The organism is Xaviernesmea oryzae (assembly GCF_900109605.1).
GTDB classification, from domain to species: domain Bacteria; phylum Pseudomonadota; class Alphaproteobacteria; order Rhizobiales; family Rhizobiaceae; genus Xaviernesmea; species Xaviernesmea oryzae.
This window is the reverse complement of the sequence record NZ_FOAM01000012.1, coordinates 1-57,671: the sequence shown is the minus strand read 5'-3', so window position 1 is coordinate 57,671 and position 57,671 is coordinate 1. Positions and strand designations below refer to the sequence as shown.

The window sequence follows — 57,671 nt, the reverse complement described above, 5'->3', positions numbered from 1 at the left end:
CGAACCCCTTTCTCCGGCTCGATCCAGCGCCGGGCGAAGGGCGCGATCTGAACCCTGTGCTGCAGGATGTCGGCCTCGCCATCCACCCGCCGCTGCTCTACCTCGGCTATGTCGGCTTCTCCGTCTGCTTTTCCTTCGCCGTGGCGGCCTTGATCGATGGACGGATCGACGCGGCCTGGGCGCGCTGGGTGCGTCCCTGGGCCCTGATGGCCTGGAGTTTCCTGACGGTCGGCATCGCCATGGGCTCCTACTGGGCTTATTACGAACTCGGCTGGGGCGGCTGGTGGTTCTGGGATCCGGTGGAAAATGCCTCCTTCATGCCCTGGCTCGCGGGCACGGCCCTCCTGCATTCCGCGCTGGTCATGGAAAAGCGCGAGGCCCTGAAGATCTGGACGGTGCTGCTCGCCATCCTGACCTTTTCCCTGTCCTTGCTTGGCACCTTTCTCGTGCGCTCTGGCGTGCTGACCTCCGTGCATGCTTTTGCCACCGACCCGCGCCGTGGCGTCTTCATCCTGGCAATCCTGGTCATCGTCATCGGCGGCGCGCTGTCGCTGTTCGCGCTGCGCGCAGGAACGCTCAAGGCCGGCGGTCTCTTCGCGCCGATCTCGCGGGAAGGGGCGCTGGTGCTCAACAATCTGATCCTCACCACTGCAACGGCGACTGTGCTGATCGGCACGCTCTATCCCCTGGTGCTGGAGACCCTGACCGGCGCCAAGATTTCCGTCGGCCCACCCTTCTTCAATCTGACCTTCGGCCTTCTGATGATGCCGCTGCTCTTTGTCGTTCCCTTCGGGCCGATGCTGGCCTGGAAGCGGGGCGATCTCGCGGGGGCGGCGGAGCGACTGCTGACATCGGCCCTTCTGGCGCTGCTCGTCGGCGCGGTCGTTCTTTACGGGGCCTGGGGTGGCCCGATCCTGGCGCCTTTCATCATCGCGCTCGGTGTTTTCCTCATGCTGGGCGCGCTTGCCGAGCCGGCTTTTCGCGCCGGCTTCGGAAAGCTCGGCTTCATGCTCGCGCTGCGCCGGCTGCGCGGCCTGCCGCGCTCGACCTTCGGCACGGCGTTCGCGCATTTCGGCCTGGGCGTCACGCTGATCGGCATCGTCTGCGCCACCGCCTATCAAACCGAGGCGATCGTCGAGATGCGGCCCGGACAGACGATCGAAGCCGGCGGCTATAGCCTGACCTTCGACGGCCTGCGCCCCGCGGCCGGGCCGAACTATTCCGAGGAACGCGGTCACTTCAGCCTGCGCAAAGGTGGCGTGGACGCTGGCGAGGTCTGGTCGTCCAAGCGCGTCTATACGGCACGGCGGATGCCCACCACCGAGGCCGGCATCCGCACCTTCGGCTTCAGCCAGCTCTATGTTTCGCTTGGCGATAGCAAAGAGGACGGCGCGGTGGTGGTGCGGATCTGGTGGAAGCCTTGGGTCTTGTGCATCTGGCTTGGCGCGCTCCTTATGTTTGCCGGCGGGGCCGTGTCCTTGAGTGATCGTCGTCTGCGCATTGGCGTTCCCGCACGCTCGCGGCAGAGGCCGATCCAGGCTGTCGAGGCGGGCGAATAGTGAGCCGGGCGCTGCGGTTTCTCCTCCTTCTTCTAGCTCTTCTCGGCGGCTTCTCTTTCGAGCCGGCGCTGGCCGTCAATCCCGAGGAGCGGCTGTCCGATCCTGCGTTGGAAGCGCGCGCAAGAGCCCTCTCCGCGCAACTGCGCTGCATGGTCTGCCAGAACCAGTCGATCGACGATTCCAATGCGGAGCTTGCCAAGGATCTGCGGCTAATCGTGCGGGAAAGGCTGGCGACAGGCGCAAGCGATGATGCGGTGCTGGACTATGTCGTCTCGCGCTATGGCGAATTCGTTCTGCTGAAGCCGAGGGTGGAGGCGAAGACGTTGTTGCTCTGGGGCGCGCCGCTCCTGCTGCTGGCCGGTGGAGCCCTAGGCCTGTTTATCGTTGCGCGCAGGCGACGGGTCATCGCGCCGGTCACCGCTCTGACGGACGCCGAACGCACCAGGCTCGACGATATCCTGCGCGTCGAGGACTGAAGGCGGGAGCGCTCTGGCACTCCTCTGGCAGGTTGTCCATCACGGCCGTCGCCAGCAAGATTACGAAAAATTCACCCACCGGAAATACCGGAGTAAGGTGCGCTCCCCTATCTCTTGATCAACGGCCGATGCGATGCGCTGCGGCCGAACCATGAAGAGAAAGGCATAGATGATGAACAAGACCTCCTTTTATCGTCCGTCACTGGCGACAGTGCTCAAGGCCTCGACGATGGCGGGCCTTGCGGCGGTCATGGTCACGACGGGCGTTCCCGCCAACATCGCGCGTTCCTTCGCTGCTCCGGTGGCTGTTCAGGCGCCGGCGGTTCCAAGCTTCGCCAATGTCGTCGATGCCGTCTCCCCGGCCGTTGTGTCTGTCCGCGTCCAGTCGCAGGTCTCGCCGGCCGCCGCCGATGGCAATGGCTTCAACTTCGATTTCGGCGGCCAGGGCTTCGACGACCTGCCGGACGATCATCCGCTGAAGCGTTTCTTCCGTGAGTTTGGCGGCCCGAACGGCGAGCGCCCGAGCCCCCGCGGCGAGCAGCGTCACGGCGATCGCGGCTCCAAGCATCTGCGCCCGACCGCGCAGGGTTCCGGCTTCTTCATCAGCGAAGACGGCTATATCGTTACCAACAACCATGTCGTCAATGACGGCGCCGCCTTCACCGTCGTCATGACCGACGGCACGGAGCTGGACGCCAAGCTGGTGGGCAAGGACAGCCGCACCGATCTGGCGCTCTTGAAGGTGACCGATCCCAAGCGCAAGTTCACCTATGTCAGCTTCGCTGACGACAGCAAGGTGCGGGTGGGCGACTGGGTCGTGGCCGTCGGTAACCCCTTCGGTCTTGGCGGCACGGTGACGGCCGGTATTGTTTCGGCACGTGGCCGCGACATCGGCTCCGGTCCCTATGATGACTTCATTCAGGTGGATGCGGCCGTCAACCGCGGCAATTCTGGCGGCCCGACCTTCAACCTTCAGGGCGAAGTCGTCGGCATCAACACGGCGATCTTCTCCCCGTCTGGTGGCAGCGTCGGCATCGCCTTTGCCATTCCCGCGTCCACGGCCAAGAGCGTCATTGCCGATCTGATGAAGGACGGCAGCGTTCAGCGTGGCTGGCTCGGCGTACAGATCCAGCCGGTGACCAAGGATATTGCCGAGTCGCTCGGTCTGTCGGAAGCCAGCGGCGCGCTAGTGATCGAGCCGCAGGCAGGGTCGCCGGGCGAAAAGGCTGGCATCCGCAAGGGTGACGTGGTGACCGCCGTCAACGGTGAGCCGGTCAAGGGACCACGCGAATTGGCCCGCAAGATCGGTGGCATGCAGCCGGGCACCACGGCCGACGTCACGCTGTGGCGTGATGGAAAGAGCGTGGATGTGAAGCTCAATGTCGGCACGCTGCCGGCGGAGAACAAGGAAGCCTCGGCAACGCCGTCCGATCGCAACGAGGAGCGCAAGCCGACGAGTGAAAAGGCCCTTGCCGATCTCGGCATCACCGTCACGCCTTCCGACGATGGCGCTGGGGTCACCATCTCCTCGGTCGATCCCGACTCGGATGCCGGCGACAAGGGCCTGAAGGAAGGCGAGAAGATCGTCTCGGTCAACAACCGCGAGATCAAGTCCGCCGATGACGTGCTGAAGGCCCTTGAGGCCGCACGCAAGGACGGCCGCACCAAGGCTCTGTTCCAGATCCAGGCCGAAGGCGGCAGCCGCTTCATCGCGCTGCCGATCAATCAGGGCTGATCACGGCGTCTGCCTTCTATCGTCAACGCCGCGAAGCGCCTGCGCTTCGCGGCGCTGTCATGAAAGACCCGGCTACCGATTGTCAGGGCAGAGGAGAGAGGATTATGGTCGCGCACATGAAAATCCTGATCGTTGAAGACGACCTCGAAGCGGCCGCCTATCTGACCAAAGCCTTTCGTGAAGCCGGAATCGTCTGCGACCATGCGAGCGATGGCGAGAGCGGCCTCTTCATGGCGCGGGAAAACAGCTATGACGTGCTGGTGGTCGATCGCATGCTGCCGAGACGCGACGGGCTCTCGCTGATTTCAGAACTCAGGGCCGGCGGCATCCACACGCCGGTGCTGATCCTCTCCGCGCTGGGCCAGGTGGATGACCGGGTCACGGGCCTGCGGGCAGGCGGGGACGATTATCTTCCCAAGCCCTACGCCTTCAACGAGCTTCTCGCTCGCGTCGAAGTGCTCGGCCGCCGCAAGGGCAGGCCCGAACAGGACATGGTCTACCGGGTTGGCGATCTGGAGCTTGATCGCCTCTCCCACACCGTGCGGCGGCAGGGGCGGGAAATTCCGCTGCAGCCGCGCGAATTTCGGCTGCTCGAATATCTCATGAAGAATGCCGGACAGGTCGTCACCCGCACGATGCTGCTCGAAAATGTCTGGGACTATCATTTCGATCCGCAGACCAACGTGATCGACGTGCATGTCTCGCGCCTGCGCGGCAAGATCGAGAAGGATTTCGACACGCCGCTTCTGCGCACGGTGCGCGGCGCCGGCTACATGATCAAGGATGAGGGACGGGCGGAGGCATGAGCCGCCTGCGGGTTCTCTGGCGCACGACGGCGGTTCGCCTGTCGGCGCTTTATCTCCTGCTGTTCACGCTCTGCGCCCTGCTTCTGGTCATCTATGTCACGGCCATGTCGCAGCGGCTTCTCGCCAACCAGACCCGGGAGGCGGTGGCTGCCGAGGTCGATCAGATCGAAGCGATCTATGACCGGACCGGCGTGGCCGGCGTGCTGCGCACGCTGGAGCGGCGTGCGCGCCAGCCAGGCGCCAATCTCTATGTGATCGCCAGCCCGACCGGCGAAATCCTTGCCGGCAATGTCGCCTGGCTGGAGCCGGGCCTGCTCGATGCCGAGGGCTGGACCAGCCGGCCTTTTCTCTACCAGCGCTATTCGGAAGAAAGCGGCGATAAGCATCTGGCGCTGGCCGAGGTCGTCGAGCTGCCGAACGGGCTGCATGTCCTGGTCGGTCGCGATTTGCAAGAACCGCAGAAATTTGGCGGTCTTGTCCGCCATGCGTTGATGGTCGCGCTCGGCATCATGGGCGTCGGCGCTCTGGTCATCTGGTTCGTGATCGGCCGCAATGCGCTGAGCCGCATCGACCGCATGTCGCATGCGACGACGCGCATCATGGCGGGCGATCTCTCCCAGCGCCTGCCCGTCAATGGGTCCGGCGACGAATTCGACCGTCTGTCGGAATCGCTGAACGCCATGCTGGAGCGCATCGAAAAGCTGAATGAGGGCCTGCGCCAGGTGTCCGACAACATCGCTCATGATCTGAAGACCCCGCTGACACGCCTGCGCAACCGCGCCGAAGCCGCCTTGGCGCAAGGGGCGAGCGAGAGCGACTATCGCGCCTCGCTCGAAGATACGATCACCGAGTCCGACCAGCTCATCCGGACGTTCAACGCGCTGTTGATGATTTCGCGGGTGGAGGCCGGCTCGGCCGTGGCGGAGATGAGCCCCGTCGATCTTTCGCAAAGCGTGGAGGATTGCGTCGAGCTCTACGAGCCCTTGGCCGAGGAGCAATCCCTGACGCTGCGCGGCGAAGCCGCTCCTGCTGTCGTTATCCAGGGAAACCGCGAGCTGATCGGCCAGGCACTGGGCAATCTCATCGACAATGCCATCAAATATGCCGCCGGCGCCGCCGACCCCGAGATCAGAGTGACGATGGCCGCGCGGGCGGACGCCATCGTCATTTCAGTCTCGGATCATGGCCCCGGCATTCCTGCCGACAAGCGCGAGGCCGTGCTTCAGCGTTTCGTCAGGCTCGATGAAAGCCGCTCCAAGCCCGGCACCGGGCTTGGTCTCTCGCTGGTCGTGGCGGTGATGGAGCTTCATGGCGGAACGCTCGAGCTGAGCGAGACGACGCCGGATGGCGGATTGACGGTTTCAATGATCTTCCCGCAGAACAGCTAAGGCCCGCAGGCAAATCCAGATTGATTCCGCGCGCATTCAGACACAGCCGGGCAATTTGCAGCACCGATGACAAAGCCCTGACCGTTCCCACTTGTCGCTCTGCCTCTTGTCGCCGCGGCTGTCGGGCGGCGATTGCCGGCGCTGACAGTCCTGTTGGGTGCGGACACCACAACGTGCCAGCGCTTGCGATATTCCCGCCCGCCTCAGCCTTTTCGCCATCCCCGCTTTTGGAGTAGCCTGCTCTCCGTAAACGCGCCGGCTGCCGACGCCGCCATGAAAGGCGGCGGGCGTGCTGCGACAAGAGCGCGTCGCCATTGGGATGGCCAGGGAGGATGGGAGATGGAACGCCAGCAAGGCCTGTGGCTTGCGGATCTCAAGCGCGTGCCCGTTCAGCCGCCAAGTCGAAAGGCAGCGGCATCCGTTATTTCGGACATGAAGACGCTGGGCGCGGATCATCCCTCTGTTCCCGCGCTGACGGCGGGCGACAGCACCGTGCGGGAGGGGCTCGTTGCCGTCTTCTCGCTCTCGCCCTTTCTGCGCGAAACGGCGCTGGCCCATCCAAGCCTTGTTGCCGACCTTCTGGCGCGGCCGATCGATGGCATCATCGATGAGGCCTGCCTGGACGCGCGGGAAAGCTGGCGCCCGGACGAAGGCGGTGCGCCGCGTTCCGATGGCGAGGTCATGGCGGCGCTGCGTCGCGCCAAGCGCAAGGTCGCCTTTGCGCTTGCCATCGCGGATCTCCTGGGGCTTGTCACCGGCGCCGAGACCACGCGTTATCTTTCCGCCTTTGCCGATGCCGCAGTATCCGCGACGGTGGATCACCTGCTGCTATCGGCCGATGCTGCCGGCAAGATCCGCCTGGAGGATCGATCCGAACCCTCACGCCAATCCGGCCTCATCGTGCTCGGCATGGGCAAGCATGGCGCATGCGAGCTCAATTATTCCTCCGATATCGACCTCGTGATCTTCTACGATCCCGAGGTGGCGGCGCTTGCCGCCCGGCCGGATCTGGCGGAGGATATTGCCAGGCTCTTGCGCCGGCTGATCCGCATCCTGCAGGAGCGCACGGGCGACGGCTACGTCTTTCGAACCGATCTTCGGCTGAGGCCGGACCCTGGCGCCACGCCGCTGGCTGTCTCGGTCGATGCAGCGATGACCTATTATGAGGGCAGAGGGCAGAACTGGGAGCGCGCGGCCTTTATCAAGGCACGGCCTGTCGCCGGCGATCTGGCAGCGGGAGAGGCGTTTCTAAAGGCACTGACACCCTTCGTTTTTCGCAAATATCTCGATTTCGCCGCCATCGCGGATATCCATTCGATCAAGCGCCAGATCCACGACCACAAGGGCCATGGCGAGATCGCGGTCAAGGGCCACAATATCAAGCTTGGCCGGGGCGGCATTCGCGAGATCGAGTTCTTCGCCCAGACCCAGCAGCTGATTGCCGGCGGACGCATGCCGGAGCTGCGCGCACGCTCGACCGAGGGCGCGCTGGCGGCGCTGGCAGAAGCTCGCTGGATCGATGAGCAGACGGCGGCCGCACTGACGGAGGCCTATTGGTTTCTCCGCAATGTCGAGCACCGCATCCAGATGGTGCACGACGAGCAGGCCCATACCCTGCCCAAGGCGGAAGCCGAGCTGCGGCGGATCGCCCTGATGATGGGCTTTGCCGGCACGGATGCATTCTCCGATGCGCTTTCTGCGCGGCTCCGCACAGTCGAGCGTCATTACGGCGCCTTGTTCGAGCGCGAAAGGTCACTGTCCGACGGGGAGGGGAACCTCGTCTTCACCGGTCAGAACGACGATCCCGAAACGCTCGCAACCCTGTCGCGTCTCGGCTTTGCCCGCCCCTCCGATATCTGCCGGATGATCCGCACATGGCATGCCGGCCGCTACGCCGCCACGCAATCGGCCGAGGCGCGCGAGCGGCTGACCGAGCTGACGCCACGTCTGCTCCAGGCCTTCGGTGAGAGCCGGATGGCCGACGAGGCGATGATGCGTTTCGATGCTTTTCTCGGTCGCCTTCCTGCCGGGATTCAGCTCTTCTCGCTGATTGCCAGCAATCCGGCCCTGCTGGCGCTGATCGTCACGATCATGTCGGCGGCGCCAAGGCTGGCCGATATCGTTGCCGCACGGCCGCATGTCTTCGACGGTATGCTCGATCCCCGGCTTTTGACCGAATTGCCTGACCGCTCCGACCTGAAAGCGCGGCTTGCGCTTTTCCTTAGCGGCGCGCGCGATGTCGAGGACCGGCTGGATCGTCTGCGGATCTTCGCCGCAGAGCAGCGCTTCCTGATCGGCGTGCGCCTTCTGACCGGCGTGGCCGATGCCGAGACGGTCGGCTTTGCCTTCACAGACCTTGCCGATCTCTGTGTCGCCGCCGCGCTCGATGTGGCGCAGGACGCTATGGCCGCCGCACATGGACATATTGCCGGCGCGTCTGTTGCGGTTCTCGGCCTTGGCAAGCTCGGCAGCCGGGAGATGACGGCTGGCTCGGATATCGACCTCATCCTGCTCTACGATCATCCCGATGATCCGCCGGATTCGGACGGCGCGCGCCCGCTCGATGCGCCGCGTTATTTTGCGCGGCTGGCGCAGCGCCTGATTGCCTCGCTGTCTGCGCCAACGAGCGAGGGCGTGCTCTATCCCGTCGATATGCGGCTTCGCCCCTCGGGCAATAAGGGGCCCCTGGCGACTCGCCTGTCCGCCTTCGAGAAATATCAGCGCGAGGATGCCTGGACTTGGGAGCATATGGCGCTGACACGTGCACGAGGCGTGGCCGGCGATGGCGCATTGCTTGAAAAGGCGGCGAGCACTATCGCGAGGGTGCTGGATACGCCGCGCGAACCCGACCGGCTGACCCGTGATATCGCCGAGATGCGCGGGCTGATCGCGCAGGAAAAAAGACCTTACGGGCTCTGGGATGTCAAACTGATCGAGGGAGGCGTTGTCGATGTGGAGTTCATCGCCCAGGATCTGATGTTATCGGCCGCCGCCAATCCGGCCCTTCGCCCACCGGCGGGAACCCCGACCATCGCCGTGCTGCGTCAACTCGGGCCGGCCCTGCTCGGGCCGGAAGCCACGGGGCGGCTGGTGGAAGCCTCTACCCTTTATGCAACGATCGCCCAGGTGCTGCGGCTATGCCTGGAGGGGCCCTTCGACAGGAAGACCGCGCCTCTCGGCCTGATCGAACGCCTCTGCCGGGCATCCGGCGCGCCCGATCTTTCGGTGCTGGAGGCGGAGCTTCGCGAGCGTGCGCATGAGGTGCGGGCGATCTTCATCCGCCATATCGGCAGGCCGGTGGAGAGCAAGGCCACGACCGAGTTGGGCAAGCCGAAGCTCTGAGGCGACGTGCTCTGCTGGGCTGATGGGCTGATGGGCATCTCTATGCTGGGGTCGAGGGTTGATGCAAGAGGATCCTCAGCGGTTTGGCTCAACGCCCAGTCGCCTGCACCGGCTTGCTTGCCTCGGCCAACGTGACGATCATTTAAGGACGCGCGGCTCCGGTGACCCGCTGCGACGATTCGTGTAGGCGCGTCGGCCATGCTGCGAAGTTTGCCGGCTCACATGAGGGAAGAGAACGAAATGGCAGCGATCGACCTCAATAGCGACCTCGGAGAAAGCTACGGTGCCTGGACCATGGGCGACGATGCCGCAATGCTCGCCATCGTCTCCAGCGCCAACATCGCCTGCGGCTTCCACGCCGGCGATCCCCAAGGCATCCACCGGACGGTCAAGGCGGCGGCCAGCGATGGCTGCGCGATCGGCGCCCATGTCTCCTATCCTAATCGCGTCGGCTTCGGCCGGCGCGATCTGGATGCCACCTATGACGAGCGTCTGCCGTGGACTTATTCAGGAAGAACAAACAGCTAAAGTCTGCTGTCGGCCCTTTGCGGACGTACGCAGTCGCAAAAAACGGCCGCGAAACTCTGAGTTTTGCGACCGAGTTCTGCGACAGAAATTAAGTTTTGATTTCAGCGGCGGCGAATCTGTCGTGAAAGTTAGGATTTTCGCGATCCAGCTGCGCGAGGTTGAGTGGGCTGTGATAAGGGGCTTCGAGATATCCGTGATTCAAAGCAGTTGCTCATGGCAGGCCGAGCGAGCCCGCTTGTTCGTGGTTCTGATCAGTTAGGTAGCAGGAGCGCCTGTCGCCGCTCTTCTCGCGCCGCTACCAGTAAATCCCGAACTGCCGGGTCGTTCAGTTGATCCACTCGGGTTAGCGACATGTGCCGCATCGCCTTCCCATTGCCTCGAAGCTTTCCGGCTGGATCAGCTAGAGTAGCGCCCCGGTAAAAGGCGAGGTTCACGTGATCCTTGTAGGGAAGCGTGCAGGCATAGGCCTCGCTCATCTTCTTTGGTCCCCAGCCCCAACTCACGGCCCGATCACCTGGCCGCGAGACCTCTACGCGATCAGGGTGCAGTTCTGAGGCCAGCGCCCGCAAGGCACGAAGCAACGCTTCGTGGTGTGGTTCCAGAGCGATCACCTGTTCAAAGGTTCCGACCGGATCGGCCATTCGATCTCCTTTCAAGCGCAGGCTATACAAGCGGAGTACGAAAAGACTGGGCCGATCCGCTTCCGACAGCTTCACAAGCTCGGCCTCGACATTGACGCGAAACTCCCGATTGAAACGACACTTGTTTTCCTGACTTTTGCGACGTCGCAGAATAGTTGGTTTTGCGGCACTCGCAATGACCGCTTTTGACGCATTTTTGCCATCAAAGGCGTCGCGGCAATTTTTCGAGAGGCCAATTGAGCTTGGTCATTGTGCGGGTAAAACACCGCTTACATGTCATCGATCAGATCGGCGCCATCAGAGGGCTTGCCGAAGCGACGGGAACGCGGATGCGCTACGCCAAGCCGCATGGCGCGCTTCACAACCGCATCGCCACCGACGCACGTCAGGTTGCGCGATGATGACACTTTCGTTGTCACCCTCCGACCGCCGCGGCCGCGGTGGTCACGGCATCTCGGTGACGAAACGGTAGCCGATGCCGGGCTCGGTGCGGATGATGGCGGGCTTGGCCGGATCGCGCTCGATCTTCTGGCGCAACTGGCCGATGAAGACGCGCAGGTAATGCAGGTCGTCGCCATGGGCGCGGCCCCAGACGGCCGTCAGCAGCGTCTGGTGGGTCACCACCCTGTCAGCATGGCGCGCCAGCAGTGCCAGCAGGTCATATTCCTTCGGCGTCAGGCGCACGGCCGCGCCATCGCGGGTGACGAGCCGCTTCAGCGTGTCGATTTCCAGTCCGTCGATCGAGACATGATCCGTCTTCATCTCCGCGCGCATGCGGTGGCGCAGCGCCGTGCGGATGCGCGCGGTCAGCTCGCCGATGCTGAAGGGCTTTTCGATATAGTCGTCGGCGCCGAGATCGAGCGCGGCGATCTTTTCGCTCTCGCGGTCGCGCGCCGAGAGGATGATGATCGGCACCTGGCTCCAGCCCCGCAGCTCCGCCACCACATCCTTCCCGTCCATGTCGGGAAGGCCGAGGTCGAGAATGATGGCGTCGGGCGCGGCTGTGGCGGCGGCCTTCAGCGCCTCTGCCCCGTTGCGTGCCTCGATCACTTCATATCCGGCCGCCACCAGCGCCGGGCGCAGGAAGCGCTGGATCTGCGGTTCGTCGTCGACGACGAGGATGCGGTCGGCGCTCATGCTGGCAAGCCCGGCGGCTTGTCCTGTGCCGTCAGCGGGAAGCGCAGGGTCATGCGCGTGCCGCGCCGTTTGTGCGCCGGGCTCTCGGCCGTGATCCTGCCACCCATGGCTTCGACAAAGCCGCGCGCGATCGACAGGCCGAGGCCGGTGCCGGGCGCGCGCCCATCCGGCTTGCCACGGCGGAAGAACTTGTCGAAAATCGTCTCCAGATCCTTCTGCGGAATGCCGCGTCCGCCATCGGTCACCGAGATCATCAGGCTGTCTCCCTCCTTGCGCACGTAGATTTTCACCGGTTCGCCCGGCGCATATTTGCCGGCATTGTCGAGCAGATTGAAGAGGACCTGGCCGAGAAGCACGCTATCGGCCCGGATCAGCGGCAGATCCTGCGCGATCGAGGTTTCCACCGTCAGCTCCGGAAAATACCGGGCGCTGCGCTCCGCTGCCGCGCGCACCACATCGCCGATGTCGATCCAGTCATGCCGGGCTTCCAATGTGCCCGCCTCGATGCGCGTCATATCGAGGAGATTGGCGACGAAGCGGCTGAGACGTGCGCTCTCTTCCTCGATGGTCAGCAGAAGATCGTCGCGGCTTTCCGGCCGCATGCGCTCGCCCAATTGCCGCAGGCTGGTGACAGCGCCGGTGATGGTGGAAAGCGGCGTGCGCAGATCATGCGAAATCGACGAGAGCAGCGCGGCGCGCAGATTGTCGCCCTGAAGCTTGGCTGCCTGGGCGATGCTTTCATCCGCCAGCCGCGCCCGGTCGAGCGCGACCGCTGCCTGGTCGAGCACGGCGTCGAGCATCCGCTCAGACAGGCTGTCCGGCGCCAGGCCCTCCCAGCGCAGACCGCAAACGCCGACCACGCCATGCGGGCTTTCCATTGGCCGGAAGCGATAGGCGCTTGCGGGCAGCGTGCCCGTGCCATGGCCGCTGGCTTCGCGATGCTCGAAGGCCCAGCGCGCAGCCGCCCGGTCGGTCACGTCAGGCTCGGCATCCGGCGGCCAGGTCAGCGCCAAGGCCAGTTCGCCATCGCGCGGGACGAAGAGCGCGACCGGCCGACCGAGCGTTTCATGCAGCTGCGAGGCCGCTGCCCAGAGCACGTCGTCAGCCTTGACGGTTCCAGCCAGCTTGCCGGCAAAATCATAAAGGGACTGCACGGTGCGGGCGCGAAGCCGGGCCGCCTCCGCCTGCTCGCGCACCCGCGAGGCCAGGCCGCCGACCAGCAGTGCGGCGCCGAGAAAGATGCAGAAGGCGAAGACCTCGTGCGGCGAAGCGATCGTGAAAGTGTAAAGCGGCGGGATGAAGAAGAAATTATAGGCGAGGCCAGACAGCACAGCGGTGGCGAAGGCCGCGAGATAGCCGGCGCGGATGGCCGAGACGACCACGGCCATCAAAAACAGAAGCGACACATTCGGCAGCCTGATCATCTGCTCGATGCCGACCGCCAGCAAGGTGGCCGCGCCGGCGCTGACCACTGCCGTTAGCCCTGAGAGCAGCGCATCGCGCCGCCGGGGCTGCGCGCGTCGGCGCGATCGCGGCACTTGGTCCGTTTCGCTGCCCGTGACGAGATGCAGGCTCAAGCCCTCCGCCTGCGAGGCCAGCGCCTGCGCCAGCGAGGGGCGCCGAAACGGCCAGCGGCCGGGCGGCTGCGCCCCGAGAACGATCTGGGTCGCGTGTTCGCGCCGCGCGAGCCTCAGCAGTTCGGCGACGAAATCGGTCGCCACCAGCCGCCGCGTTTCCGCGCCCAGTCCCTCGGCCAGCTTGAACAGCGCATCCACGCGCGCGGGTGCGTCGGCATCGGCCGGCTCGCGGTCGGCGCGCTCCAGCGACACCACGATCCAGGGTGCGTTAAGCCCGGAGGCAAGCCGGCTGGCGGTGCGCACAACCTTGTCTGACAGCGCATCGTCGCCGACGCAGACGATCAGCCGCTCGGCCGATGCCCAGGCGCCTTCGATCGCATGGCGCTTGAGGTAATCGACCATGTCGTCATCGACATGATCGGCCGTTCGGCGCAGCGCCAGTTCGCGCAAGGCGGTGAGATTGCCCGCGCGAAAGAAGCGCTCGGCAGCGCGGTTGGCGCTATCGGGCAGATAGACCTTGCCGGCCTTCAGCCGTTCGATCAGCTCCACCGGCGGAATATCCACCAGCAGCACCTCGTCCGCCTCCTGCAGCACGATGTCGGGCACGCGTTCGCGCACACGCACGCCCGTGATGTCGGTCACCACATCCGAGAGGCTCTCCAGATGCTGGATGTTCATGGCCGTCCAGACCTCGATGCCGGCCTCGATCAGCTCCTCGATATCCTGAAAGCGTTTGGGATGGCGTGCGCCCTCGGGATTGCTGGAGGCCAGCTCGTCCACGACGATGACGCGGGGCTTGCGGGCCAGTGCGCCATCGAGATCGAATGCCGCGAGATCGTGCCCGCGATGGGCGAAGGTGGCACGCGGCAGCACCTCCAGCCCGTCGACGAGCGCCGCCGTCTCTTGGCGTCCATGGGTTTCGACGAGGCCGATGACGATATCGACGCCATCCTCCTTCAGCTTGCGGGCCCGCGAAAGCATGGCGTAGGTCTTGCCGACGCCGGGCGCGGCACCGAGGAAGATGGTCAGCCGTCCCCGCGCTTCGGCCCGTGTCTGGGCCAAGAGCCTGTCCGGGTCCGGCCGGCCTTCCCTGGTGTCGCGGCTTGCGGTCATCGATCAGGACTTCATGGCATCGAGGGCGAGATTGAGCCTTAGCACATTGACGCGCGGCTCACCGATAAATCCGAGCAATCGGCCCTCTTCCACGCGGCCGACGAGATCCGACAGTTGCGCCTCCGTCATCCCTCTCTCGCGCGCCACGCGGGCGATCTGGGCGCGGGCGAAAGCCGGCGAAATATGCGGATCCAGCCCGGAGCCGGAGGCGGTCGCCGCGTCCGCGGGAAGCGGCCCGGCAATGCCGGCCGTATGCAGACGTTCGATATCGCTTTTCACCCGTTCGGCAAGCTTGGCCGAGGTCGGCCCAAGATTGGCGCCGCTGGAGGCCGACGCATTGTAGGGGTCTGGCGCCGTGGCGGAGGGGCGCGGCCAGAAGTAGCGCGGCGAGGTCGTTGCCTGGCCGATCAACTGCGAGCCGACCACCGCGCCATCGCGCCGGATCAGGCTGCCCTGCGCCGCATTGGGCATGACGGCCTGGGCGAGGCTGGTGATGCCAAGAGGATAGGCAAGGCCGAGCAGGAGCGTGAAGAGCGCCGTCATGACGAAGGCGGGACGAAGATGCTGGATCATGATTACACCAGATGAAGAGCCGTGACCGCGAGGTCAACGAGCTTGATGCCGATGAAGGGCAGGAGAAGGCCGCCGAACCCGTAGAGGAACAGGTTTCGACGCAGGAGCGCGGCAGCCCCGACCGGGCGATAGGTCACGCCCTTCAGCGCCAGCGGAATGAGCGCGACGATGATCAGCGCATTGAAGATCACCGCCGAGAGGATCGCCGATTGCGGCGAGGCGAGGCCCATGATGTTCAGCGCGGCCAGGCTCGGATAGGTGGTGATGAACAGCGCCGGGATGATCGCGAAATATTTGGCGACGTCGTTGGCGATCGAGAAGGTGGTCAGCGCACCGCGCGTCATCAGGAGCTGCTTGCCGATCTCGACGATCTCGATCAGCTTGGTCGGGCTGGAGTCTAGGTCCACCATATTGGCGGCCTCCCGCGCGGCCTGGGTGCCGGTCTGCATGGCCACGCCGACATCGGCCTGGGCCAGCGCCGGGGCGTCATTGGTGCCGTCGCCGCACATGGCGATCAACCTGCCGCCTTCCTGCTCCTTGCGGATAAAGGCCAGCTTGTCTTCCGGCGTTGCCTGGGCGAGATAATCATCGACACCGGCTTCCGAGGCGATGGCCGCCGCCGTGACCGGATTGTCGCCTGTCACCATCACCGTGCGGATGCCCATGGCCCGCATCTGGGCGAAGCGCTCCTTGATGCCGGGCTTGACCACATCCTTGAGATGGATGACGCCGAGCAGGCGCTCGCCATCCGCCACGGCCAGCGGCGTGCCGCCGCTGCGGGCGATGCGGTCCACGGCTGCGGAAAATTCAGCCGGCGCCGCGATCGCCGTCACGCCGGCAAAGCGCAGGACCGCCTCAACCGCACCCTTGCGAATGCGCCGCTCGCCCATGTCGACGCCGGAGAGACGCGTTTCCGCCGTGAAGGCGATGACCGCATCCGGCTGCGCCGCCGGTGTAGGGACCCCATAATCGCCAGAGGCAAGCGCAACGATCGAGCGACCCTCGGGCGTCTGATCGGCCAGGCTCGAGAGGAGCGCCGCTTCGGCGAGCGAGGTGCCGCTCACGCCATTGACCGGCAGGAAATCGGTCGCCATGCGGTTGCCGAAGGTGATCGTTCCGGTCTTGTCGAGCAGCAGGGTATCGACGTCGCCGGCGGCTTCAACCGCGCGGCCCGAGGTTGCGATGACGTTGAAGCGCACCAGCCGGTCCATGCCGGCAATGCCGATGGCGGAGAGAAGGCCGCCGATGGTGGTGGGGATCAGCGTGACCAGGAGCGCGGCAAGAACGGTGACGCTCAGCAGCGTGCCGGAATAGCCGGCCAGGCCCCAGAGGGTGACGACCGCGATCAGGAAGATCAGGGTCAGGCCCGACAGCAGGATCGACAGGGCAATCTCGTTCGGCGTCTTCTGGCGCTTGGCGCCCTCGATCAGCGCGATCATCCGGTCGACGAAGCCGAGGCCGGGTGCTGCGGTGATGCGGATCACCAGCCGGTCGGAGAGCACCTGCGTGCCGCCGGTGACGGCCGAGCGGTCGCCGCCCGATTCCCGGATGACCGGCGCGGATTCGCCGGTCACGGCGCTTTCATTGACCGAGGCGATGCCTTCGATCACCTCGCCATCGCCGGGGATCAGCTCCCCGGCTTCGACGACGACCACATCGCCGAGCTTCAAGGCAGTGGCGGGCACGGTTTCGCTGCTGGCGCCATCGGTGGACAGCCGGCGGGCGGAGAGTTCCGAGCGGGTGCGGCGCAGGCTGTCGGCCTGGGCCTTGCCGCGCCCTTCCGCCACGGCTTCGGCAAAGGTGGCGAAGAGCACGGTGAACCAGAGCCACGCGGCGATCTGGCCGGAGAAGCCGGGCGCATTGCCGGCAAGAAGATCGCGCAGGAACAGGGCGGTGACCAGCGCGGCCACAACCTCGGTGACGAAGATCACGGGATTGCGCACCAGCTGGCGTGGATCGAGCTTGATGAAGGCCGACAAGGTTGCCGGCCCCAGAATGGCCGGATCCAGAAGGCCGGGCCGCCGCAGCGGCGCGGCCGGGGATTGCTCAATGGACATAAAGACTGTTCCTTAAAAGGTCTGCCCGGCAAGCATGGCGAAATGCTCGACGATGGGGCCGAGGGCGAGCGCGGGGAAGAATTGCAGGCCGCCGAGGATGAGGATGATGCCGACAAGCAGGCCGACGAAGAGCGGCGTATGGGTCGGGAAGGTGCCGCCGGAGGCGGGCGTCTTCGTCTTGGCGGCAAGCGAGCCGGCAATCGCCAGCACGGGCACCGCATAGGCGAACCGGCCGAGCAGCATGGTGATTGCGAGCGTCGAGTTGTACCAGAGCGTGTTGCCGGAGAGCCCGCCAAAGGCGGAGCCGTTATTACCGGCTGCCGAGGTGAAGGCGTAGAGAATCTCCGACAGGCCATGCGGCCCCGCCGTGCCGATGCTGGCGACTGCCACCGGCAGCATGGCGGATATCGCCGTGAAGCCAAGAATGACCGTCGGCAGGATCAGGACGGCGAGCATGGCATATTTCATCTCCCGCCCCTCGATCTTCTTGCCGAGAAATTCCGGCGTGCGGCCGACCATCAGGCCGGCAACGAAGACGGCCAGAAGCGCGAAGACGAGCAGGCCGTAGAGCCCCGAGCCCACGCCGCCGGGCAGCACTTCGCCGAGCTGGATCAGGAACATCGGCACGAGCCCGCCGAGCCCGGTGAACGAGCCATGCATGGCGTTGACGCCACCATCGGACAGCCCTGTCGTGACCGCGGCATAAAGCGCGCTGGCGGACTGGCCGAAACGAACCTCCTTGCCTTCCATATTGCCGCCGCCGGCATCGAGGCCGAGCGCCGTCAGGATCGGATTGCCCTGCGATTCCGCCCAATAGATGATGCCGACGCCGGCGATGAGCAGCACGGCAATGGCGGCTAGCAGAGCCCAGCCCTGGCGCCGGTCGCCGACCATCTGGCCGAAGCTGTAGACGAGGGCGGTGGAGATCCAGAGCATCGCGAAGATGTTGAGGAGGTTGGACAGTGCCGTGGGGTTTTCGAAGGGATGGGCGGCATTGGCGTTGAAGAAGCCGCCGCCATTGGTGCCGAGCTGCTTGATCGCCTCTTGGCTGGCGATAGGGCCGAGCGAGATCACCTGCTGACCGCCATCGAGCGTGGTGGCGGTCACGGAGGCGTCGAGTGTCTGCGGCAGGCCCATGGCCACGAAGACGAGCGCCGTGACGATGGCCAGCGGCAGAAGCACGTAGAGCGTGGCGCGCGTCAGATCGACCCAGAAATTGCCGAGTGTCGCAGCCTTGGAGCGGGCAAAGGCCCGCGTCAGCGCGACCGCGATGGCCATGCCGGTGGCGGCAGAAACGAAATTCTGCACGGTCAGCCCCGCCATCTGGCTGAAATGGCTCATCGTCGCTTCGCCGGCATAGTTCTGCCAGTTGGTGTTGGTGAGGAAGCTCACCGCCGTGTTGAAGGCGAGATCCGGCGGTACATTGGCGAAGCCCTGCGGATTATAGGGCAGAAACGCCTGCAGGCGCAGGATCGCATAAAGCGCCAGAAAGCCCGCCAGCGAGAAGGCGAGCATCGCCAGCGTGTAAGCAAGCCAGCCCTGTTCGCGTTTGGGGTCCACGCCGGACAGGCGGTAAAAGCCCGCTTCGACAGGCGCGAGAAGCGGTGAGATAAAGGTGGACTCGCCATTAAAGACACGCGCCATGTACAGCCCAAGGGGCTTGACGGTGACGAGAACGGCGAGAAACAGGGCCGCGATCTGCAGCCATCCGAGAAGGGTCATAAAGGAACGCTCCGATCAAAAGCGCTCTGGGCGCAGAAGCGTGACAAGAAGATAGGCGGCGAGAAGCACCGCCACGAGAAGGCCGGCAAGAGGCTCGATCATGTCGCGATCTACCTCATGCGCCCGAGCAGGCCGGCATAGGCGCCGAAGGCGACCAAGCTGCCAATGCCCACGGCCAGAAAGATGACATCTGCCATTGAAAACTCCTGAAGCTGATGGTTCGCGGGCGAGATTAGGGCGAAACCGCGTCAGCGATCGATTTCGGATCGGGCGCCTGGACATCAAGAAAACATAAGGATGGCGGCGCCGGTGCGAGCCGAGAGGCGGGACCGATCGGGCAAGTTCGGTCCTTGATGCGCGCGCGAAAACGCACCACATGTGCAGGATGCCGAGCGTTCGGACGGTTTTTCGGTAGGACGCTCAAACATCCCGGAAAGGCGCAGCGAGGCCCGTGGTGCAGCCTGGATCTGCGCGAAGCCGGCGGTCTGACCTCAGCTGGGGCGCAGCATCCCGACACAACACAGGAGATCGAACACGTGAGCGTCGCCTTCATGAAGGAAGAGAGCGCGGAAACCGCCGCCGAGACCCTTTTGCCCGATCGGCCGATTTCGACGCATCCGAACCTCGTGACGGAGGCCGGGCTGAAGGCGCTGGAGCAGCAGCTTGCCGAAGCGCGCGAGGCCTTCACCGCCGCCAATGTGCTTGAGGATGTCAATGAGCGCCGTCGCCAATCGGCCGGGCCGTTGCGCGATCTGCGCTATCTGACCGAGCGGCTGCGCACCGCCCAGCTGATGCCGACGCCGGAGGGAACGCAGGTCGTGGCCTTTGGCAGCTTGGTCACCTTCAGCCGTGAGGATGGCCGCAGGCAGAGCTATCGCATCGTTGGCGAGGATGAGGCCGATCCGAAAGCGGGTTCGATTTCCTATGTCTCGCCGGTTGCGCGTTTGCTGATGGGCAAAGGCGCGGGCGATCTCGTCAGCCTGAACGGCCAGGAGCTGGAGATTTTGACGATCGCCTAAAACATGTCGCGCGAACGTGCGTAACGGTTTGAGTGACATGCGTTAAAACAAGAACTTAAAGCGTGTTATCTGCATCCAGACACGGGGCACGACGCAATGGTTTGTGAACTTGGCTGCCCCGTCGTCTGACCCTTCGGGCCATCTTCTCCCCGCTGGGGAGAAGATACTGCGGCGCTGCTCAGCCCTTCCTACCTAACACGATAGCGCGTGATTTATGCCCTGATTGCTGTACCTTGGAGTGAGGCGCGGCGTTGTCGGCCCTGGTCTCTTCTCCCCATCGGGGAGAAGGTGCCGGCAGGCGGATGAGGGGGCTCAAGGCTAAGAAACCTTCGAGTCGTGTCCTGTGGAATCCAAAAGAATGCAACACGCTCAAAGGCCTGTAGCATCAGGCCGCGCGGTTCAACCCATATCGGGAATGCGCACGGAAATGATCGTGCCGACTTTTTCCACCGAATGAATTTTCATCCGCCCCTGATGCAGGGTGGTGAGCGAGCGTGAGATCGCAAGGCCGAGGCCAGAGCCGCCCTGGCTCTTGGCATATTGGCCCTGAACCTGTTCGAAGGGCTGGCCGATCTTCTGAAGCGCGGCGCGCGGAATGCCGATGCCGCTGTCGGCAATCGTCAGCGTCACCGCGCCGGCGACCTTGCGGGCGCGAAGCGCGATGCGCCCGCCGGTATTGGTGAATTTGGCGGCGTTGGACAGAAGATTGAGGAGGATCTGCTTCATCGCCCGGCGATCGGCGTGAAGCGTCAGCCCCGAGGCGATTTCCTGGTCGACAACGATGTTCTTCTGCATGGCCGGCCCCTTGATCAGTCGCAGTGCTTCTTCGACCAGCGGCGCGAGGTCGATCTGCTCGCGATTGATGGTCATCTGCCCGGCCTCGATCTTCGACATGTCGAGAATGTCGTTGATCAGGTTCAGGAGATGCTTGCCGCTGTCATGGATATCATGGGCGTATTCGTCATATTTCTCCGAGCCCAGCGCGCCGAACATCTTCTTCTGCAGGATTTCGGAGAATCCGAGGATCGCGTTGAGCGGCGTGCGCAGCTCATGGCTCATATTGGCCAGAAACTCCGACTTCGCCCTGTTCGCGGCCTCGGCCCGTTCCTTCTCCGCCTGGTAATTGGCGTTGGCGATGGACAATTCGGCCTTTTGCCGTTCCAGCTTCAGCCTGGAAGCGGACAGATCGCCGATGGTGGCCATCAGCCGGCGTTCGGATTCACGCAGGCGCACCTGATGGCGCTTGAGCATTGTGATATCGGTGCCGACCGAGACCAGCCCGCCGTCACGCGTGCGCCGCTCGTTGATCTGCAGCCAGCGCTGGTCCGCTAGCTGGACCTCCGTGGTCTGCGAAAGGTTGGAACCGTCGGGATCGGCGATGCGTCGCTCGACGATCGGCCGGGCGGCCGCGCCCATCACCGCAATCCGCTCCGTCCCGGGCACGAGGATGTGCGCCGGCAAGGCATAGGCCTGCTGATAATGGCTGTTGCACATCACCAGCCGGTCATCCTTGTCCCAGAGAACGAAGGCTTCCGAGGTGGATTCGATCGCATCCGCCAGGCGCTGGTCGGCCTCGGCATAGCGCTGGGCGAGGCGATGCTGTTCGGTCACGTCCATGGCGATGCCGATCAGGTGCAGACGATCCGGCCCGGTCTCGATGATCTGGGCGCGCGCGCGCAGCCAGACATAATGACCCTCGGCATGGCGCATGCGGAACACATGGTCGATCTGGCGCTCGCCACCGCAGGCGATCTGCCGGGCGACCTGGTAGACGCTCTTGTCGTCGGGATGCATCAGCCGGGCGGCATCGCCAAAGGCCAGCACGCTGGATTGCGGCGTCATGCCCAGCATTTCATACATGGAGCGCGACCAGAACAGCCGCCGGCTGCGCAGGTCGAAATCCCACAGGCCGCAGCGCCCGCGCAGCAGCGCCGTCTCGACCCGCAGATTCGACTCGGCGAAGATCTGATCGGCATCCCGCGCGCGCTTGGCCTGGATGTAATAGGCATAAAGCACGACCAGCAGGATGGCGGAAATGCCGGCAAAGAGCGTGACGTTGAGCGAAACCTCGTCGCGCCAGCGCTTTTCGGACAGATCGAGCGGCACGGCGACGACCAGCGTGCCGGCCTTCTCGCCGATCTGCACCAGCGCCAGCAAATGGCTTCGGCCCGCCAGCGCCGCCTTCATCACCGTCAGGCGCTCGCCGAAATATTGGAAGGCGGCGGCATCCGGCGCGATGCTGGCCAGCATACGGCTCGCATAGGCCTCGCCCTCCGCTGTCGTGGCAAAGATGCGTCCGTCATGGCCGACGGCCAGCGCGAAGCCGCCCTGGGGCAGGGCATCCGCCGGCAGGACGCGGGCGAGGCGTTTTTGGACGTCCTGGCCGCGTGCATTGTCGAAGAGGTCGCTCGCATCGGCCGTCAGCGCCTCGCGCGCGGCGGTGGCGGCGAGCATGGTGGTCTGGCGCAGCGCCGTGTCCATGCGCATGTAGTCGCCCATCAGGCCGCTGATGCGCGAGATCGCCACGATGACGAGGAAGGCGGTGATCAAAATGGGAATGGAGCGCTTGAGCATCGGCTCCGCCCGCTCCAGGCGCCGGCCGGCCGGCGTGGCAAGCCGGTGCGCCTGAGAAACAGCCAATTTTTCAAGGCTGGCAAAGACTGCAAGGCCTGAACGCAACCGCGCTCCGGCCGCGCCTGCCTGCCGCGCTTCCGCCATTTTCGCCAATCTCAGAACCTCGTGCGCTCCGGTGCGCCGCTCGCCCGAATCTGGCTCAATGAATCAATTGCGTCCCTGCTTGTCCAGCCAAAAGCATGACGGGAGCTTCACCAATTCTCGTCGGTGGGAAGTCGTAGCTTGCGGCGAAGCGCCTTTTGGGCACTCCGCCTGCTTCGTCTGGAAAGATCAGTGAAATCAATGATTTGAAAGAGAGTCGTCAGCCCTTCAAGGTGCGCTCGACGATGTCGCTGACATCGGCTGAGAGGTCCGGGGCGGCGGCGATCTTGCCCAAGGCTTGCGCCGCTGCATCGGCGCGGCGGTCTTCCAGCGACCGCCAGGAGCGCATGGCGGTCAAAAGCCTTGCGGCCAGCTGCGGGTTGCGCCGGTCGATCTCAAGCACCTGATCGGCCAGGAACTGATAGCCGGCGCCATCCGGCCGGTTGAATCCCGTCGGGTTGGAGAAGACGAAGGCGCCGACCAGCGCGCGCACGCGGTTCGGATTGAGCGCGTTGTAGCTCGCCTCCTTCATCAGCGTCTGCACGCGCTCCAGCGCCGCATGGCCGGGCGCCGCGGCCTGGATCGACAACCATTTGTCCATGACCAGCGGGTTGTCGGCAAAACGTGTGCGGAAATCGCTCAGCGCATGCGCCGCCTGCGGCGTATCGCCGAAGACCTGCGCCAGCAGAGCCAGGGCATGGGCGCGCTCGGTCATGTTGTTGGCGGTGTCGAAGGCGGCCTTGGCGCGGGCAGGGTTCTCCTCGGCGTGGGACAGATAGGTCAGCGCCATGGTGCGTAGCGCCCGGCGACCGGCACTCTCGGCATCGGGCGAGAAGGGCCCCTCGACCTTCATCTCGTCGATCAGCGTTGCGAACAGGGTCTGGCCGGCCTGCGCGACATGGCGCACCACAAAGATGCGGGCGGCATGGATGGCGTCCGGATCGTTGCCGGTGCCGATCGCGCGGGCAATGTCGGACTCACTGGGCAGCGCCAGCGCCTGGGCGCGGAAGGCAGGCTCCAGCGCCGCATCGCCCGCCGTCGCCAGCAGCGCATCGACCAGCAGATTGCTGACGGCCACGGCCTGGCCGGCCTTCACCGCCTGTGTCGCGGCCACCAGTTCGGCCAGCGCCAGATCGGTCAGCGCCTGCCAGCGGGCAAAGAGATCCGGGTCGAAACGGGCGATCAGCGCCTTGTCCTCGGCGCTCTGCTCCAGATGCAGGTTCACCGGCGCGGAGAAGCCGCGATTGAGCGAAACGACCGGGCGGCCGGACAGGCCTGCAAAGGTTACGGTCTGCTGACGCTCCGTCAGATGCAGCACATCGCCTGTGACATCGCCGCCTTCTATGGCCGAGGGGGTCGCCACCTGGCCTTCGGGCAGGATGAGGGCGAAGCGCAGCGGAATATGCATCGGCGCCTTGGCGCTCTGGCCCGGCGTCGGCGGCACCATTTGTTCGAGTGACAGGGTCAGCGTGCCGCGCGCGGCATCGAAAGCGCTTGATGCGGTGACGACGGGCGTGCCGGCCTGGTGATACCAGAGCGAAAACTGTTTGAGATCGCGTCCGCTTACCTCTTCGAAACAGCGCACGAAGTCTTCGATCGTCACGGCCTGGCCGTCATGACGGTCGAAATAGAGGTCCATGCCCGCCTTGAAGCCCTCACGCCCCAGCAGCGTGGCGATCATGCCGGTGACTTCGGAGCCCTTTTCGTAGACGGTGGTCGTGTAGAAATTGTTGATCTCGCGATAGCGCGTCGGGCGCACGGGATGGGCGAGCGGGCCGCCATCCTCCGGAAACTGCTCGGCTTTCAGATGCCGCACCTCCGCCACGCGCTTGACCGGGCGGGAGCGCTCGTCGGCGGAAAACTCGTGATCGCGATAGACGGTCAGGCCTTCCTTCAGGCAGAGCTGGAACCAGTCGCGGCAGGTGATCCGGTTGCCCGTCCAGTTGTGGAAATATTCGTGGGCGATGATCGCCTCGATATTGGCATAGTCCTGATCGGTCGCCGTTTCCGGATCGGCCAGCACGTATTTGTCGTTGAAGACGTTGAGGCCCTTGTTCTCCATAGCCCCCATGTTGAAGTCGGAGACGGCGACGATCATGAAGATGTCGAGGTCGTATTCCCGGCCGAAACGCTGCTCGTCCCAGCGCATGGAGCGTTTCAGCGCGTCCATGGCGTAGCCGGCGCGCGGCTCCTTGCCATGCTCGACATAGATCTTCAGCGCCACGTCGCGGCCCGAAGCGGTGGTGAACGTGTCTTCGACCACGCCGAGATCGCCGGCCACAAGCGCAAAGAGATAGCTTGGCTTGGGATGCGGATCGAACCAGGCAGCGAAATGCCGGCCTTCGTCATAATTCCCGCCGCCGAGGAAATTGCCATTCGAGAGAAGCAGCGGATTGGCGGTCTTCTCGGCGATGATCGTGACCGTATAGGGCGCGAGCACATCGGGGCGGTCGGGGAAATAGGTGATACGGCGAAAGCCCTCGGCCTCGCACTGGGTGCAATAGACATTGCTGGTGCGGTAGAGACCCATCAGCTTGGTGTTGCTCTCGGGCGCGATCAGCGTGCCGATCATGATCTCGAAAGGCTCGCTTGCCGGCAGGTCGCGGATGACGAGGGCCTCAGCGCCGGCATCGAAGCGGGCGGCCTCCAACTCGGTTTGGTCGAGATGCAGAGCGGTCAGCGTCAGCTCGTCGCCATCGAGAACCAGAGGCGCCTTGGGGTCGGCGCCCTCGCGGCGATGAAAGATCAGCCGAGCCTCGACCTTGGTGGCGGCCGGGTCCAGTTCGAAGGTCAGATCCACGCGCTCCAGCACGAAATCGGTCGGACGGTAGTCTTCGAGGCGAATGGTTTCGCCAGTGTCAGTGCGCATGATCGCCTCGTTGCCTTCGGCCTTCCACCTTCACGCCCCCCAGCGTGCAAGACTGCCGGTCAATATCGTTTCACAGTTAAGCGCACGCTCCTAACAATCACTGAATCGCGTGTGCTTTCGGGACAGCGAAAAATGCGGATGCAGACGCCGGTTGTGCGGCAATGATCTTTCCGCTCATCTTCGGGTCCACCCTGCCTCAAAGTTTCATCACACAAAAGACCCCCGCCATCACGAAATGTGATCCGACCGAAGCGGCCTTATCGGCTATGAGCATGCGGGCGCGCCGCAGCCTTCAAGGCATGCGTCGCCGTCTTCTTCTCCGGGAGTGTAAAGCGCCTCGCCCACCGCTTTCAGGGTGGCGTCCCGGCCTGTTGTCGAAAGGAATGGACGCGTGTCCGACGCCAGCGAGAGCCGCCCGTTACGCGGCATCGGCCTGAAGGTTCTCTCGGTCCTGGTCTTCGTCTGCATGTCGACGCTGATCAAGGCCGCGGGCAGCACGATCCCCACGGGGCAGATCACCTTCTACCGCTCGGTCTTCGCCATCGTCCCGATCGTGCTCTTCCTGATATGGCGGCGCGAACTGCGCACGGCGCTCCACACGCGCGATTTCAAGGGGCATGTGCTGCGCGGCTTTGTCGGCATTCTCGCCATGAGTTGCGGTTTTTACGGTCTGCAGCATTTGCCGCTGCCCGAGGCCATCGCCATCGGCTATGCCATGCCGATCTTCGCCGTGCTTTTCGCCGCCGTCTTCCTGAAGGAGACCGTGCGGCTGTTTCGCTGGACGGCCGTCGGCATCGGCCTGTTGGGCGTCGTCGTCATCACCTGGCCGCGCCTGACGCTGCTGCGTGACGGCGGCATGGGGGCGTCGGAGGCCACCGGCGCGCTCGCCGTTATCCTGTCCGCCTGCCTTGGCGCCATGGCGATGATCCTGGTGCGCAAGCTCGTCCATTCCGAGCGCACCCATACGATCGTGCTCTATTTCTCGCTGTCGGCCTCGGTCTTCTCGCTGGTCAGCCTGCCCTTCGGCTGGGAGCCCCTCTCGCCCCGTGCCTTCCTGCTCTTGATGGCAGCCGGCTTTTGCGGCGGGGTGGCGCAGCTGCTTTTGACCGAGAGCTATCGTTTCGCCGATATGTCGACCATCGCGCCGTTCGAATATACGTCGATCGTGCTCGGTCTGGGGTTTGGCTATGTGCTGTTCGGCGATGTTCCGACGCCGACCATGCTGCTGGGCACGGCGCTCGTCGTCTTTGCCGGCATCGTCATCATCCTGCGCGAGCATCGGCTGGGCCTGAAGCGGCGCGGTGCGCGTAAGCATGTCACGCCGCAGGGGTGACGCGTGGCCTCAGCTTGCCGCGGTGGCATCGTCGGCTTCGCCGTCGCGCGGCTCGATCAGCGGCGGCGGCTGGCTCATGGCGGCGGCCACATCGAGGCCGGGGGTTGGCACCGTGTTGGCCTGGAATTCGGTTTTCGACACCAAGCCTTCCGCTTCCTGCCGGCGCAGGATGCGCCAGGCGGCGTAGCCGCCATATGCGAGGAAATAGAGCCCGAGCATGACGAAGAGTGCATTCGGTCCGAAGCGGTCCATGGCGGGGCCGACCATCAGCGGACCGCTGACCGTGCCCAGCCCATAGGTGATCATCATGCCCGAGGAGACGGACACGTAGTCGTCCGGCTCGGCCAGGTCATTGGCATGGGCGACATTGAGCGCATAGATTGGGAAGACCATCGCCCCCACGCAGGCGCCGACGACATAGACGGTTGGCGCGCCAGCTGGGGAAAGCAGGAGCATGGCGAGGCAGGAGACCAGACCGATCGCCCCGCAGGCGACCATGACCTTGCGCCGGTCCATGCGGTCGGAGGCGCGGCCGATGGGGATCTGCGAGAGCGCGCTGCCGATCAGCAGCGAGGCCAGCAGCGTGGCGCCCTGGGTGGTCGAAAGGCCGATCTGCTTGGCGAACACGCCACCGAGATTGAACCAGGCGCCGGACATGGCGCCCGCCAGCAGGCTGCCGATCACGGCCACAGGCGAGCGGCGGAAAAGCCCGGTAAGATTGAAATTGGCGCGCGACGGCGCAGCCGGCGTCGGCGAGGTGGAGAGGGCGGTCGGCAGGAGCGCGAGCGAAAAGATCACGCCGCAGACCATGAACAGCACCGGCGTCTTCGCATCGCCCAGCGGCACGAGATATTGCCCGGCCACCGTGCCGATCATGGTGGTGATCAGATAGAGCGAGAAGAGCATGCCGCGATTGTCGTTGGTGACGCGTTCGTTCAGCCAGCTCTCGATCACGAGATAGCTGCCGGACATGGCGAAGCCGAGCGTTGCGCGAAAGACGATCCAGGCGCGCCAGTCGACCACCAGGCCACAGAGCAGGATGGCCACACTGAGCAGCGTCACCAGCGCGGCGAAGACCCGGACATGGCCGACACGGCGCACGAAGACCGGCGTAACGACGCAGGACAGCGTGAATCCCAGTGTGTAGCCGGTGGCGATCAGCGAGATGGTCAGCGTGGACCATCCCTCGGCGAGCGAGCGGATGGGCACCACATAGCCGGCCAGACCGAAACCTATCATCATCAGGAATGTCGACAGCATCAGCGGCAGGACGGAGAAAAAGCTGAACGACATTCAAAGGGCTCCGGACGAGACGCGCTCGGCCTGAAAGAGCCCCGGCCTTGGGCAGAACGGCTATCACCAGCCATCTCTGGTTTGAAACGCCTTAAGACAACGGTGTGGCCCAGGCGTCAAGGCGGCTCCGCATCCCGCCGGCTCTGTGATGTCTGTAAATCCTCCGACAGATCATCCGCTCAATCGGCACGCCTCGGCCCGTCGATTGCGACGCGGCATGACGCGTCACGGCGAAACAGGCCAATCGCCAACGCGCCGCCCGCCCGCCTTGGCGCTGCAAGGCTTGCGGCCTTCGGAGCAGCCGTGCCGCCTACCGGCGCACGATCATCGTCGCTGGATCGACGCGCCGCTCCCAGCCCTCCCGCTCCAGCGCAGGCCTGTCATCCTCGCTTGCGGGGTAACCGAGGCAGAAATAGCCGAGGAAATGCCAGCTCGACGGCACGTCAAGAGCGGCCGTGACCGACTCCGGCTCCAGAATGGAGAGCCAGCCGAGGCCGATGCCGCGCGCACGCGCAGCCAGCCAGAGCGTATGCAGCGCAATCACGGCGGAATAATCGACCGTTTCCGGCATGGTCCGGCGGCCAAGTCCATGGCCCTGGGCGGCGGCGCGATCGACGAAAAGCGCGAACTGGCAGGGTGCCTCGTTCAAGCCTTCGAGCTTCAGCCTGGCATAGAGCGCGGCGCGTTCGCCCTCCTGAGAGGCCAGCGCCGCCGCATTGCAGCGCGCGAAGGAGGCACGCACCATGGCCCGGCGCAGAGGGCTTTCCACCTCGACGAAGCGCCAGGGCTGGCTGAGCCCGACGGAGGGAGCTTGGCTGGCAATGGCGATCAGTTCTTCGAAGGTGCCCTCCGGCAGAGGCATGCGCTGAAACCGGCGAACATCGCGCCGCCAGCGAAACAGGGCCTGCAACTCGTCCTGGAAGCCGGACTCGAACTGGACGCCGAAGGGGACATGCGACGGGCTCGCCTCGGCGAGATCTTCGGCCAAAACGGTTTTCATCGTGGGTTCATTTCCTTGGATAGACGATGCTTGCGAGGTGGTATGGCGCTGCCGAGGTGGCCACACAGATAGACGGCGCGGGCACAAGACCCCAACGCCGGGTGTGCGCTACAAAGGCGCGACGGAATTTTCAACACGGGCTTTTCAGAAAATGATGTTTTGGAAAATGGATTTTAAATGGCCTGAGGATCTGCCCCAGAACGGCACGTTGCTGCCGTCACGCCGCGCATGATCCACACGGCTGCAGAGCACGGAGGCCTTTGAAAAGAACGGCTTGCCGCCCGTTTCTCAGCCAAGCCGCCCGATGCCGGCGATCAGCTCTACGCCGGGCTCTTCCATAGAGCGGCGTTGCGACAGGCGCTGAAACTCGGCCGCAGCACCAATGGCCGTGCCGATCACCTGGAAGGTCTGACGGATATGGTGCATCGTCTTGCTGGTCATCGTCATGGTCCTTTTATCCCCTCCCGTGCCTGCGCGTCTCGCATCCGACCGAAGCAAAAAGCGGCAGATGCGTCCGAGGAGCAGATCTTGCGCGTCTGCATCACCCGATGCGCCAAGCAATGGCCTTCAGGCCTCGCTCAAAGGCCATCCCATCGCCTGTCAGCGCTGAACGAAGTCGGAAAAGATCTGGTTGGGGCGGGGAAAACGCGCATAGGCGATCGCGGTCAACTGTTCGCTGGCCGCCGAAGGGCAACCACGGGCGCCGCCATTGCGCGGGGCGCCGGCGAAGCGGAGCGTCTCAAAGCCGCTGTGAACAGGGCGAAAACGGGCGGTCATGGTTCCAGTCCTTGTATCCATTCCTCCCGTTGACGCTATATTGCAGCGCAGCAGGATTTGAACAAGGCCGCCGGACCGAGGCCTGCTATGCGCAATTCGCATAGCTTTTTTCATGTTTCCTTTACGCGGATTGCCGCCACCCGCCTCAGCTTAGGCCAAGCGCGATCGATTCATTGTGCGCCTGCGCCTTAAGCCTTTGTTTGCAATGGCGGTTTTGGGCCGATTCGCCCCGCGGCGTCACGCGTCGAGGGCCTTGCGGAAGGTCAGGAGATCCTCCCAGGCCAGTTTCTTGCAGGCCGGCGCGGCGAAGAGATCCTGCGGATGCAGCGTTGCCAGCGCGGGGACCTGGTGGCTGCCCATGGTGACGTCGCGCCATTGGCCGCGCAGATGATGGATCGTATCCTGGCCGCCGAAGAAGAAGCGGGCCGTGAAATTGCCTAGCACCAGCAAATGGCGCGGGGCGATCAGCTCCACCTGACGCTCGATGAAGGGGCGGCAGATCTCTGTCTCGCGCGCGGATGGCACGCGGTTGCCCGGCGGGCGCCAGCCGATGACATTGCCGAGCATCACCGAGGCGCGGTCGAGCCCGATTGCGGCCAGCATCCGGTCAAGCATCGCGCCATTGCGACCGGCAAAAGGCTGGCCGTCGCGGTCATCGTCGCCGCTGGGCATGGGCCCGAGAATGAGAATGCCGCGCGTCGGCGATCCCTCGACGAAAACAAGGCTGCGGGCGCTGTTCTTCAGATTGCATCCGGTAAATCGATCCATGGCGGCGCGCAGTTCGGCAAGCGATTGTGCCCGGCGCGCCGCATCCCGCGCATCGGCCACCGCCTGCTCATCGGGTATGGCCACGGCCGCCGGCGGGCGCTGCGGAGCGGCGGCCTTGTCCGGACGGGCGCTTTTGCGCGTTGCCGGTGCCTGCGGAGCGGGTGTGTGCGCAGGCTGCAGCTCTCGTGAAGCCTGTATCTCTCTCGTCTGGGAGGCCGCGGGCGGCGCTGCCCTGCGCCGGGCCTCCTGCTGCGCCAGAAATTCGGCGAAGCGGTCGACCGGCTCGTCGGCAATCAGCCATTCGACACCCGCATCTGCATGGAAATGCAGGAGGGCGGCGAGCTCTGCGGGGTCGAGGCTATCGGCGGGGATCATGGCGCCAGCTTAAAGCAATTGGCTTGGCGAGGCGACTCCGCAGTGCGGTCCGCCCGCGCAAAACTGTGCAGCGGCGTCTTGCGCGACGGTCGAGCCAGGTCGAACGGCGAAGATGGCGGCTTCGGACAGGTTTTCGAACATCAGACCGAAAATCGCGATCGGTGCGATGGTCTCGACTGTCTCAGGCCGCCCAGCGCGCGGCCTCGCCGCTGTCGCCGATCAGGGCCAGGCCATGGGCGATGGACAGAAGCTCGCCGCCGCTTTCGACGCGATCGGCCGGGAACCGGTCGGTGAACAGCCGCCGCACAGCGGGCACGAAGGACGTGCCACCGGTGAGGAACACCTTGTCAACCTCGGTGGCCTTCGTGTTGGTCTTGTCCAGCACCTCGTCCAACGCCGCCTCGATGCGGGCGAGATCGGGGGCGATCCAGCGTTCGAAATCGGCACGGCGCACCGTCTTTCGGCCGGCCGCTCCCAGAGGCGCAAAGTTGAATTCGGCCTCGTCCGCAGCTGACAGCGCCATCTTGGTGGCCGACACAGCCTGATAGAGCGGATAGCCTTCGTCATGCTCGATCAGATCGACGAAGAGTTCGAGTTTCTCCGGCTCGGTGGCCGAGCGCACCAGCGACTGGAGATCGGCAAATTCGCGCGTCGTCTTGAAGATCGACAGCTGGTTCCAGCGGCCGAAATTGGCGTAATAGCCGCCGGGGATTTCCAGGATCTTGTCGAAGCTCTTGAAATGGCTGCCCTTGCCGATGACGGGCGAGACCAGATTGTCGATCAGGCGGAAATCGAAATGATCGCCGGCGACACCGACACCGGAATGACCGACGGGTGTGGCGCTGAGACGGCCGGCCTGACGCTCGAACCGGATCAGCGAATAGTCCGTCGTGCCGCCGCCGAAATCCGCGACCAGAACATTGGCATCCTGCGTCAACGACTGGGCGAAGTAATAGGCGGCCGCGACCGGCTCATAGACATAATGGATATCGGGAAAGCCGGAGCGTTCCAGCGCGGCTTGATAGCGCTTCAAAGCCAGGTCCTCATCGGGATTGGAGCCGGCAAACTGCACCGGGCGGCCGACGACGACACTGGAGAGATCGCCCGGCCAGCCGTCGCCGGCATAGGCTTTCAGCCGCCGCAGGAAGATCTCCATCAGATCCTCGAAGCTCTGGCGGCGGGCAAAGACCTGGGTGGCCTGAAAGGCGGCGCTGGCCGCGAAGGTCTTGATCGACTGCAGAAAGCGGCATTCGCCGGGATTTTCGATGAACATGGCGATCGCCGCCTGTCCCGCCTCCACCTTCAGCGCCTGCGCGCCAAGGCCGGCTTCCTTCATGAAGGAGAGCGCGGTACGCATGCTGTCGGCCGTGCCGGCGCTGCTGGTGAAATTCACCGAGCGGGTGGCATTGGCCCCGCTGGCGGGATCTGTAAGGGCGAGAACGGTGTTGGTCGTGCCGAAATCGAGCCCGAGCGCGCGTGCCATAGACTTCTCCTGACGAAAATGGATGTGTGAAACGAAGAAAATGCGTGAAGGGACGCTTCGGATGCGATGGAGCCGCTCGAAAAGGCGGGTCTCTGATATGGACTGCGAGGGGCGGCCTAGTGCCATAGCCCGGGACGGATGGCAAGGCGCAATCGGCCCTTGCGGCATGCATCGTCTTTCGAAGCCGAAGCCCCGCCGGCAGAAGACAAATACGACCCGATATTTGACGTGAACGTAAACGTCATATAGCGTCTTGCCCCAGCATGGGAGGAATGAGCCAGAGCCTGTCGCAACTTGGCTCGACAAGCCGGCCATGTTTTGACAAGGAAGACTTGAATTTCCTGAGGTTGACGGTCAACAGCCGCAACCTCTCCGCCGTCTCAGGCGGTGCATGAGAAAAATGCCGTGCCGTCGCCACGATGACAGGCCCGGATCGAGGATTTGAAGCGTATCGCGCCGTTTCGGAACGATGCCGCTTTTGAAGGATCAAGCCCGAGCGGAGCGAGAAAGAATGAGCGACATGGATCTGCCCGAACGCGAGTCGATGGAGTTCGACGTCGTGATCGTCGGGGCCGGGCCGGCCGGGCTGTCGGCGGCCATCCGCCTGAAGCAGGTCAATCCGGATCTTTCCGTGGTCGTGCTCGAAAAGGGCGCGGAGGTCGGCGCGCATATTCTCTCCGGCGCGGTAGTCGATCCCTCCGGCATCGACAAGCTGCTGCCCGGCTGGCGGGAAGAAGAGGGCCACCCCTTCAAGACTGAGGTGACCGACGATCATTTCCTCGTGCTCGGCCCGGCCGGCTCGGTGCGCCTGCCCAATGCGCTGATGCCGAAGCTGATGAGCAACCACGGCAATTTCATCGTCTCGCTCGGCCTCGTCTGTCGCTGGCTGGCGGAGAAGGCCGAGGCGCTGGGCGTGGAAATCTATCCGGGCTTTGCCGCGGCCGAGGTGCTCTATGACGAGGCCGGCGCCGTCATCGGCGTTGCCACCGGCGATATGGGCATCGAGAAGAATGGCGAGCCTGGCCCGAACTATGCGCGCGGTATGGCGCTCCTCGGCAAATATATGCTGATCGGCGAGGGCGTGCGCGGCTCGCTCGCCAAGCAGCTGATCGCCCGCTACGACCTGCAGAAGGATCGTGAGCCCCAGAAATTCGGCATCGGCATCAAGGAGCTCTGGCAGATCAGGCCCGAGAACCACAAACAGGGCCTCGTGCAGCATTCCTTCGGCTGGCCGCTCGATCTTTCCACCGGCGGCGGCTCGTTCCTCTATCATCTGGAAGACAATCTGGTCGCCGTCGGCTTCGTCGTCCACCTGAACTACAAGAACCCCTATCTCTCGCCCTTTGAAGAATTCCAGCGGTTCAAGACGCATCCGGCGATCCGCGCCACGTTCGAGGGCGGCAAGCGGCTCTCTTATGGCGCGCGCGCGATTACCGAGGGCGGCTGGCAGTCGGTGCCGAAAGTGAGCTTCCCCGGCGGCGCGCTGATCGGCTGCTCCGCCGGCTTCGTCAATGTGCCGCGCATCAAGGGCAGCCACAATGCGGTGCTTTCGGGCATCCTGACCGCCGACCGGGTGGCGGCGGCGATTGCAGCGGGGCGCGCCCATGACGAGATCGTCGAACTCGAAAGCGACTGGCGCCAGGGCGCGATCGGCACCGATCTCAAGCGCGTGCGCAACGTCAAGCCGCTCTGGTCGCGCTTCGGCACGGTCGCCGGCGTGGCGCTGGGCGGGCTCGATATGTGGACCAACCAGCTCTTCGGCTTCTCCTTTTTCGGGACGCTGAAGCATGGCAAGACCGACGCGCAATCGCTGGAGCCGGCCGCCAAACACCAGAAGATCGCCTATCCCAAGCCCGATGGCGTCCTGACCTTCGACCGGCTCTCCTCGGTCTTCCTGTCCAACACCAATCATGAGGAGGACCAGCCGGTTCATCTGAAGGTGAAGGACATGGACCTGCAGAAGCGCTCCGAGCACGATGTCTATGCCGGCCCGTCCGCGCGCTACTGTCCTGCCGGGGTCTATGAATGGGTGGAAAAGGACGGCGAACCCGCCTTCGTCATCAACGCGCAGAACTGCGTTCACTGCAAGACCTGCGACATCAAGGACCCGAACGGCAACATCACCTGGGTGCCGCCCCAGGGCGGCGAGGGGCCGGTCTATCCGAATATGTGAGGGGCGGAAGAGGGCTTTCGAGCATCGGCGTTGCGGGTTCTGACAGAGCCGCGACGTCCTGGACTGTTAACAAAGACTAAGCGCCCCGCACCCTCCTTTACCCCTTGTTAACCATAAATTCCGCATGCTCCTGGCCATAGAATCACCTGATTTGAGGCCCTGACATGTCCTTTTCCCGCCGTGGATTTCTTCTCGGCGCAGCCGGTCTTTTGGCCGGCTGCAGCCAGACCACGCCCAGCCCGTTCATCCAGGCTTCCGCTCAGAATTACGGCCCGATCGCAGACGAGAAGTTTCCCTTGCCGGCCATGCCGCTGGATAAGCTGGCGCCGGAGCTGCGACGGCAGGAAGTTGCCTATCCCGCGCCTTACAAGGCTGGTACGATCGTGGTGGATACGGGCGCGCGCCGGCTCTACTACGTTCTTGGTGATGGCAGAGCGATGCGCTACGGCATCGGCGTCGGCCGTGCCGGCTATGCGCTCTCGGGCAATGCCTATATCGGCCGCAAGGCGGAATGGCCCTCTTGGACGCCGACGCCGAACATGATCCGCCGCGATCCGCACAAGAACCTGCGCTATGCCCGGGGCGTGCCCGGCGGGCTCAACAATCCGCTCGGCGCGCGCGCCATGTACCTCTACCGGGGCGGCAACGACACGATGTTCCGCATCCACGGCACCAACCAGCCCTGGTCGATCGGCCAGGCCATGTCGTCGGGTTGCGTGCGCATGCTCAATCACGACGTGATCGATCTCTATGAGCGCGCCAAGGTCGGCGGACAGGTGATCGTCATTCAGGGCTCGCATCCGGCCGAAAGCTTCGCGGCTCTTTGAGGACGTCGGTCGGCGCGCCCGGTCTCAGGGCCGGGCGAAGAGCTGGTAGCTGAAGGTCACCCGGTCGCTCGGGCGGCCATAGAGATAGTTGAGCGAGATGATGCCGGCCTGCGTGGTCGGCTGGCGGTCGTGCTGATGGCTTTCAAGCACCTGCCTCAGCGACTTGGTCATCGGCTTGTCGCCTCGCCAGACGAAGAGCAACGGCCGGTTCGGATCATCGAGCGCGGCCTGCTCGAAGGCTTCGTAATCCAGCGTGATCACGTCGGCCCGCTGGAAACTGAAGCGCAGATTGCCGGCTAGCTGCCGGTCGCTGCCGATGATCACCGTGTCCGGCGCCTGCGGAACGGCCTCGGCCAGCATCCGCGAGAGCGTCGGATAGGGAACGTTCTGCTTGTTGTATTTGCCGGTCCAGCCGGCCAGGCTCACGCGCAGGAACAGGATGGCCGGCACGAGCACGACGATGACGCCGATGATCGGCAGGAAGCGTGCGAGCAGGCGGCGCCCGTTAACGCCTGCCGCTTCCGCCTTCAGGCAGAGATAGAGCGGCAGGACGATCAGGACCGGCGAGAGCCAGCGCTCCTTGAAGCTGTCCGCATCGGTGATAAGCGTCGTCATCAACAGGATGAGCAGGAAAACCAGCATCATCCGCTCGAACAGTTTTGCCAGCGGCGCGCTGGCCTTCGTGGTGCGGACAAGGTCCCGCCGGCCGAGCACCAAAGCGAAGAGCACGACGGTCAAGGCGCAAAAGCCGAGCGCCGCGCCGCCGAGCGATAGGACGCCGCCTGCCAGATCGGCCAGAATGCTGACCGGCGCGCCGTCATCCTCCAGCTTCCCCAGGGTTTCCCGCGCGGCAATTCCGGCATTTTGCCAGAGCCACAGCCCATGGGGCAGAAAGACCAGCAGTGCGACGGCCGCCGACACCAGAATGCGGGGATCGAACAGCCGCCCGCGCAGGTCCTTGAGGCTGAGAAGCGCCACCGCGAAGGAGAAGGGCAGCAGCACGAAATTATACTTCGACAGCATGCCCAGCCCGGTCGCAACGCCGATCAGAACGAAGCTGACGAGGCTTGGCCGTCCAAGCGTCCGCACGCAGGCCCAGAGAAACAGCACGGCGGCGGCGCTGAGCGCGACGGAGTGGGTCAGATCGCGCTGCGATTCCCAGGCGATATGCGGGATGGTCAACAGCCCGAGCGGCGTGAGAAGGGTGAGCGCGCGGTCTTTGAGGCTCTCGCGCGCCAGCAGGAAATAGAAGCCATAAAGGCTCAGCAGAAAGCCTGCTTTCACCGCTGCGATGGATGACAGAGTCAGGCCGGCGACAAGGCTGACGCCATATTGCACCCAATTATAGAGCGGCGGCTGGCTGTCATAGCCGGCCGAAAGCCATTGGGTCAGCAGCGCCTGTTGCGCCTCGTCCATTTCCAGCGAGGCCGGCAGCGCCAGGCGCACGGCCATGTTGACAAGCAGATAGGCGCCGATCAGCGCGACGATCCGCCCCGGTCGGCGCTCCAGCGCCTCGATGAGACGCGCCATCATGCCATCAATCCGCTTGCCGGAAGACCTGGCGCACGGTGTAGCTGCCGGTCTCCTTGTTCTGGAAATAGGTGCGGGCGATCATCTCGGAGAGAATGCCCGTGGTGATCAGCTGCACCGATGAGAGAAACAGCATGACGCCGATGATCAGAAGCGGACGCGTGCCAATATCTTGACCGAAAATGAACTTCTGAACGGCGAGGAAGGTCAGGATCAGCATGCTGATCGCGCCGATCCCCAGGCCGAGCGAGCCGAAGAAATGGCCGGGTCGGGCGCGATAGCGCATGAAGAACAGCACCGAGAGCAGATCGAGGATCACCCGGAAGGTGCGCGAAATCCCGTATTTCGACGTGCCATAGGCGCGGGCGGAATGGTTGACGGCCATTTCGCCGATGCGCGAGCTCGGCACCACGGCCGCGACCCAGGCGGGGATGAAGCGGTGCATCTCGCCCAAAAGCTTTACCTGCTTGATGACGGCGCTGCGGTAGAGCTTCAGGCTGCAGCCATAATCATGCAGTTTCACGCCGGTGATGCGGCCGATCAGCTTGTTGGCGCACCAGGAGGGCACCTTGCGCAGGAACAGGCCGTCCTTGCGATTCTTGCGCCAGCCGACGAGGAGGTCGAGGTCGCGGGCTTCCAGCTCGGCCGCCATGCGCGGAATGTCGGCCGGGTCGTTCTGCAGGTCTCCGTCGAGCGTGGCGATCAGCCGGCCATCGGCCTGATCGATGCCCGCCTGCATGGCGGCCGTCTGGCCGAAATTGCGCTGGAGCTCGACGATCACGGCCTCGATATCGGGGCGGGCGATGGCGGTGCGGGCCCTGAGGATGGTTGCGTCGGTGCTGCCGTCATCCACGAGAACCAGGTTCCAGCGCCCGGCATAGGCTGCCATGCCCACCACGATCCGGTCGATCAAAGGACCGACGCTTTCTTCCTCGTTGAACAGCGGCACGACCAGCGAGAGATCCACCGGCTCGGCGCCTGGTCTTGCGATTGCGGTCACGTCCACGATGCCTTATCCCGTCGTCAATGATGCGCGCTTCCTATTGCATGGCCTGATGATCGCCACAAGCTGCGGGATGATGCCCAGGGCTTGCGGAGAGACCTGGCGCGGCCGTGGGCGCCGAGCGTGCCGCGGCTTCGAGAAAGAGACGAGACATGGCCGACTTCCTGCGCCGTCATGCGGCGGCGCTTATCAGCCTCGTGGCGGTCGTCGCCTATTGCGGCTTCATCGAATGGATGTGGGGCTGGGGCCGCATCCTTTCGGCCTGGAGCGCGATCGGGCCGGGGCCGGTGGCGCTGGCGCTGGGGCTGATGATCGTCACCCATCTCGTGCGCTGCCTGCGGGTCTATGATTATTTCCGCGCCGATCTCTCCGGTGCCTTTCTGCGGCTGTTCCGGGTTACGCAGGTGCACAACCTCGCCAATATTCTCCTGCCGTTTCGCGCCGGCGAGGCGTCTTTCTTCGTGCTGATGCGCAGTGAGTTCGCCATGCCGATGACGCGCTCAGCCGCTTCGCTTCTGTGGATGCGGGTCCTGGACCTGCACGCGCTCCTGGCGGTCGGTCTGATCGGCCTCGTGGTCAAGGCGCCGCTCGTCTGGCCGGCGGCGCTGGCCTGGTGTGCCTATTGCGCCGCGCCGATCCTCGGCTTTGCCTTCCAGAAGCCGCTGTTCGCCTTTGTCATCCGCCGCTTTCCCCGCAAGGTCGCCCGCCTGGCGGAAGGGGTGCTCTCCGGCCTGCCGTCGTCCTGGGGCCCGTTCTTCCGGGCCTGGGCAATGACGGTGCTCAACTGGACGGTGAAGGTCGTGACCATCGCCTGGATCCTGCATCTCCTGGGCGTGCCAGGCTTCAGCGCGCCGCTCGGCGGAGCGCTCGGCGGAGAGCTCTCCTCCGTTTTGCCGGCCCATGCGCCGGGTGGGGTCGGTACCTATCCGGCCGGCATCGTCGCCGGCGCGCTGGCCTTCGGCGCGGGCGACGGGGCAGACGTTCTGACAGCGCTGAGCCAGGCGGCGGTCAATGTCCATCTCATGGTGCTGGTCTCGGCCGCCGCCGGCACGCTGCTGAGTCTGGTGCTTGCGCCACGCGCGGCGCAAGGCGCCCGGCCGGCCGCATAGCCGCTTGAGAACCCTCCGCCGCGTGGCCTTGGCAGCGGAGGGTCCTGAGGCTCAGGCAAAGCGCCTGTTGGCTTCTGCTGGTACGAGCGACGGCGCGGGGGCGGTCTTCCAGGCCACGACCATCAGGGCGCCGATGATGCTGATATGCTCGACCGCGACATAGAACTCATGCAGCGCCTGATCGCCGGCCATGGTCCAGAAGGCATGCGCGATCGGAATGGTCAGCGCGGTGAAGACCGCCAGCATGCCGGCGCCGAGCCAGACCAGCCGGCCGGAGATGATGAGCCCCGCGCCGACGAGCTGGGTGACGATCACCAAAACGGCGATGAGGGCGGCGGGCTGCAGGCCGAAAAACGCCATTTCCGCCTTGGCGGCTTCAAAGTCCAGCAGCTTCGACAGGCCGCTGCCCCAGAACATGAAGGTCAGGACGATGCGCGCGGCGACGCCGAAAGCACGCGATGCGATGATGCTGTGAAATGCCTGTGTCATAGCTATCCCCTTGGGTTTCCAAAGAGACCGGCCCGCTGCCGATGAGCGGCCCTCTCCGGTCCCTCGGCCTGCCGCTGCGGTCCATCCGAAGCGTGCAGCCTTGCCATTCTTGTAGCAGTGGCCGGTCCGCGGCGGCGTTCCCGGCGGAACAGCATGCACCGTCTCGTCTTTTTCGTTCAACCGGCATGGAACGCCGATGACTTCGCGCGCAAGCGACTTATATGCAGCGGCGATGCGATAGGGACGCGCGAGGCGACGGATGAAGATCAAGGCCATTCTCAATCGCGGCGGCGGCACGTTCCGCACCACCGATATGGACCGCTACAGGGCGGAGATGGAGCGCATTTTCGGCGAGGCCGGGCACGAGATCGATATTGCGGTGGTCGCCGGCGACGAGATCGAGGCGGCGCTTGCCCGCACCTCGGCGCGCGACGATCTCGATGCGATGATCGCCGGCGGTGGCGATGGCACGATCTCCGGCGCAGCGGCGCTGGCCTGGAGAAACGGCATGCCGCTCGGCGTCATCCCCGCCGGCACCATGAACCTCTTCGCCCGCACGCTGAAACTGCCGCTCGACATCTGGCGCGTGCTGGATGTGCTGGCGGACGGGCAGGTGATTTCGGGCGATATCGCCAGCGCCAATGGCCGCGCCTTCGTCCATCAATATTCGGCCGGGCTGCATGCGCGCATGGTGCGCTATCGCGAACGCTTCTCCTTCGCCTCCCGCCTCGGCAAGATCTCGGCCAGCACCCGCGCGGCCATTGGCGTCATCCTCAATCCGCCGGAATTCTCGGTGCAGGTGACGATGGCGGGCCGGACGGAGAAGCGCCGGGTTTCGGCCATTTCCGTTTCCAACAACCATTTCGGGCATGACACGCTGATGTATGCCGACGACATCACCGGCGGCCATCTCGGTTTTTACACGGCGCCGCCTTTGAAGTCGCTCGGCGTGGCCAAGCTCGCCTTCGACGTGCTGCGCGGCAAATTCCGCGAAAGCCCACTGATCAGCGGCACCGATGCCGTGGCCGTCGATCTGCATTTCCCGCGGGTGAAGGGCAATTGCGTTATCGATGGCGAATTGCTGAAGCTGGAGCGCGACGTGGCGCTGCGCATCCATCCCGGTGAGCTGAAGCTGCTGGTCGGCAAGCCGGCTCTGGAAGAGCCCTCGCCCCTCACGCCGCTGCTGGAGACGATCGGAACACCGTTTCGACGCAACAGCTGACCAGCATCGCGCTTTCGCGCGATGAGAGTGCGATGCTGCGCAGACCGTCAGGCCGGGATGCGCTTCAGGCGATCAGGCTCTTGTCGGTCCACAGGCGAAAGCCGCCTTCGAAGGCGAGCGTGTTGTCGCCCCGGCGGCATCTGTGCGGCAGGGTCTTCAGTTTGTCGACATTGCCGCCGCCGAGCACCACATAGTCAGGTTCAAGGGCCGCCGTCAGGCGCTCGACCACATCGAAGACCCGCTTGCGCCAGGTGTGGTTGCCCTTCTTTTCGCGATAGGCTTCGCTGACATAGTGCTCGTAGCTCTTGCCCTTGCGGAAGGGCAGGTGGGCGAGCTCCATGGGCTGCGCCACGTTTTCGATGATCATCGCCGCACCAAGCCCGGTTCCCAGGCCGAGAAACAGCATGCGCCCGCCGCGATAGGAGCCCACCGCCTGCATCAGCGCATCGTTGACGATGCGCACGGGGCAGCCGAAGGCCCCGGCATAATCGAAGCCGACCCAGCCTTCGCCAAGATTGACCGGTTCGCGCAAGGGCTTGCTGTGCACCACGGGACCGGGATAGCCCATGGTGATCACATCATAGCGTAAGCCAGCCGCCATGGTCTTGACGGCCGCGACCATGGCAGGACCGGTCATCGTCTTACCGCTCTCGACCTTCTTTTCCGCGCCGCCGGCGCTGGAGCGGATCTTCACATGGCTGCCGCCGATATCGATCGCCAGAACGGTCGGGTTGGCGCCTTTGGCCTGATCGTCCGTCATGCCGGTCTTCCCCTTGGCGCCAGCCGATCCGATGGTGATCGCAGCGGCGCCTTTATGCTTTGTTGTTCGGCTCATGGTGCGGTCGATCCTCGTTCACGCCGGATCGACCCAGCCGCCGGGCGGCGCGAAATCGGCCATCTCGGCGGGTCCCCAGCTGCCTGGCTGGTAGGAGCCCGGTTTGGCGGGGTTGTCCAGGATCGGTTCGATGATCTTCCAGGCCAGCTCCGCCGCATCCTGACGGGTGAAGAGCTGGCGCTCGCCGGCCATGGCGTCGCCGATCAGCCGTTCATAGGGCGCCATGTCGCCGACGCCGTCATCGACGGCCGCCAGTTCCACCGCCTCGCCCTGCATGCCGTCGCCGGCCAGCTTGCGTCGGGCGCCGATGCCGATGGCGATATCCGGCCCCAGGCGAAAGCGTACATAGTTGGACGGCGTTTGCGCCCCATTGTCGAACAAAGCGACCGGCGGCTGCTTGAAGCGCACCACCACCTCGGTCGCATGCGCGGGAAGGTTCTTGCCGGCGCGGATGAAGAAGGGCACACTGTTCCAGCGCCAGGTCTGGACGCGGAAGCGCGCGGCGGCAAAGGTCTCGCGGCTGGAGCCCGGCGCCACGCCCGGCTCATCGAGATAGCCATCGAACTGGCCGCGCACGACATCGGCATGGGTCAGCGGCGGCATGGCTTTCAGGATCTGAACCTTCTCATCGACGAGATCGTCCGACGCGCTGGAGGCCGGCGGCTCCATGGCCAGAAGCAAGAGCACGTTGACCAGATGGTTCTGGATGACGTCGCGGATGCAGCCGACCTCGTCATAGAACTTGCCGCGCCCCTTGATGCCGAAATCCTCGGCCATGGTGATCTGCACGCTCTCCACGTGGTCACGGTTCCAGACCGGCTCCAGGAAGGAATTGGCAAAGCGGAAATAGAGCAGGTTCTGGATCGCTTCCTTGCCGAGGAAGTGGTCGATGCGGAAAATCGCCTCTTCCTCGAACACCGCATGCAGGGCCGCATTGAGCGCCTTGGCGGAGGCGAGGTCATGGCCAAAGGGCTTTTCCACCATCAACCGTGCCGTTGCCGCGATGCCGGCCGTGCTCAGGCCGGTCACCACGGTTTCGAACAGGGATGGCGGAATGGCGAGATAGTAGAGCGGATGCTGATGCTGTCCGAGCGCCGTGCGCAGCTGCGCGAAGGTTTCCGGGTTGCGATAGTCGCCGGAGACATAACTCAGCCGGGCGGCGAGCTTGTCGAACACCGCCTCGTCGATGGCATCGACATGGGTTGCCACCGCATCCCGCGCCCGGGCCACCAGCTGCTCGCGCGACCAGGCATCGAATGCGACGCCGATAATGGGCGTATCGAGCGTGCCGCGTTTCATCATCGCATAGAGCGACGGAAAGATCATCTTATGCGCCAGATCGCCCGTGGCGCCGAACACCACGAGCACGTCGGATTTCTGCCTTGTCGTCATCGTCACCCGCTCCTTCGAATATTGTGCACCGGACGCCGGCAATCTGGCCGTTCCGGGCCCGGCTGTTTTCCTCGCCGCTCGCGGCTGCACCGCCCGCGCTGAGGGCAGTGGTTGTATCAGCCCGTGAGGTCGACAGCGAAATTCCAGTTTTCCCACTGGCCGGACTCCGGCCAGAAGAATGTGAAGACGACCGTCGTGCCGGCTGCAACGTCCTGCACCGGCAAGTCGGCGAAATAGGTGCCGAGGCCGGAGGCCATGGTTTCGATGTCGGCCGCCGTCGCCCAGCCGTCCCTGCTCCAGTGCACGCGGGCCGGTGCCGCCAGCTCAAGTCGCAGCGCCTTGCCGACCGGCATGCTGGCGATCAGATTGTTGAACCGCCAGATGCGCAGCGACGACGCTGTTTTCGTGCGGATATAGCGCTCGACGCCCTGTGGCGGCGTGTCGAAAACCGCACCATCGGCCAGTGAGCGCAGGAGCTTGATATGCTCGGAATGCGCCCAGACGAGCGGCATGGCACTGCCCGAGGGGCGGCCAAGGAAGAGTTCGGCTTCCGGAATATCCGCGCTGTCCCAGACCTGTTCGGGCAGCAGGCCGCCTGCGCCCGCCGATTGCTCCAAGGTCGACAAAAGCGCTTGCGCCACCTCGGCTCGACCGGCCGCGAGTTCGTAATGGGCGCGCTCGCCTGTCAGAAGCGGCCATGCCCGCCCTTGGCCCGTGCCGTCGAAGGGCCGGCCATCGGCATGCTCGCCATAGCCGTCGCCGGTATAGCGATACCAGACCGGGCCCTGCGGCAGATCGACTTTCAGGCTATGGTCGATGGCCTTGATGGTCGCGAGAATATGAGGGTCGTCCGGCGCGCGCAGGCCGAAGCGCACCAGTGCCAAGGCATCGGGGCTGATGACTGTGCCTGTCGGCAGCAGCGCGCGTTCGGGCGTCTGGTTACGGATCGGCGTGGTGCCCAGGGGGTTCGCCGCATCGCTCGCCCCGGGCGCGGCGATGCGCACATAATGGCCGGTGATACCAAGCGCGTCGCAGAAGGCCTTGTCGCCGAAAAACGTCCAGCTTTCAATCTGCTCGTTCCAGCAGTCGGCCGTTTCGCGCAGGTGCCGCGCCGCTGCGCCATCGCCCTCGATCTCCAGGAGATCGGCGGCAGCGAGCAGGGCGGCAATCTCCACGGCAAGCGTGAAGGGGCTGTAGCCGGCATCCTCTTCCCAGCGGTCTTCTTCCGTGGCGGGGCCGTTTTGCAGAATGTAGCCGGCTGCGCGGCGGATCATCGCGGCAAAGCGCGCCTGCGCCTCGGCATCCAGATGCCCATGCCGGCGCAGCATATCGGCCAGCAGGATGGGGAAGGCGCTCTCGTCCATCTGCACGCCCGGCCAATAGGGCTTGCCATCCAGCCAGAGGTTTTGCGGCCATCGGCCGGATGGCGCCTGCACCTCGCGCAGATAGTCGAGGATCGCCAAAGCCTCCCCCGCATCGCCCGCCGCCAGAAAGCCTCCCGCCGTTTCCACGAGATCGCGCGGCCAGACCAGATGATAGCCGCCAAGATCGTCATCCCCCTTGGAAAAGCCCCAGGGGATCGACAGGCTGGCCACGACCGCGCCGGGCCGGTCCACGGCGCGGTGGGCTGCCAGCACGGCAGTGGACACGCGATAGGCGTCGATGCCGTCTCGCAGGCCCCGGTCGAGCGGCTTGAGGCCACTCTGCCAGTGGTTCCAATTGGCGATATAGCTGGTCCGCGCCCGTTCGAAGCCATCGTCCAGGCTGGCCATGGCGGCGGCGGCCGCCTCGTTCTCCGTCTGGCCGAAGCCGAGAGCCAGCGTTGCCTTCTGGCAGGTGGCGCTGAAATCGATCTCGCCGGCCAGGGCCACATTGCCGTCGTCGGCGCGGAAATATTGATCGACGATCCGTCCATGCGCGCGCAACTGCTGCCAGCCATCGGCAGTGCCGACAAAGCCGGCGCTGGCGGCACGCCAGGGCAGATCGCAGACCAGGGCGAGGTAGCGCGAGCGCCCGGTGGCAAAAAGAACCGTCCGGCCCCGATATTCGCCGATCCAGGCCGAGTTCAGATCGCCGGCATTGACGAGATGCGGCGCCAGCAGCACCGTAACCCGTAGCTCTGCCAAATCGCGCGTCAGCGCGGTCAGCGAGACCTGCTGCAGAACGCAGGCGCGGGCGGGATCGGTGATCACCTGCTTCTCCACCCGGTAAGCGCCGTCGCGCGCCGTATTGACGATCGAAAAAGCGGGGACGCCGGCGGAAAGCGGACGGGTGAGCGAGGTGCAATCGCGCTTTTCCTCGGAGAAATAGCCATCCGGCCCGGTGACGACGAAGCCGAGATCGCGCGTGCAGGCGCTGTCGACGCGCGGATAATAGATCTCGTTGAGAATGCCGTGGCTCAAAGTGAACCAGACCGGCGATGCCTCGGAGAGCGCCGTTCCAACCCCATTCTTGGCGCTCGACGTCCACCGCGCCGCGCCCCCGGGCGCGCCCGGCGCTGCATCGAAGCGCGGCATGGCATCGGCCGGCCTTTGCAGGTGTGCAGGCTCTTGCGTCGGTCTCGCTTGCATCGCCTCATGCGGGGTCATCACAGAACGCTCCGATATGCGGGCACGACGGGGTTTCCAGGGGCAGCGCTCATAAACTTTCCCGTTTCGAAGCCATGCCTGATGCAGCTTCACGCCATGAACTTAGGCGCGCAGCCTTCGCCGGCAAATTACGATTTGGTAATTCTTCACTTGCCGGTAATGCCAGACCGGGGCACGCGCGATTACGCACAGGGCGGCACCGTCGCGTGGCACAAAGCGCCGTTACATCGGATGGGGGAGCGGAGCTGAAAGGGAGGATGTCAGGCAATGACAAAAGCCCGGCGGGAGTATCGCGCTCCCGCCGAAACCTGCGGATAATCCGCAGCCTTGTGACGCTCAGCGCGCCTCAGGCTGGCTCAAAACTCAGCGCCACGCCGTTCATGCAGTAGCGCAGGCCCGTCGGCGCAGGGCCATCGGGGAAGACATGGCCGAGATGGGCGTCGCAATCGGCGCAACGGATCTCCGTGCGCACCATGCCGTAGGACATGTCGCGATGTGCGGTGATCGCGTCGGGCTCGATCGGCTGGGTGAAGCTCGGCCAGCCCGTGCCGGAATTGAACTTGGCCTTGGCATCGTAAAGCGTCTTGCCGCAGCAGATGCAATGATAGGTGCCCGGCTTGCTCGAATCGAAATCCGGGCTCGAAAAGGCCCGTTCCGTGCCGTGCTGCCGGGTGATCCGATATTGCTCCGGCGTCAGCTGGGCGCGCCATTCCTCATCGCTCTTGTGAACCTTCAAACCGGTCGTGGTCCCGGTCGTTTGGGGCGTCGATGTGTTCATGATTCTTCTCCCTGGTCATGTTGCGGGTGCCGCAAAAGGCACATGTCGGAAAAGCCGGCGTGATGTTTGCCATCGAGAGCGGCAAAAGCATGTCATACGAGCTGCCGCGCGGCACCGGCGACTTGCGCCGGCGATGCGCGGCGTTTTGCTCTGTCGCCGCGTCCATCTACGGCGTCTTGCGTCCCGCCTGGCTTTCTGCCGTCCATATAGGGAGCGTCAAGCGGCGGACAAAGGCCCGGCTTGAACGCTGCCTGCGCTCCGTGCGCGCCGATCTCAGCCCGGAGGACGTCCGGCGCGGCGCGCGGCATGCGCCTCGATGGCCAGAAAGCCCTCATTGATCAGGATCGCGAGAATGGCGACCACCATCGCCCCTTGCAGCACAAAGGCGGTGTTGCCGGTCAGCAGGCCGGAGATGATCACTTCGCCCAGCGTGGCGGCAGCCACCGTCGAACCGATGGTGGCGGTGGACAGCGCGATGACCGCCGAAAGGCGGATGCCGGAGAGAATGACCGGCCAGGCCAGCGGCAGCTCCACCTTCACCAGCCTCTGCCATGCCGTCATGCCGGACGCGGTGGCGGCGCTGCGTGTCTCGGGCGCAATCTCCGTCAGCCCTGTCAGCGCGGTTTCGAAGATCGGCAGCAGGCCATAGAGAAACAGGGCGATCAGCGTCGGTCCCGAGCCGAAGCCGAAGATCGGCACGGCGAGCGCCAGCACGGCCACGGGCGGAAAGGTCTGGCCGATATTGGCGATGGCGCGCGCCAGCGGCAGGAAGGCGAGGCCGGACGCCCGGGTGGTGGCGATCGCAAGGCCAATGGACACCAGCGTTGCCGCCAGCGTCGAGGCCGCCACCAGCGCTAGGTGGTGGAGCGTCAAAGTCAAAAGCGGCGTCTGCGTGTAGATCGGCGCGGCGCCATTGCGTGTCAGCGGCGCAAACAGGCCGGAAAAGGCAAGCGGCTGCGCGAGAAACACCCCGAGCAGTACGACGAGCCCCAGCATGATGATCCGCAGCCGCATCACAGCGGCCCTGCCGCCCGCGCTTCCAGCGCGGTGCGGGTGATGCGGCCGATGATGCGCCCGTCTTTTTCCACCGGCAGCGCGGCGCGGCGCGACCAAAGGCTTTCCGACAGCGCGGCCCGCAGCGACAGTGCGGCAGCCACCGGCTCGCCCGGCGCGTCACCGGGTTCCAGAATGTCTTCGATCGTGGTCAGCGACAGCAGCCGCAGGGCCCGCTCCCCGGCGCCGAGCAGGCTGCGCACGAAATCCGTGGCCGGTTCGGCGATGATGGCCTGCGGCCGGTCATATTGCACCAGGCGTCCGCCATCCATCACGCCGATGCGCGTGCCAAGCCGCAGCGCCTCGTCCATATCATGGGTCACCAGCATGACCGTCGTGCCATAGCGCTTCTGGATGGCGGCGAGATCGTCCTGCGCCTTTTCGCGGATGATCGGATCGAGCGCCCCGAAGGGTTCGTCCATCAAAAGCACGGGAGGCTCTGCCGCCAGCGCCCGGGCCACGCCGACACGCTGGCTCTGGCCGCCGGAGAGCTCGTAGGGCATGCGGTCGCGAAACAGTGCGGGATCGAGGTGGAAGAGCGACAGCAGCTCGTCCACCCGAGCGCGGATCCGCGTCTGCGGCCAGCCGAGAAGCGCCGGCACGGTCGCGATATTCTCGGCCACCGTGCGGTGCGGAAACAGGCCGTGGCCCTGCAGCGCATAGCCGATGCCCCGGCGCAGCGCCGGGGCCGGCTGGTCGCGAATGTCGCGGCCATTAATGCGGATCGTTCCGGACGACGGCTCAACCAGGCGGTTGACCATGCGCAAAAGCGTGGTCTTGCCGGAGCCGGACGTGCCGACGATCACCGCGATTTCGCTTTGGCCGACATCCAGCGAGACATGCGATACGGCAGCGACCTCGCCATAGAGACGGCTGACATTCTCGATTTCGATCATGGGGCCTCCGATGTCAGGGCCGAGGCGCGGGCCTTGCCGCGCGGTTGGTGGCGGGTGAGGTCGATCAGCGCATCGAGAAGGACGGCGGCGGCAAAAGACATGGCGACCGTTGGCAGCGCGCCGAGCAGCACGAGATCGATCGCCGTCTGGCTGATGCCCTGGAAGACGAAAACCCCGAGGCCGCCGCCGCCGACGAGGCCGGCGATGACCGAGAGGCCGATATTCTGGACAAGCACGATGCGCACGCCCGTCAGGATCACCGGCAGGGCCAGCGGCAGCTCCACCTGGACGAGCTTCTGGCGCGCCGTCATGCCCATGGCATCGGCCGCCTCGCGCGTTTCCGCCGGCACGGCTTCGAAACCGGTGATGGTGGAGGCGACGATCGGCAGCAGCGAATAGGCCAGCAGCGCCAGGAAGGCCGGGGCGACGCCGATGCCGGCAATGCCCAGCGCGCTTGCCCCGGGCACCTGCGCGGCCACCCAGGCGAGCGGCGCGATCAAAAGGCCGAACAGCGCCATGGACGGCACGGTCTGAAGGACGTTCAGCGCCGGGAGAAGCACGCGGCGCAAGGGCGCGATTCGCCGCATCGCGATGGCCAGCGGCAAGCCGATGACGACGGCTGCGAGGAGCGAGAAGACGGAGAGGGCGGCATGCACGCGCAGCTCGCGCGAGAAGGCATCGGACCGGCTGGCATATTCCCGCAGCACCGAAAGATCGCGCCAGAGGCCCGAGGCGAAAAAGCCGGCAAGAACGAGGATGGCCACGATCAAGGCTGCGATCCGCCCAAGCGGCGAAAGCCGCATGCGCACCAGCGCATCCGCCAGCGCCAGCGCGAAGGCGAAGAGAAGTACCCAGGCGCCGGCGGCTGGCGAGACCCGCGCATAGGCATTGCCCGGCGGCGCAAGATGCGCGGCAGACAGGCCAATGGCGATGCCCAGGGCGATCAGCCCGGCAACACCGGCTGCAAGCCTTGCCTTAGCACCAACGCGGGTGACGAGGAGAAGCGCGGCCAGCGTCATGATCGAACCGAACGCCAGTTCCAGGCCACTGGGCAAGGCATTCCAGAAGGGCAAAGCCTGCGCGGCGGCGATCCGGTTTGGCCGCAGCAGCATCAGCGGCTGAAGAGAGAGCGCCGCCAAAGCGAGAACGGCGAGCGTCGCGCCCAAGGTATCGATCGGCAAGCGCATCGGGCGCGGCGCATCGAGGCCGGTGCTCATACGTGCCTGCTCCCCAAGCGAGATGCAGACGCGCCGTGATGGGTGCTGCAGCCGGGGCCATGGTGACGCGACGACATGCCGGATACGCCTGCGCCAGCCCGTTGCGGCCATCTCGCTATTGCGTGTGGTGCATGCATGATCATGGTCTGCACTGACGGAGAGGGAAAGAAAGTTCGGCCCCGGAGCGCGTGTCTCCAGGGCCGAACCGATCGATGCGCTTGAGGGCGCTTACTTCGCAAAGCCGTTCTTGGACAGGAAGTCCTTGGCGACGGTCGCGGCGGGCTCGCCGCCGATCTGCACGCGGCCATTGAGGTCCTGCAGGGTGGCCAGGTCGAGCTTGTCGAAAACGGGCGCCAGCAGATCGGCAATCTCAGGATGTTCCTTCAAGATCGCCTCGCGGATCACAGGCGCGGGCTGGTAGACCGGCTGCACACCCTTGTCGTCTTCCAGAACCACGAGGCCGGCCTGGCCGATGGCGCCATCCGTGCCATAGACCATGGCGGCATCGGCGCCGGAGGTGCCCTGCGCGGCGGCGGCGATGGTGGCGGCCGTATCCCCGCCCGACAGCGTGATCAGCTGATCCGGCTTCAAGGTGAAGCCATAGGCTTTCTGAAACGCGGGCAGGGCGGCCGGCGAGGTGACGAATTCGGAAGAGGCGGCCAGCTTCACCTTGCCACCATCGGCAATATATTTGCCGAAATCGGAGAGTGTCTTCAGCTTGTTGGCCGAGGCGATATCCTGCTTGATGGCGATGGCCCAGGTGTTGTTGGCCGAAGCCGGCTTCAGCCAGACGAGCTTGTTGGCCGCATAATCCAGCTCCTTGGCCTTGGCATAGGCGGCCTTGGCATCCCGCCAGTCCGGCGCATCCGCCTGGTTGAAGAAGAAGGCGGCGTTGCCGGTATATTCCGGATAGATATCGATCTGGCCCTGGATCAGCGCCTCGCGCACGATCGGCGTCGCGCCCAGCTGCAGCTTGTCGGTGACGGCGATGTTCTTGGCCTTCAGCACCTGCAGAATGATATTGCCGAGAACCCCGCCTTCCGTGTCGATCTTGGAGGAGACGACCACATCGGCCTTTGCCGGGAGGGCAGCGAGAAGAACCGCGGCAAAGGCGGAAAGAAGCGTCTTTTTCATAAGGCAGGACCTTTCGGGTGGCGGTATGGCGAAGCTGATCCGGCAGGCGGCCGGGTTTTTGGAGAGCGTGATGCTCGCTGAACTAGCGCGCAGGCACAAGTTCGCCAGCCGTCGCCCAACGATGTGGCGTGAGAAAAAAATTCCAACCTTCCGCGATCGGGCGAATTGCCCGATGACTGCGCGACAGCCATCCAACAGGCCTCGCCCGGCCTGGAGAGCGCGGTGCCGCGCCTCGAGGCGATGCCCGACGGACGATGCCGAAGGGCTATCTTCCAGAATTGACTTCTGGCAATACGGCATCATCCCTCAACAGAGCGGCAAGCGAACCCTGCGAACCCTCTCACGCAGGTTTCAGCACCTTGTAGCGCAGGTGGACCGCGCCGTGCTCCAGCCGATCGCAGCCGATCAATGACAGCTCGGCCTTGCCGGCCAGGCCCTCGGTGCCGAATTCGACGACGCGATCGCTCGCCTTGCGCGCTTCAAGCGCCGGGGCGACGACGAAGCTCAATTCGTCCACCAGACCGGCGGCGATCAGCGCGCCATTGGTGCCGGCGCCGCCTTCGAGCAGGATGCGCTTGATGCCGAGCTCACGGTTCAGCATTTCCAGCATGGCACCCACATCCATCTCCGCGCTTTCGCTGACGAGATAGGAAACACCATCGGCAGCCAGCTCCGCGAGATGACTGTCGGGCACATCACGGCCAAGCAGCACAACGACATGATCGCCATAAAGCGATGCCCCTTCGAAATGCAGCTTGCCGGAACCGTCTATGGCAATGGCGAAGCTTTTTGCCGCGCGGTCGGCGAAATAGGCCGGCCGCTCCACGCTGTGCGGGCCGTCGACTGGATGCGGCCCGGCCTTGGAAATTTCCGCCATGGTGGTGCGCCCGACCATCCAGGCCTCGCCCGCAAGCTCGGCATGCAGCGCTTCATAGAGCTTCGACCAGTCGGACCGGCTGCCATCCGGGCTCGCCGTCCAGCGGCTAGGATGCAGGCTGCCATCGGGCGAGGTGATCATCAGGCAGATGATGGTGGGCTTCATGGGAGGTGCGCTTTCACGGCGAGGGACGAGAAAGGCGGGATGTAGCGCAGCAAAGCCGGCGCACAAGGCGAGGCTGCAGCGTCGGATCTGAGCAGCGTGACGCGGTCGCTCAGGCCATCGGGTCGCCAACCGTTGTCGCCGGAAAGATGAGGACGCCGTCTTGTGAGGGGCGTCCTGGTGGTCTTGATCGCGCACCACGACCGGTTGCCGCAGTCCCGAACCGCAAGCCCGCGCCGAGCGCTTTCTCGCATGAAACCCACTCAAGCCAGCGTGATCGTTTAAATCGTTTCGATCAGATCCTCCGCGTGGCTATGCTTAAGCGTTTGGCAAGGTGAGCGCGAGGGAATGCCGTGTCATATCACGGTGCTTCGCCGCATGCCGCTCGCTTTACCTCAAAAAAGCGCCCAGACAGCGGATCTCTGCTGGCAAAGCGAACGCTTTTGCTTAGACTCTCTTGGCGCCGGCGCGCCGGCCGCTGCTTCGTTCGGACAGCTGAGGACGATATCCAGCGTTTCCCAAAGCGCGCCCGCCTGTCGATGGCAAGGCGGCTCGTGCAAAAAGAAGCACGTTTTGCGTGTATTTCGTGTTCGTTTCGTGCCTGGGCTAAGTGCGTCGATGCGGCCGGATCTTCTCGCCGAACGATTTATGACAGGCGCTGAAGTCAAAGCCAAGCTTCTGCCACAAAGCAGCCAAAATAGAACAGGATGAACCTTCGATCTTTGTCGCGAAGCCGTTACCGAGGGTTGTTTCAAATGATTTGCTACATATCGAAATCGAATTTGCCGGCAATATTTGCGCGATGACGCGAATTTAGCATTGGCCTTTTTCTAATACGGTGTTAATCGAGCAGCAGCTCATGTCTTGGAAGTTCAATGCCGGTTTTGTTCAGGCTGTGGTCTATCAAGACAAGGGTGGTTTCGAAAGACGGCTTGCACCGCATTCTGTGTCGATAGGAAGATGAGCGCGGACAGATCTATTGAATATCTTGTTAATTGCGTGCTGATAAGATAACGCGCATGTTCGGATAGGTTGCGTCGGTTATTGCGCCGCACGGTCCAGGAGCCTGCTTCCCGGCAGCGCTTCTCCGTCAGATTCCCTGTCGCCGGCTCGCTTTACGACCGGTGCTCCACTGCCAGTCTTTGAAGACATTCCGGTAACCCGCCGGCATGTTCATGCATAAACCAAACGCGCCGCCAGCGGAGCGACTATTTTTCAACGGCGCCGCGCGCCGGAAGACGAACAAACTGAAGGAGACCATGATGAGTGATGTGACGACCGGCCCAGGCCGGGAGCTTCTGGCTGAACTGACGGCTGAAATCGTTTCGGCTTATGTCAGCAATCACAATGTCCCCGTCACTGAGCTGTCGAGCCTGATCAACGACGTGCATGCCGCGCTGAGCGGCACCGGCGCGCCTGTCCCCGCTCCGGCCGTGGCGGAAAAGCCGAAGCCGGCCGTGTCGGTGCGCAAGTCGGTTCAGGATGATCAGATCACCTGCCTGGAATGCGGCGGCACCTTCAAGTCCCTGAAGCGCCACCTGATGACGCATCATAGCCTCTCTCCGGAAGAATATCGCGAAAAATGGGATCTGGCCGTCGATTACCCGATGGTCGCTCCCGCCTATGCCGAAGCGCGCTCGCGTCTGGCCAAGGAAATGGGCCTCGGCCAGCGTCGCAAGCGCGGCTGATGGAAGCAGCGCGCCGACCGTCGGCGCGCATGATTTGACCACCGGGCCGGCGCTGCCGGGCCGGTCTGGTGTCTATGCAGCAAGGCGCTTTTGCCTCCTGCCATTGCCGCTCGGCTTTCCGCTTCGCACCGTCTTGGTGCCTCATGCGACGCCTCGGATCGCCCGCAGCCGTTCTCCCGCTCATTCCTCTGTCTCGATCCGCGTGTCATGGCTTGGCCCATCGGCTTTTTGCCGATTTCTGGCCATCGCCTCGCTGTCATGCGCCGGCTGTTGCGCTGCCGGGCCTCGTGATCGGCGATTTGGACGGAGTCAACGACCCCTGGTCCGTTCCGCTCGCGCATCCATTGCATGCGCCTACGATCTCGGTGCTCCCCTACCATCCCGTCCCCTCCATCCCGTCCCTTGACATCGCGCCTTGTCATCATCCTGCACGGGTAAAGCTCCTTCCGAGGCGCTTGAAAGGAATCGCAAAAGGCGTAGAAATGTTCTGGATTTGTTCCGACTCTTCATCTATGCATAGGAACATAATCCTAAATCGAAGGAGGCCGCCATGTTGCATCATCCACTGGAAACCCTGTCCCCCGCCTTTTTGCCGCAGCATGGAGCCATGGACGGTGCTGGGCAGGGCAGTGCGCGCTTGTCACGGAAGGCCTATGTGCCGGCGCCGGCGGACCCGGAGCTTGCTCGGCGTCCGCCGGCGGGCGCCCAGGGCGACGGGGCCGTCGGAGTGGCGATCGTCACCCGCTGCAGGATCGTTCAGACACTCGTGGAGGAAATGTCCGAACTGGCGGCCGAGCGGGTCGCGCTCCGGCGCAGCCGCCGGCGCTTGCGCTGCCACGTCAGGCAGATCGGCATGTATCTCTGCCACGTGATCCTGCAAATGTCGCTGACGGAGATCGGCATCGCCTATGGCAGGGATCGCACCACGGCCGGCCACGCCTGCCGCGTGGTGGAGGATCTGCGCGACGAGCCGGCCTATGATGCTTTCGTCACCCGTCTCGAACGGGTGATCCAGGCGATTTTTCCGCAGGCGCCCTTGGCCCTCTCCCCTGTCGAGCCGGCCCATGCCTGAGCGCGGGAGAGGAAAACGCCCCGCTGCGGCTAGTGTGCCGGGCATGCCTGCCGGGCAAGCGGTCTGGGCAGAGCTGCTGCACTTCCTCGCCGGCGGCGGAGGCTTCACCCTGGAGATCGGCACGGACGAGGGGTCCAGTCTCCTGCGCGGAGATGGCGCAAGGCTAATGGTCGATGCTCGCTTGCTGAGCCGGGCGGTCTCGCACGGCATCCTCAGCCGAAAGGGCAAGCTCTTTAGCCTTCGGCCGGAGGCGGCGGCGCATTTGCGCCGGCTGCTCGCCGCACCCCATGAGGCTTTCTCCGCCCAGCATGGCGCCCGCGAAACGGCGGATCTCATGATCGACGGCGCCTTGACGCGTGTGACGGTCAACCGGGCCGAGTCGCCGCTCGGCGGGCTCACCCGACTGAAGGAGAAGGGCGGTGGGGCGTTCCTGTCGCCCGAGGCATGCGAAGCGGGAGCGCGGCTTCATGCCGATTTCACCCGTGGCGGCCTGCAGCCACGGCTGACCATGCGCTATGAGCCGCATCTCGGCGGCTCCGCCAAAGGCACGGCACCCGGCATGGCCGAACTCAGCGATAGCGCCCTGTCCGCGCGCCTGCGGGTGGAAGCCGCGCTGGACGCCATCGGACCGGAACTTTCCGGCGTGGCGCTGGATGTCTGCTGCTTCGAAAAGGGACTGGAAACGGTGGAGCGCGAGCGGCAATGGCCGGCACGCTCAGCCAAGCTTTTGTTGCGCGCCGCGCTCCTGGCGCTCGCCCGCCACTACCAGCCGCCCGCACGGCGTAGCCGGGCTCGCCACGTCTGGAAGGAGGCGGCGGATGGGGACTAAGGACCTCAGCTCCTGTTAGCCTCCTGCACGCACTCTTATCTGCTGTCTCAGTCAGCTGACGATTTTGAGCATCGGATCGAAAGATGGGAGGCGATTTCGATGCGATGGTCCATCACGCAAAGGTTTTGCGGCTTGGCAGTTCCATCATCTGTCTGCTGGCATCTTCTCCGCGATGGGGAGAAGAGACATGCCTCGCGGCCCCTCATCGTCACGCACGCGGGACAAACGAAGTGACATCCGTTGTCTCAACGTCGGCATAACGCTTGGTGCAAGCGCCCTGGCCTCTTCTCCCCTCGGGGAGAGCGATTGTCTTCTCTGTCAAGCGTTTTGCCACGGCTTGTTGTCCCTGAGGATGGCGTCGAGGATGGTGAGAAGCTTTCGCATGGTCGCGACGACCGCGACGATCTTTGGCTTGCCTTGTGCGACGAGGCGATCGCGGAAGGTTGTCAGGGCGGGATTGTATCGGCTGGCGACCAAGGCTGCCATAAACAGCACGGCACGCACCTTCCCCCTGCCGCCGCCGATGAAGCTCTTGCCCTTCCACGTGCCCGATTGCCGCGTCCACGGCGCAAGCCCCGCCAGCGAAGCGATCTGGCTTCGGTCAAGGCTGCCCAGTTCAGGCAGTTCGGCCAGAAGGGTACGAGCCGTGGTCGACCCGACGGCAGGAACCGAGACGAGCAGCGTCTCGCGCACCTGCCATATCGGCGACTCACGGATGTGACCGTCGAGATCGGCATCAAGGCTTTCGAGCTCGCGCCGCAGGGCCGTCCGCAAGCGCTTGATGCTTTTCTGCGCCTGCTTGGCCAGCATCATGCGCAACCGGTTTTCTTCGGCCACGATCATCTGCACGATCTGGTGCCTGCGGGCAACGAGGTCTGAAAGAGCCTGTGTCTCGGCATCACGCAACGGCCGGATTTCGGGCTTGTTCGCCAACACGAAGGCAGCGATGACGGTCGCATCGATCGGATCGGTCTTGGCCCTGCGGCCAATGGCATTGGTATAGGCGCGCACCTGTGCCGGATTGACGACAAGCACAGTCAATCCCGCCGACGATAGCCCGGCCACCGCCTGCGTCTCGAAACCGCCGGTCGCCGCAAGCGCCACCGCGTCGGCACCGACCGCCTTCAGCCGCCCGATCAACGCGTCAATGCCGGCATCGTCATTGCCGACGGCAAAAGCATCGCCATGCGGGCATGATCGCAACGTCGAGCCGGTTCTTCGACACATCGATACCAACGACCGTTTCCATCTGATCCCATCCTTGCCTAAGCGGGCTTTGCTCTCGCAAGCGGCTCTGGCGACTGTTCGGGTTCGATGGAACGGCGGAAGGAGATCCAGGCTCTCCCACGGGCTTGGTGTCTCAAAGGTGCATCGGTCTTCCATCCGCCACCGCAACCGCCATTACAGCGTCGAACGCAGCATTTGGGAAGTTACAAAGGTGCCGGCAGGCGGATGAGGGGGTTGCCTCCGGACGGCGCTCCGAGGCCCAACCTACCACAGGCGATCCGGTGGTCATCTTCCCGAGCGGTCGGGAGGAGGCACAGCTAAAACACCCCATCCGTCCCGACTGTCCCGTCCCCGGCACGATGTGCTAGCTGTTTAGTCCCGGGAATTGATGGAGCGGATTGAGGCTGAACCTTTCTGGCTCCGAAGTCCAGAGTTTGCAGATGTGTACATAAGGTATAAGGCCTCTAAGTGTCTTCAGCCGGCGGCCGAAATTGTAGGCGTCGACAAAGTCGCTCAAGTGCCTGCGCAGTTGATCGTGGTCGTCGTAGTGGAAGCGTTTTACCGTCGCATCCTTGATGGTGCGGTTCATCCGCTCAACCTGACCATTCGTCCATGGGTGGCGAGGTTTGGTCAGGCGGTGCTCGATGTCGAGATCAGCTCAGACCAGTTCAAATGAATGACAGCGAAATGGCATGTTATCCCGGCGCATGATCTTTATATCTTCCGGGGTCCAGCCATCACCGGTTGGATCTGTGAAGTGAGTTCCGTTGTCAGTCAGTACGGTTTGGATTTTATAGGGAACGGCCAGCACCAACGCCCGGAGGAAGTTCCCGGCAATGCGTCGGGTTGTCTTCTCAACAAGTTGGACAAAGGCGAATTTGGACGTTCGGTCGATGGCTACGAAGAGATAAAGCCTGCCTTGCGCCGTATGCACCTCGGCAATGTCGATGTGGAGATAGCCGAATCGGATAGCTCTTGAACTTCTTCTTCGGCTCTTTGTCGCCTCCGACATCCGCCAGCCGAGAAATACCGTGGCGCTGAAGGCATCGATGCAGTGACGAACGTGTCAGATGGGGGATGGTCGGTTGGAGCGCATAGAGGCAATTATCGAGTGGCAACACTGTATGCCTGCGAAACGCGACAATGACGGCCTCCTCCTCCGGTGAAAGGACCGTCGAGTGGGGCTCTTTCGGGCAAGTCGGCAAGTCCGACTGGGAGGTCCTCTTTTTCCATTCGGCGACGGTCTTCTGATTGATTCCGTATCGTCTGAAAAGCGCCCTCAGG

At 64.4% G+C, this 57,671-nt stretch carries 43 protein-coding genes and 3 pseudogenes (1 of these 46 running past the window's edge); 17 read left to right on the top strand and 29 right to left on the bottom strand.

Annotated features, from left to right (window positions below; translation table 11 throughout):
• The 7 genes and pseudogenes from BMX61_RS15590 to BMX61_RS15560 all read left to right on the top strand — a co-directional run.
• On the top strand, positions 1-1,559 hold the 3' portion of the coding sequence (locus BMX61_RS15590; RefSeq protein ID WP_075626168.1) for a heme lyase CcmF/NrfE family subunit. The gene continues 430 nt to the left of window position 1, outside the view; the window shows 1,559 of its 1,989 coding nt (coding positions 431-1,989); its start codon lies off the left edge, out of view; it ends in the stop codon at positions 1,557-1,559.
• A complete protein-coding gene (locus BMX61_RS15585) occupies positions 1,559-2,035 on the top strand; it encodes a cytochrome c-type biogenesis protein (protein ID WP_075626169.1) in 477 nt (158 codons plus the stop codon). The genes BMX61_RS15590 and BMX61_RS15585 overlap by 1 nt, the downstream gene beginning before the upstream one ends.
• Positions 2,036-2,207: 172 nt before the next feature.
• Entirely contained in the window at positions 2,208-3,770 is a 1,563-nt protein-coding gene (locus BMX61_RS15580) for a Do family serine endopeptidase (protein ID WP_075626170.1), read from the top strand.
• 104 nt (positions 3,771-3,874) lie between these two features.
• Entirely contained in the window at positions 3,875-4,576 is a 702-nt protein-coding gene (locus BMX61_RS15575; RefSeq protein ID WP_092742823.1) for a response regulator transcription factor, read from the top strand.
• The gene (locus tag BMX61_RS15570) at positions 4,573-5,964 is read left to right on the top strand and encodes a sensor histidine kinase (RefSeq protein WP_075626172.1); all 1,392 of its coding nucleotides are present in this window, start codon (positions 4,573-4,575) and stop codon (positions 5,962-5,964) included. The genes BMX61_RS15575 and BMX61_RS15570 overlap by 4 nt, the downstream gene beginning before the upstream one ends.
• Before the next feature lie 339 nt (positions 5,965-6,303).
• Positions 6,304-9,306 (top strand): bifunctional [glutamine synthetase] adenylyltransferase/[glutamine synthetase]-adenylyl-L-tyrosine phosphorylase, encoded by a 3,003-nt coding sequence (locus BMX61_RS15565; RefSeq protein WP_075626173.1) that lies wholly within the window; start codon positions 6,304-6,306, stop codon positions 9,304-9,306.
• A gap of 240 nt (positions 9,307-9,546) precedes the next feature.
• Positions 9,547-9,795: pseudogene (locus BMX61_RS15560) on the top strand (LamB/YcsF family protein); the annotation flags it as partial.
• Between the two features lie 290 nt (positions 9,796-10,085).
• On the opposite strand, the gene BMX61_RS15555 reads toward BMX61_RS15560, so the two are convergent.
• Positions 10,086-10,475: a DUF1801 domain-containing protein gene (locus tag BMX61_RS15555; protein ID WP_075626174.1), complete on the bottom strand. Its 390-nt coding sequence runs from the start codon at positions 10,473-10,475 to the stop codon at positions 10,086-10,088.
• A gap of 185 nt (positions 10,476-10,660) precedes the next feature.
• On the opposite strand from BMX61_RS15555, the gene BMX61_RS25345 reads away from it, so the two are divergent.
• Positions 10,661-10,876 (top strand): LamB/YcsF family protein, encoded by a 216-nt coding sequence (locus BMX61_RS25345; RefSeq protein WP_083639275.1) that lies wholly within the window; start codon positions 10,661-10,663, stop codon positions 10,874-10,876.
• A 43-nt stretch (positions 10,877-10,919) separates the two neighbouring features.
• On the opposite strand, the gene BMX61_RS15545 is transcribed toward BMX61_RS25345, so the two are convergent.
• Genes BMX61_RS15545 through kdpF form a run of 6 tightly spaced genes read right to left on the bottom strand, consistent with a single transcriptional unit; the run spans position 10,920 to position 18,756 of the window.
• Entirely contained in the window at positions 10,920-11,612 is a 693-nt protein-coding gene (locus BMX61_RS15545; protein ID WP_075626175.1) for a response regulator, read from the bottom strand.
• Positions 11,609-14,302, bottom strand: coding sequence for a sensor histidine kinase (locus BMX61_RS15540; RefSeq protein ID WP_075626176.1), 2,694 nt, complete (start codon positions 14,300-14,302; stop codon positions 11,609-11,611). Before BMX61_RS15540 ends, BMX61_RS15545 begins: the two co-directional genes overlap by 4 nt.
• Before the next feature lie 3 nt (positions 14,303-14,305).
• A complete protein-coding gene (kdpC, locus tag BMX61_RS15535) occupies positions 14,306-14,875 on the bottom strand; it encodes a potassium-transporting ATPase subunit KdpC (RefSeq protein ID WP_075626177.1) in 570 nt (189 codons plus the stop codon).
• Between the two features lie 2 nt (positions 14,876-14,877).
• On the bottom strand, positions 14,878-16,932 hold the full coding sequence (gene kdpB / locus BMX61_RS15530; protein WP_075626178.1) for a potassium-transporting ATPase subunit KdpB: 2,055 nt from the start codon (positions 16,930-16,932) through the stop codon (positions 14,878-14,880).
• 12 nt (positions 16,933-16,944) lie between these two features.
• On the bottom strand, positions 16,945-18,654 hold the full coding sequence (gene kdpA / locus BMX61_RS15525; protein ID WP_075626179.1) for a potassium-transporting ATPase subunit KdpA: 1,710 nt from the start codon (positions 18,652-18,654) through the stop codon (positions 16,945-16,947).
• 15 nt (positions 18,655-18,669) lie between these two features.
• The gene (kdpF, locus tag BMX61_RS24335) at positions 18,670-18,756 is read right to left on the bottom strand and encodes a K(+)-transporting ATPase subunit F (protein WP_075626180.1); all 87 of its coding nucleotides are present in this window, start codon (positions 18,754-18,756) and stop codon (positions 18,670-18,672) included.
• 434 nt (positions 18,757-19,190) lie between these two features.
• Here kdpF and greA point away from each other — a divergent pair, with 434 nt between their 5' ends.
• Positions 19,191-19,673 carry a transcription elongation factor GreA gene (greA, locus tag BMX61_RS15515; protein WP_075626181.1) on the top strand — a complete coding sequence of 161 codons (483 nt, stop codon included), beginning with the start codon at positions 19,191-19,193 and terminating at the stop codon, positions 19,671-19,673.
• Between the two features lie 399 nt (positions 19,674-20,072).
• Here the strand turns inward: greA and BMX61_RS15510 are convergent, their stop codons facing one another.
• Together BMX61_RS15510 and pepN are read right to left on the bottom strand one after the other, a co-directional pair.
• A complete protein-coding gene (locus BMX61_RS15510; RefSeq protein WP_075626182.1) occupies positions 20,073-22,400 on the bottom strand; it encodes a sensor histidine kinase in 2,328 nt (775 codons plus the stop codon).
• A gap of 208 nt (positions 22,401-22,608) precedes the next feature.
• Positions 22,609-25,257 carry an aminopeptidase N gene (gene pepN, locus BMX61_RS15505; protein ID WP_075626183.1) on the bottom strand — a complete coding sequence of 883 codons (2,649 nt, stop codon included), beginning with the start codon at positions 25,255-25,257 and terminating at the stop codon, positions 22,609-22,611.
• Positions 25,258-25,648: 391 nt separating this feature from the next.
• On the opposite strand from pepN, the gene BMX61_RS15500 reads away from it, so the two are divergent.
• Positions 25,649-26,590 carry a DMT family transporter gene (locus tag BMX61_RS15500; RefSeq protein ID WP_075626184.1) on the top strand — a complete coding sequence of 314 codons (942 nt, stop codon included), beginning with the start codon at positions 25,649-25,651 and terminating at the stop codon, positions 26,588-26,590.
• 9 nt (positions 26,591-26,599) lie between these two features.
• Here the strand turns inward: BMX61_RS15500 and BMX61_RS15495 are convergent, their stop codons facing one another.
• The 6 genes from BMX61_RS15495 to BMX61_RS15475 form a co-directional block, all read right to left on the bottom strand.
• Positions 26,600-27,883 carry an MFS transporter gene (locus BMX61_RS15495; RefSeq protein WP_075626185.1) on the bottom strand — a complete coding sequence of 428 codons (1,284 nt, stop codon included), beginning with the start codon at positions 27,881-27,883 and terminating at the stop codon, positions 26,600-26,602.
• 310 nt (positions 27,884-28,193) lie between these two features.
• A complete protein-coding gene (bluB, locus tag BMX61_RS15490) occupies positions 28,194-28,883 on the bottom strand; it encodes a 5,6-dimethylbenzimidazole synthase (RefSeq protein ID WP_075626186.1) in 690 nt (229 codons plus the stop codon).
• Positions 28,884-29,171: 288 nt separating this feature from the next.
• The gene (locus BMX61_RS24725; protein WP_170854955.1) at positions 29,172-29,324 is read right to left on the bottom strand and encodes a hypothetical protein; all 153 of its coding nucleotides are present in this window, start codon (positions 29,322-29,324) and stop codon (positions 29,172-29,174) included.
• A gap of 159 nt (positions 29,325-29,483) precedes the next feature.
• Positions 29,484-29,660 (bottom strand): hypothetical protein, encoded by a 177-nt coding sequence (locus BMX61_RS24720; protein WP_092742817.1) that lies wholly within the window; start codon positions 29,658-29,660, stop codon positions 29,484-29,486.
• Between the two features lie 237 nt (positions 29,661-29,897).
• On the bottom strand, positions 29,898-30,803 hold the full coding sequence (locus BMX61_RS15480; protein ID WP_075626187.1) for a uracil-DNA glycosylase: 906 nt from the start codon (positions 30,801-30,803) through the stop codon (positions 29,898-29,900).
• A gap of 181 nt (positions 30,804-30,984) precedes the next feature.
• A complete protein-coding gene (locus tag BMX61_RS15475; RefSeq protein ID WP_075626188.1) occupies positions 30,985-32,286 on the bottom strand; it encodes an Hsp70 family protein in 1,302 nt (433 codons plus the stop codon).
• A gap of 511 nt (positions 32,287-32,797) precedes the next feature.
• On the opposite strand from BMX61_RS15475, the gene BMX61_RS15470 reads away from it, so the two are divergent.
• Positions 32,798-34,459, top strand: coding sequence for an electron transfer flavoprotein-ubiquinone oxidoreductase (locus tag BMX61_RS15470; protein ID WP_075626189.1), 1,662 nt, complete (start codon positions 32,798-32,800; stop codon positions 34,457-34,459).
• A 164-nt stretch (positions 34,460-34,623) separates the two neighbouring features.
• On the top strand, positions 34,624-35,286 hold the full coding sequence (locus BMX61_RS15465) for a L,D-transpeptidase (RefSeq protein ID WP_075626190.1): 663 nt from the start codon (positions 34,624-34,626) through the stop codon (positions 35,284-35,286).
• A 24-nt stretch (positions 35,287-35,310) separates the two neighbouring features.
• Here the strand turns inward: BMX61_RS15465 and BMX61_RS15460 are convergent, their stop codons facing one another.
• Positions 35,311-36,819 (bottom strand): glycosyltransferase family 39 protein, encoded by a 1,509-nt coding sequence (locus tag BMX61_RS15460; RefSeq protein ID WP_083639279.1) that lies wholly within the window; start codon positions 36,817-36,819, stop codon positions 35,311-35,313.
• Between the two features lie 4 nt (positions 36,820-36,823).
• Entirely contained in the window at positions 36,824-37,822 is a 999-nt protein-coding gene (locus tag BMX61_RS15455; RefSeq protein ID WP_234794705.1) for a glycosyltransferase family 2 protein, read from the bottom strand.
• Positions 37,823-37,971: 149 nt separating this feature from the next.
• Between BMX61_RS15455 and BMX61_RS15450 the strand changes: the two genes are divergently transcribed.
• A complete protein-coding gene (locus BMX61_RS15450; RefSeq protein ID WP_075626192.1) occupies positions 37,972-38,928 on the top strand; it encodes a lysylphosphatidylglycerol synthase transmembrane domain-containing protein in 957 nt (318 codons plus the stop codon).
• A gap of 51 nt (positions 38,929-38,979) precedes the next feature.
• Here BMX61_RS15450 and BMX61_RS15445 read toward each other — a convergent pair whose 3' ends face one another.
• A complete protein-coding gene (locus BMX61_RS15445) occupies positions 38,980-39,417 on the bottom strand; it encodes a DoxX family protein (RefSeq protein ID WP_075626193.1) in 438 nt (145 codons plus the stop codon).
• A gap of 259 nt (positions 39,418-39,676) precedes the next feature.
• Between BMX61_RS15445 and BMX61_RS15440 the strand changes: the two genes are divergently transcribed.
• Positions 39,677-40,639: a diacylglycerol/lipid kinase family protein gene (locus tag BMX61_RS15440; protein WP_083639280.1), complete on the top strand. Its 963-nt coding sequence runs from the start codon at positions 39,677-39,679 to the stop codon at positions 40,637-40,639.
• 64 nt (positions 40,640-40,703) lie between these two features.
• Here BMX61_RS15440 and BMX61_RS15435 read toward each other — a convergent pair whose 3' ends face one another.
• The 9 genes from BMX61_RS15435 to BMX61_RS15395 form a co-directional block, all read right to left on the bottom strand.
• Positions 40,704-41,399, bottom strand: coding sequence for an ROK family protein (locus BMX61_RS15435; protein ID WP_075626221.1), 696 nt, complete (start codon positions 41,397-41,399; stop codon positions 40,704-40,706).
• A gap of 93 nt (positions 41,400-41,492) precedes the next feature.
• Positions 41,493-42,866 (bottom strand): glucose-6-phosphate dehydrogenase, encoded by a 1,374-nt coding sequence (gene zwf / locus BMX61_RS15430; RefSeq protein WP_075626194.1) that lies wholly within the window; start codon positions 42,864-42,866, stop codon positions 41,493-41,495.
• A gap of 116 nt (positions 42,867-42,982) precedes the next feature.
• Complete coding sequence (locus tag BMX61_RS15425) at positions 42,983-45,382, bottom strand: glucan 1,4-alpha-glucosidase (protein ID WP_075626195.1); 2,400 nt, start codon at positions 45,380-45,382, stop codon at positions 42,983-42,985.
• A gap of 418 nt (positions 45,383-45,800) precedes the next feature.
• Positions 45,801-46,232, bottom strand: a complete 432-nt coding sequence (gene msrB / locus BMX61_RS15420) for a peptide-methionine (R)-S-oxide reductase MsrB (RefSeq protein ID WP_075626196.1) — start codon at positions 46,230-46,232, stop codon at positions 45,801-45,803.
• Positions 46,233-46,505: 273 nt separating this feature from the next.
• Positions 46,506-47,246, bottom strand: a complete 741-nt coding sequence (locus tag BMX61_RS15415; protein ID WP_075626197.1) for an ABC transporter permease — start codon at positions 47,244-47,246, stop codon at positions 46,506-46,508.
• Entirely contained in the window at positions 47,246-48,181 is a 936-nt protein-coding gene (locus tag BMX61_RS15410) for an ABC transporter ATP-binding protein (RefSeq protein WP_075626198.1), read from the bottom strand. The genes BMX61_RS15415 and BMX61_RS15410 overlap by 1 nt, the downstream gene beginning before the upstream one ends.
• A complete protein-coding gene (locus BMX61_RS15405) occupies positions 48,178-49,398 on the bottom strand; it encodes an ABC transporter permease (RefSeq protein WP_234794704.1) in 1,221 nt (406 codons plus the stop codon). Before BMX61_RS15405 ends, BMX61_RS15410 begins: the two co-directional genes overlap by 4 nt.
• A gap of 228 nt (positions 49,399-49,626) precedes the next feature.
• Positions 49,627-50,532 (bottom strand): glycine betaine ABC transporter substrate-binding protein OsmF, encoded by a 906-nt coding sequence (gene osmF, locus BMX61_RS15400; RefSeq protein ID WP_075626199.1) that lies wholly within the window; start codon positions 50,530-50,532, stop codon positions 49,627-49,629.
• Positions 50,533-50,872: 340 nt separating this feature from the next.
• The gene (locus BMX61_RS15395; RefSeq protein ID WP_075626200.1) at positions 50,873-51,574 is read right to left on the bottom strand and encodes a RibD family protein; all 702 of its coding nucleotides are present in this window, start codon (positions 51,572-51,574) and stop codon (positions 50,873-50,875) included.
• Between the two features lie 1,259 nt (positions 51,575-52,833).
• Here BMX61_RS15395 and BMX61_RS15390 point away from each other — a divergent pair.
• From BMX61_RS15390 to BMX61_RS15380, 3 genes are all read left to right on the top strand, one after another.
• Positions 52,834-53,259: a Ros/MucR family transcriptional regulator gene (locus tag BMX61_RS15390; RefSeq protein ID WP_075626223.1), complete on the top strand. Its 426-nt coding sequence runs from the start codon at positions 52,834-52,836 to the stop codon at positions 53,257-53,259.
• Positions 53,260-53,809: 550 nt separating this feature from the next.
• Positions 53,810-54,331: a helix-turn-helix domain-containing protein gene (locus BMX61_RS25090; RefSeq protein ID WP_234794703.1), complete on the top strand. Its 522-nt coding sequence runs from the start codon at positions 53,810-53,812 to the stop codon at positions 54,329-54,331.
• A 43-nt stretch (positions 54,332-54,374) separates the two neighbouring features.
• On the top strand, positions 54,375-55,160 hold the full coding sequence (locus tag BMX61_RS15380) for a DUF6456 domain-containing protein (protein ID WP_075626201.1): 786 nt from the start codon (positions 54,375-54,377) through the stop codon (positions 55,158-55,160).
• Between the two features lie 318 nt (positions 55,161-55,478).
• On the opposite strand, the pseudogene BMX61_RS15375 reads toward BMX61_RS15380, so the two are convergent.
• Positions 55,479-56,409 (bottom strand): annotated as a pseudogene (locus BMX61_RS15375) (IS110 family RNA-guided transposase).
• Between the two features lie 342 nt (positions 56,410-56,751).
• Positions 56,752-57,670, bottom strand: a pseudogene (locus BMX61_RS15370) (IS481 family transposase).
• Position 57,671: the final 1 nt, after the last annotated feature.

Bases quoted from the DNA above. Each gene is read 5' to 3' on its own strand.
- BMX61_RS15580 (WP_075626170.1), top strand. From the start codon at position 2,208: ATGAACAAGACCTCCTTTTATCGTCCGTCACTGGCGACAGTGCTCAAG.
- BMX61_RS15575 (WP_092742823.1), top strand. From the start codon at position 3,875: ATGGTCGCGCACATGAAAATCCTGATCGTTGAAGACGACCTCGAAGCG.
- BMX61_RS15570 (WP_075626172.1), top strand. From the start codon at position 4,573: ATGAGCCGCCTGCGGGTTCTCTGGCGCACGACGGCGGTTCGCCTGTCG.
- BMX61_RS15565 (WP_075626173.1), top strand. From the start codon at position 6,304: ATGGAACGCCAGCAAGGCCTGTGGCTTGCGGATCTCAAGCGCGTGCCC.
- BMX61_RS15555 (WP_075626174.1), bottom strand. From the start codon at position 10,475: ATGGCCGATCCGGTCGGAACCTTTGAACAGGTGATCGCTCTGGAACCA.
- BMX61_RS15545 (WP_075626175.1), bottom strand. From the start codon at position 11,612: ATGAGCGCCGACCGCATCCTCGTCGTCGACGACGAACCGCAGATCCAG.
- BMX61_RS15540 (WP_075626176.1), bottom strand. From the start codon at position 14,302: ATGACCGCAAGCCGCGACACCAGGGAAGGCCGGCCGGACCCGGACAGG.
- kdpC (WP_075626177.1), bottom strand. From the start codon at position 14,875: ATGATCCAGCATCTTCGTCCCGCCTTCGTCATGACGGCGCTCTTCACG.
- kdpB (WP_075626178.1), bottom strand. From the start codon at position 16,932: ATGTCCATTGAGCAATCCCCGGCCGCGCCGCTGCGGCGGCCCGGCCTT.
- kdpA (WP_075626179.1), bottom strand. From the start codon at position 18,654: ATGACCCTTCTCGGATGGCTGCAGATCGCGGCCCTGTTTCTCGCCGTT.
- kdpF (WP_075626180.1), bottom strand. From the start codon at position 18,756: ATGATCGAGCCTCTTGCCGGCCTTCTCGTGGCGGTGCTTCTCGCCGCC.
- pepN (WP_075626183.1), bottom strand. From the start codon at position 25,257: ATGCGCACTGACACTGGCGAAACCATTCGCCTCGAAGACTACCGTCCG.
- BMX61_RS15495 (WP_075626185.1), bottom strand. From the start codon at position 27,883: ATGTCGTTCAGCTTTTTCTCCGTCCTGCCGCTGATGCTGTCGACATTC.
- bluB (WP_075626186.1), bottom strand. From the start codon at position 28,883: ATGAAAACCGTTTTGGCCGAAGATCTCGCCGAGGCGAGCCCGTCGCAT.
- BMX61_RS24725 (WP_170854955.1), bottom strand. From the start codon at position 29,324: ATGACCAGCAAGACGATGCACCATATCCGTCAGACCTTCCAGGTGATC.
- BMX61_RS24720 (WP_092742817.1), bottom strand. From the start codon at position 29,660: ATGACCGCCCGTTTTCGCCCTGTTCACAGCGGCTTTGAGACGCTCCGC.
- BMX61_RS15480 (WP_075626187.1), bottom strand. From the start codon at position 30,803: ATGATCCCCGCCGATAGCCTCGACCCCGCAGAGCTCGCCGCCCTCCTG.
- BMX61_RS15475 (WP_075626188.1), bottom strand. From the start codon at position 32,286: ATGGCACGCGCGCTCGGGCTCGATTTCGGCACGACCAACACCGTTCTC.
- BMX61_RS15470 (WP_075626189.1), top strand. From the start codon at position 32,798: ATGAGCGACATGGATCTGCCCGAACGCGAGTCGATGGAGTTCGACGTC.
- BMX61_RS15465 (WP_075626190.1), top strand. From the start codon at position 34,624: ATGTCCTTTTCCCGCCGTGGATTTCTTCTCGGCGCAGCCGGTCTTTTG.
- BMX61_RS15460 (WP_083639279.1), bottom strand. From the start codon at position 36,819: ATGATGGCGCGTCTCATCGAGGCGCTGGAGCGCCGACCGGGGCGGATC.
- BMX61_RS15450 (WP_075626192.1), top strand. From the start codon at position 37,972: ATGGCCGACTTCCTGCGCCGTCATGCGGCGGCGCTTATCAGCCTCGTG.
- BMX61_RS15445 (WP_075626193.1), bottom strand. From the start codon at position 39,417: ATGACACAGGCATTTCACAGCATCATCGCATCGCGTGCTTTCGGCGTC.
- BMX61_RS15440 (WP_083639280.1), top strand. From the start codon at position 39,677: ATGAAGATCAAGGCCATTCTCAATCGCGGCGGCGGCACGTTCCGCACC.
- BMX61_RS15435 (WP_075626221.1), bottom strand. From the start codon at position 41,399: ATGACGGACGATCAGGCCAAAGGCGCCAACCCGACCGTTCTGGCGATC.
- zwf (WP_075626194.1), bottom strand. From the start codon at position 42,866: ATGACGACAAGGCAGAAATCCGACGTGCTCGTGGTGTTCGGCGCCACG.
- BMX61_RS15425 (WP_075626195.1), bottom strand. From the start codon at position 45,382: ATGCCGCGCTTCGATGCAGCGCCGGGCGCGCCCGGGGGCGCGGCGCGG.
- msrB (WP_075626196.1), bottom strand. From the start codon at position 46,232: ATGAACACATCGACGCCCCAAACGACCGGGACCACGACCGGTTTGAAG.
- BMX61_RS15415 (WP_075626197.1), bottom strand. From the start codon at position 47,246: ATGCGGCTGCGGATCATCATGCTGGGGCTCGTCGTACTGCTCGGGGTG.
- BMX61_RS15410 (WP_075626198.1), bottom strand. From the start codon at position 48,181: ATGATCGAAATCGAGAATGTCAGCCGTCTCTATGGCGAGGTCGCTGCC.
- BMX61_RS15405 (WP_234794704.1), bottom strand. From the start codon at position 49,398: ATGAGCACCGGCCTCGATGCGCCGCGCCCGATGCGCTTGCCGATCGAT.
- osmF (WP_075626199.1), bottom strand. From the start codon at position 50,532: ATGAAAAAGACGCTTCTTTCCGCCTTTGCCGCGGTTCTTCTCGCTGCC.
- BMX61_RS15395 (WP_075626200.1), bottom strand. From the start codon at position 51,574: ATGAAGCCCACCATCATCTGCCTGATGATCACCTCGCCCGATGGCAGC.
- BMX61_RS15390 (WP_075626223.1), top strand. From the start codon at position 52,834: ATGAGTGATGTGACGACCGGCCCAGGCCGGGAGCTTCTGGCTGAACTG.
- BMX61_RS25090 (WP_234794703.1), top strand. From the start codon at position 53,810: ATGTTGCATCATCCACTGGAAACCCTGTCCCCCGCCTTTTTGCCGCAG.
- BMX61_RS15380 (WP_075626201.1), top strand. From the start codon at position 54,375: ATGCCTGCCGGGCAAGCGGTCTGGGCAGAGCTGCTGCACTTCCTCGCC.